45 protein-coding genes and 3 rRNA genes (2 of these 48 running past the window's edge) are annotated in these 57,671 nt (G+C 67.7%); 10 read left to right on the top strand and 38 right to left on the bottom strand.

The features are described from left to right. From ACOGXE_RS14435 to ACOGXE_RS14420, 4 genes are all read right to left on the bottom strand, one after another. On the bottom strand, positions 1-2,299 hold the 5' portion of the coding sequence (locus ACOGXE_RS14435) for an indolepyruvate ferredoxin oxidoreductase family protein (protein ID WP_419931598.1). Its footprint begins 1,391 nt before the window's first position; 2,299 of the gene's 3,690 nt are visible here — the first part of the coding sequence; its start codon is at positions 2,297-2,299; its stop codon lies beyond the left edge, outside the window. A 161-nt stretch (positions 2,300-2,460) separates the two neighbouring features. After that, positions 2,461-3,210 carry a pseudouridine synthase gene (locus tag ACOGXE_RS14430; protein ID WP_419931597.1) on the bottom strand — a complete coding sequence of 250 codons (750 nt, stop codon included), beginning with the start codon at positions 3,208-3,210 and terminating at the stop codon, positions 2,461-2,463. Between the two features lie 2 nt (positions 3,211-3,212). After that, positions 3,213-4,064, bottom strand: a complete 852-nt coding sequence (gene scpB, locus ACOGXE_RS14425; RefSeq protein ID WP_419931596.1) for an SMC-Scp complex subunit ScpB — start codon at positions 4,062-4,064, stop codon at positions 3,213-3,215. After that, positions 4,061-4,906, bottom strand: coding sequence for a segregation and condensation protein A (locus ACOGXE_RS14420; RefSeq protein ID WP_419931595.1), 846 nt, complete (start codon positions 4,904-4,906; stop codon positions 4,061-4,063). Before ACOGXE_RS14420 ends, scpB begins: the two co-directional genes overlap by 4 nt. Positions 4,907-4,991: 85 nt before the next feature. Between ACOGXE_RS14420 and trpS the strand changes: the two genes are divergently transcribed. Next, positions 4,992-5,993, top strand: coding sequence for a tryptophan--tRNA ligase (gene trpS / locus ACOGXE_RS14415; protein ID WP_419931594.1), 1,002 nt, complete (start codon positions 4,992-4,994; stop codon positions 5,991-5,993). A gap of 12 nt (positions 5,994-6,005) precedes the next feature. On the opposite strand, the gene ACOGXE_RS14410 is transcribed toward trpS, so the two are convergent. Together ACOGXE_RS14410 and ACOGXE_RS14405 are read right to left on the bottom strand one after the other, a co-directional pair. Beyond that, positions 6,006-6,932: a tyrosine recombinase gene (locus tag ACOGXE_RS14410; RefSeq protein ID WP_419931593.1), complete on the bottom strand. Its 927-nt coding sequence runs from the start codon at positions 6,930-6,932 to the stop codon at positions 6,006-6,008. A 2-nt stretch (positions 6,933-6,934) separates the two neighbouring features. After that, on the bottom strand, positions 6,935-8,599 hold the full coding sequence (locus ACOGXE_RS14405) for a CTP synthase (protein ID WP_419931592.1): 1,665 nt from the start codon (positions 8,597-8,599) through the stop codon (positions 6,935-6,937). Between the two features lie 98 nt (positions 8,600-8,697). Here ACOGXE_RS14405 and ACOGXE_RS14400 point away from each other — a divergent pair, with 98 nt between their 5' ends. Further along, a complete protein-coding gene (locus tag ACOGXE_RS14400; RefSeq protein ID WP_419931591.1) occupies positions 8,698-10,212 on the top strand; it encodes an amidohydrolase family protein in 1,515 nt (504 codons plus the stop codon). Positions 10,213-10,288: 76 nt separating this feature from the next. Here the strand turns inward: ACOGXE_RS14400 and ACOGXE_RS14395 are convergent, their stop codons facing one another. From ACOGXE_RS14395 to argC, 27 genes are all read right to left on the bottom strand, one after another. Continuing rightward, positions 10,289-11,443, bottom strand: a complete 1,155-nt coding sequence (locus ACOGXE_RS14395; RefSeq protein WP_419931590.1) for a hypothetical protein — start codon at positions 11,441-11,443, stop codon at positions 10,289-10,291. After that, positions 11,413-12,285, bottom strand: a complete 873-nt coding sequence (locus tag ACOGXE_RS14390) for a glycosyltransferase (protein ID WP_419931589.1) — start codon at positions 12,283-12,285, stop codon at positions 11,413-11,415. Before ACOGXE_RS14390 ends, ACOGXE_RS14395 begins: the two co-directional genes overlap by 31 nt. Beyond that, positions 12,282-13,343, bottom strand: a complete 1,062-nt coding sequence (locus ACOGXE_RS14385; protein ID WP_419931588.1) for a copper transporter — start codon at positions 13,341-13,343, stop codon at positions 12,282-12,284. Before ACOGXE_RS14385 ends, ACOGXE_RS14390 begins: the two co-directional genes overlap by 4 nt. A 13-nt stretch (positions 13,344-13,356) precedes the next feature. Further along, positions 13,357-14,472: a putative cytokinetic ring protein SteA gene (gene steA, locus ACOGXE_RS14380; protein ID WP_419933528.1), complete on the bottom strand. Its 1,116-nt coding sequence runs from the start codon at positions 14,470-14,472 to the stop codon at positions 13,357-13,359. A gap of 65 nt (positions 14,473-14,537) precedes the next feature. After that, entirely contained in the window at positions 14,538-16,133 is a 1,596-nt protein-coding gene (gene recN / locus ACOGXE_RS14375) for a DNA repair protein RecN (RefSeq protein ID WP_419931587.1), read from the bottom strand. Further along, a complete protein-coding gene (locus ACOGXE_RS14370; RefSeq protein WP_419931586.1) occupies positions 16,133-17,005 on the bottom strand; it encodes an NAD(+)/NADH kinase in 873 nt (290 codons plus the stop codon). Before ACOGXE_RS14370 ends, recN begins: the two co-directional genes overlap by 1 nt. Then, complete coding sequence (locus tag ACOGXE_RS14365; protein WP_419931585.1) at positions 17,002-17,868, bottom strand: TlyA family RNA methyltransferase; 867 nt, start codon at positions 17,866-17,868, stop codon at positions 17,002-17,004. Before ACOGXE_RS14365 ends, ACOGXE_RS14370 begins: the two co-directional genes overlap by 4 nt. A gap of 64 nt (positions 17,869-17,932) precedes the next feature. Beyond that, positions 17,933-18,952: a 2-oxoacid:ferredoxin oxidoreductase subunit beta gene (locus ACOGXE_RS14360; protein WP_419931584.1), complete on the bottom strand. Its 1,020-nt coding sequence runs from the start codon at positions 18,950-18,952 to the stop codon at positions 17,933-17,935. Between the two features lie 40 nt (positions 18,953-18,992). After that, a complete protein-coding gene (locus ACOGXE_RS14355; protein ID WP_419931583.1) occupies positions 18,993-20,888 on the bottom strand; it encodes a 2-oxoacid:acceptor oxidoreductase subunit alpha in 1,896 nt (631 codons plus the stop codon). A 123-nt stretch (positions 20,889-21,011) separates the two neighbouring features. Continuing rightward, positions 21,012-22,070, bottom strand: coding sequence for a class I fructose-bisphosphate aldolase (locus tag ACOGXE_RS14350; RefSeq protein WP_419931582.1), 1,059 nt, complete (start codon positions 22,068-22,070; stop codon positions 21,012-21,014). Between the two features lie 156 nt (positions 22,071-22,226). Beyond that, a complete protein-coding gene (locus ACOGXE_RS14345) occupies positions 22,227-22,871 on the bottom strand; it encodes a tetratricopeptide repeat protein (RefSeq protein WP_419931581.1) in 645 nt (214 codons plus the stop codon). Between the two features lie 392 nt (positions 22,872-23,263). Beyond that, a 5S ribosomal RNA gene (rrf, locus tag ACOGXE_RS14340) occupies positions 23,264-23,380 on the bottom strand. Positions 23,381-23,495: 115 nt separating this feature from the next. Beyond that, positions 23,496-26,578 (bottom strand): 23S ribosomal RNA (locus ACOGXE_RS14335). Positions 26,579-26,873: 295 nt separating this feature from the next. Then, positions 26,874-28,393 (bottom strand): 16S ribosomal RNA (locus ACOGXE_RS14330). The 16S, 23S and 5S rRNA genes sit together here, the layout of an rRNA operon. A gap of 493 nt (positions 28,394-28,886) precedes the next feature. Beyond that, complete coding sequence (gene tyrS / locus ACOGXE_RS14325; RefSeq protein ID WP_419931580.1) at positions 28,887-30,158, bottom strand: tyrosine--tRNA ligase; 1,272 nt, start codon at positions 30,156-30,158, stop codon at positions 28,887-28,889. Between the two features lie 88 nt (positions 30,159-30,246). Further along, positions 30,247-31,017, bottom strand: coding sequence for an ABC transporter permease (locus ACOGXE_RS14320; protein WP_419931579.1), 771 nt, complete (start codon positions 31,015-31,017; stop codon positions 30,247-30,249). Continuing rightward, positions 31,014-32,006, bottom strand: coding sequence for an ABC transporter ATP-binding protein (locus ACOGXE_RS14315; RefSeq protein ID WP_419931578.1), 993 nt, complete (start codon positions 32,004-32,006; stop codon positions 31,014-31,016). Before ACOGXE_RS14315 ends, ACOGXE_RS14320 begins: the two co-directional genes overlap by 4 nt. After that, positions 32,003-32,227 (bottom strand): hypothetical protein, encoded by a 225-nt coding sequence (locus ACOGXE_RS14310; RefSeq protein WP_419931577.1) that lies wholly within the window; start codon positions 32,225-32,227, stop codon positions 32,003-32,005. The genes ACOGXE_RS14315 and ACOGXE_RS14310 overlap by 4 nt, the downstream gene beginning before the upstream one ends. 173 nt (positions 32,228-32,400) lie before the next feature. Further along, complete coding sequence (locus ACOGXE_RS14305; protein WP_419931576.1) at positions 32,401-32,649, bottom strand: hypothetical protein; 249 nt, start codon at positions 32,647-32,649, stop codon at positions 32,401-32,403. A 45-nt stretch (positions 32,650-32,694) separates the two neighbouring features. Continuing rightward, a complete protein-coding gene (locus ACOGXE_RS14300; RefSeq protein WP_419931575.1) occupies positions 32,695-33,330 on the bottom strand; it encodes an NUDIX hydrolase in 636 nt (211 codons plus the stop codon). Then, entirely contained in the window at positions 33,327-33,938 is a 612-nt protein-coding gene (locus ACOGXE_RS14295) for a DNA-3-methyladenine glycosylase (protein ID WP_419931574.1), read from the bottom strand. Before ACOGXE_RS14295 ends, ACOGXE_RS14300 begins: the two co-directional genes overlap by 4 nt. After that, a complete protein-coding gene (gene argH / locus ACOGXE_RS14290) occupies positions 33,938-35,371 on the bottom strand; it encodes an argininosuccinate lyase (protein WP_419931573.1) in 1,434 nt (477 codons plus the stop codon). Before argH ends, ACOGXE_RS14295 begins: the two co-directional genes overlap by 1 nt. A gap of 12 nt (positions 35,372-35,383) precedes the next feature. After that, positions 35,384-35,845 (bottom strand): arginine repressor, encoded by a 462-nt coding sequence (argR, locus tag ACOGXE_RS14285; protein WP_419931572.1) that lies wholly within the window; start codon positions 35,843-35,845, stop codon positions 35,384-35,386. Then, on the bottom strand, positions 35,842-36,771 hold the full coding sequence (gene argF, locus ACOGXE_RS14280) for an ornithine carbamoyltransferase (RefSeq protein ID WP_419931571.1): 930 nt from the start codon (positions 36,769-36,771) through the stop codon (positions 35,842-35,844). The genes argR and argF overlap by 4 nt, the downstream gene beginning before the upstream one ends. Then, a complete protein-coding gene (locus ACOGXE_RS14275) occupies positions 36,771-38,027 on the bottom strand; it encodes an acetylornithine/succinylornithine family transaminase (protein WP_419931570.1) in 1,257 nt (418 codons plus the stop codon). The genes argF and ACOGXE_RS14275 overlap by 1 nt, the downstream gene beginning before the upstream one ends. Next, positions 38,024-38,920 carry an acetylglutamate kinase gene (gene argB / locus ACOGXE_RS14270; RefSeq protein ID WP_419931569.1) on the bottom strand — a complete coding sequence of 299 codons (897 nt, stop codon included), beginning with the start codon at positions 38,918-38,920 and terminating at the stop codon, positions 38,024-38,026. Before argB ends, ACOGXE_RS14275 begins: the two co-directional genes overlap by 4 nt. Further along, the gene (argC, locus tag ACOGXE_RS14265; RefSeq protein ID WP_419931568.1) at positions 38,917-39,984 is read right to left on the bottom strand and encodes an N-acetyl-gamma-glutamyl-phosphate reductase; all 1,068 of its coding nucleotides are present in this window, start codon (positions 39,982-39,984) and stop codon (positions 38,917-38,919) included. Before argC ends, argB begins: the two co-directional genes overlap by 4 nt. Before the next feature lie 261 nt (positions 39,985-40,245). On the opposite strand from argC, the gene gltB reads away from it, so the two are divergent. From gltB to ACOGXE_RS14250, 3 genes are read left to right on the top strand one after another with little or no spacing between them, the layout of a single operon-like run. After that, on the top strand, positions 40,246-44,853 hold the full coding sequence (gltB, locus tag ACOGXE_RS14260) for a glutamate synthase large subunit (RefSeq protein ID WP_419931567.1): 4,608 nt from the start codon (positions 40,246-40,248) through the stop codon (positions 44,851-44,853). Further along, a complete protein-coding gene (locus ACOGXE_RS14255) occupies positions 44,846-46,303 on the top strand; it encodes a glutamate synthase subunit beta (protein WP_419931566.1) in 1,458 nt (485 codons plus the stop codon). The genes gltB and ACOGXE_RS14255 overlap by 8 nt, the downstream gene beginning before the upstream one ends. 33 nt (positions 46,304-46,336) lie before the next feature. Beyond that, the gene (locus ACOGXE_RS14250; RefSeq protein ID WP_419931565.1) at positions 46,337-47,635 is read left to right on the top strand and encodes a M20 family metallo-hydrolase; all 1,299 of its coding nucleotides are present in this window, start codon (positions 46,337-46,339) and stop codon (positions 47,633-47,635) included. Positions 47,636-47,641: 6 nt separating this feature from the next. Here the strand turns inward: ACOGXE_RS14250 and ACOGXE_RS14245 are convergent, their stop codons facing one another. Further along, positions 47,642-48,289, bottom strand: coding sequence for a hypothetical protein (locus ACOGXE_RS14245; protein WP_419931564.1), 648 nt, complete (start codon positions 48,287-48,289; stop codon positions 47,642-47,644). A gap of 6 nt (positions 48,290-48,295) precedes the next feature. Beyond that, positions 48,296-48,787, bottom strand: coding sequence for an organomercurial lyase (merB, locus tag ACOGXE_RS14240; protein ID WP_419931563.1), 492 nt, complete (start codon positions 48,785-48,787; stop codon positions 48,296-48,298). An 86-nt stretch (positions 48,788-48,873) separates the two neighbouring features. On the opposite strand from merB, the gene ACOGXE_RS14235 reads away from it, so the two are divergent. Further along, positions 48,874-49,638, top strand: coding sequence for a nitroreductase family protein (locus ACOGXE_RS14235; protein WP_419931562.1), 765 nt, complete (start codon positions 48,874-48,876; stop codon positions 49,636-49,638). Positions 49,639-49,681: 43 nt separating this feature from the next. Here the strand turns inward: ACOGXE_RS14235 and ACOGXE_RS14230 are convergent, their stop codons facing one another. Both ACOGXE_RS14230 and ACOGXE_RS14225 read right to left on the bottom strand, forming a co-directional pair. Then, on the bottom strand, positions 49,682-50,338 hold the full coding sequence (locus ACOGXE_RS14230; protein ID WP_419931561.1) for a GOLPH3/VPS74 family protein: 657 nt from the start codon (positions 50,336-50,338) through the stop codon (positions 49,682-49,684). Positions 50,339-50,451: 113 nt separating this feature from the next. Beyond that, entirely contained in the window at positions 50,452-51,159 is a 708-nt protein-coding gene (locus tag ACOGXE_RS14225; protein ID WP_419931560.1) for a DUF192 domain-containing protein, read from the bottom strand. Between the two features lie 69 nt (positions 51,160-51,228). Here ACOGXE_RS14225 and ACOGXE_RS14220 point away from each other — a divergent pair, with 69 nt between their 5' ends. The 4 genes from ACOGXE_RS14220 (at position 51,229) to ACOGXE_RS14205 (ending at position 56,974) form a co-directional block, all read left to right on the top strand. Continuing rightward, complete coding sequence (locus tag ACOGXE_RS14220; RefSeq protein ID WP_419931559.1) at positions 51,229-54,216, top strand: cytochrome P450; 2,988 nt, start codon at positions 51,229-51,231, stop codon at positions 54,214-54,216. Positions 54,217-54,305: 89 nt separating this feature from the next. Then, entirely contained in the window at positions 54,306-55,169 is an 864-nt protein-coding gene (locus tag ACOGXE_RS14215; RefSeq protein WP_419931558.1) for an SDR family NAD(P)-dependent oxidoreductase, read from the top strand. Positions 55,170-55,187: 18 nt separating this feature from the next. Further along, a complete protein-coding gene (locus ACOGXE_RS14210; protein ID WP_419931557.1) occupies positions 55,188-56,006 on the top strand; it encodes an SDR family NAD(P)-dependent oxidoreductase in 819 nt (272 codons plus the stop codon). 47 nt (positions 56,007-56,053) lie between these two features. Beyond that, the gene (locus tag ACOGXE_RS14205) at positions 56,054-56,974 is read left to right on the top strand and encodes a D-isomer specific 2-hydroxyacid dehydrogenase family protein (RefSeq protein ID WP_419931556.1); all 921 of its coding nucleotides are present in this window, start codon (positions 56,054-56,056) and stop codon (positions 56,972-56,974) included. Positions 56,975-57,015: 41 nt separating this feature from the next. Here ACOGXE_RS14205 and pheT read toward each other — a convergent pair whose 3' ends face one another. Next, positions 57,016-57,671 carry the 3' end of a phenylalanine--tRNA ligase subunit beta gene (pheT, locus tag ACOGXE_RS14200; RefSeq protein ID WP_419931555.1) on the bottom strand. 1,759 nt of this gene lie beyond the right edge of the window, so the window shows 656 of its 2,415 coding nt (coding positions 1,760-2,415); the start codon falls outside the window, past its right edge; the stop codon is at positions 57,016-57,018.

Raw genomic sequence — 57,671 nt, 5'->3', positions numbered from 1 at the left:
GTACTTCGAAGCCGTCGAACATCGCCGCCGTGCCGAGGACCTGGTTCACCGTCACCACACCGGTGCCGCCGATGCCGCACATGCGCACCGACACCTCGTCGGGACCCACGAGCGGCACCGGATCGGGCAGTTCGGCGGGCGGCTGAGGCCCAGCGCCGCTGGCGCCGTCACCGCCGCCCGCCGCCGGCTTGCGCCGCAGCGGCGCCAGCATCTCGCGCACCGCAGCACGGAATGGCCCCGGCTCGCTGACGGTCATGAACGAGGGGCAGTCGCCGTCCAGGCACGAGTAGTCCAGGTTGCACGACGTCTGGTCGATGCGGGTCTTGCGGCCGAAGAACGTGTCGACGGGCTGCACCGACAGGCAGTTGCTCTTGGCGCCGCAGTCGCCGCAGCCCTCGCAGATGCGCTCGTTGATCAGCACTCGCTTGGTCGGCGTGGGCTGGGTGCCGCGCTTGCGGCCCCGGCGCGCTTCGGCCGCGCACTGCTGATCGTGGATCAGCACCGTGACGCCGTCGATGCCGGCCAGCATCTCCTGGGCTTCGATCAGGCGATCGCGGTGCCACACCTCGACACCCGCAGGCAGCGCGCGGCCGCGATAGGCAGCGGGATCGTGTGTGGTGACGAGCACCCTGGCCACGCCGCCCGCCAGCAGGCCGGCCGCCACATCGGGCACCTCGAGCTGCCCGGCGGGGTCCTGCCCGCCCGTCATGGCGACGGCTCGGTTCCACAGGAGCTTGTAGGTGATGTTGGTGCCGGAGGCCACCGCCCCGGCGATCGCCAGCTGGCCGCTGTGGAAGTAGGTGCCGTCACCCAGGTTCTGGAAGATGTGCTGCGTCTCCACAAAGGGCGACATGCCGATCCACTGCGTGCCCTCCTGGCCCATGCAGGTCACGCTCACGATGTCGCCGACCCGCTCGGGATCCATGAACAGCGCCATGGTGTGGCAGCCGATGCCGGCGCCCACCAGGGCGCCGTCGGGCACCTCGGTGGAGCGATTGTGCGGGCAGCCCGAGCAGAAGTACGGCGAGCGATGCTGCCCGGGCGCCAGTGGCAGCTCGATGCGCACGCGCTCGGGCTGCGCAGGCGCCAGCCGATCGCCGATGCGAGCCTCCAGCCGCCCGCGCAACGGCCCGATGAGGTCGTCGGCGGCCAGCGCGCTGTAGGAGCCGAGCAGCGCCCGGTCGTCCTCGTCGGTCTTGCCGACGATGCGGGGGTGATGCGACTGGTTGTAGAGCGCGTCCTTGAGCAGCGATTCGATGTTGGGGCTCTTCTCCTCGATCACGAACATCTCCGTGACCCCGCGGGCGAAGTGGCGGGCTCGCTCGGCGCTGAACGGGATCGGCATTCCCATCCGCACCAGCCGGATGCCGGCGTCCCGAACCGCGTCGTCGCTGCCGAGGCCCAGCCGCCGCAGCGCCTCGCGCACTTCGCGGTAGGTGATGCCCGACGCCACGATGGCAATCCAGGCATCCGTCGGGTCGACGGTGGCGTCGTTCAGACGATTGGCCGCCGCGTACGCAATGGCCAGCTCGTAGCGAACCTCGACGATCTCGCGCTCGATGTCCACCGTGTGCGGGGTGAGGAGGTAGCCGTCGGGCCGGTGACGGTAGGGCTTGCCGTCGACGAGCGGGATGACCGGGTCGAACCGGTCAGGATCCAGCAGCACCGTGGCGGCACCGTCCGCCACGTCGGCCACGATCTTGAGGCCCGTCCAGAGCCCAGTCGTCCGGGACATCGCGATGGCGTGGCGGCCGAGGTCGAGCGCCTCGGCGGGTGTGCCCGGGTATAGCACCGGGATGTGCAGGTCAGCCATCGAACCGGCTGAGCTTGACGGGATCGTGGAGCTCTTGGCTGCGGGGTCGTCGCCGGCGATGGCCACCGCGCCGCCGCGGGGATCAGCGCCGGCGAACACCGCATGCCGCAGCGCGTCGGTTGCGCGGTCCACGCCGGGCGCCTTGCCGTACCACAGCCCCACGACGCCGTCGTAGGTGGCATCGGGCCGGGTGGTGGCCAGCTGGCTGCCCATGACGGCGGTCGCTGCCTGCTCCTCGTTGACGGCCGGCGAGTGGATGATGGGCAGGTCGGTCGCGCTCCTGGCAGCCTCAACGGCGGCGTCATAGCCGCCGAGCGGCGAGCCCGGATAGCCCGACACGAACGCCGCAGTGCGCAGCCCGGCGCGCCGATCGGCCCGCAGCTGTTCGATCGGCAGACGAGCCAGCGCTTGCAACCCGGTCATGAACGTGGTGCCGCTGTCGTCCGTGTAGCGCCCCGACAGCCGGTACGTCTCAGCGAGGCTCATCTGCGTGCTCCCATGTGCTGGCAACGATTTCCGTGAGGCGTGCCAATGCTCGTCCGTGCGTCACACCCATTGTGGTCGCTGCCTGCGACACAGCGAAGACGCCGAACAGCACCTCGCGCCGGCCACGACGCAGCGCTCTGCTGCGCGAGCAGGTGCGCCCGCTATGGCGTCTGCACCTCACGGCTCGCATCTGTGGCGGCGCGGTGCAGCCCGCGGACCTCGTCGGCGGTGAGCGGCCGGTGCTCGCCGGGACGCAGCGCCGGATCGGCGAGCGGCCCGATGCGTGTGCGCACGAGCCGCAGCACCGGATGTCCTACGGCGTCGCACATCCGCCGGACCTGGCGGTTGCGGCCCTCATGTATCACGATGCGCAGCACCGACGGCTGGGGCATCGACACCGCTGCGGGCGCGGTGGGCCCGTCGTCGAGCTCGATGCCGGCGCGCAGCTGCGCGAGCGCACCTCGGGCGGGCACCCCGTCCACATGAGCGAGATATTCCTTCTCGACTCCCCACGACGGATGCGTCAGCCGGTGCGTCAGCTCGCCATCGTTGGTCACGATGATCAGCCCTTCGGAATCGGCGTCCAACCGCCCGACCGGGTAGACGCGTAGTCCTGCAGGCACCAGATCGATCACGCAGCGCCTGCCACGGTCGTCCGATGCTGCACTGAGCACCCCGAACGGCTTGTTCACGAGGTAATGGACCGTCTCCGTGTCCCAGGTGACGACTGCGCCGTCGACCTCGATCCGATCGGCCGGTCGCGCGCGATCCCCGATCCGGGCGGCCGTGCCGTTGACCGTGACGCGTCCCGCGGCGATCATCTCCTCGCACACCCGCCGGCTGGCGACGCCGGCACGAGCCATGACCTTGTGCAGCCGTTCGGCCTGTTCTTGTTGGCCGTCGTACGGCACCGCTAGCCGTGCTTGGAGGCTGCGAGGCGATCCATGGCCTCCACGGCGTCAGCGTCCACGCTCAGCTCGGCCAGCGAAGGCAGATCGTCGAGGCTGTCGAGGCTCAGTCGCTCCAAGAACGTCGGCGTCGTCCCGAGCAGGGCCGCATTGCCGGGACCCGGATCGCGTGCGACCTCGGCGATGTAGCCCTGATCTGCGAGCGTGCGGACGACGCCGTCGGCGTTCACGCCCCGGATTGCGCTGATCTGCGCTCGTGAGATGGGCTGCTTGTAGGCCACCACGGCCAGCGTCTCCATCGCTGCTGCAGACAGGCGAGCCGATCGGCGGCTTCCCACGAAGCGTTCCACGTACTCCGCTACTTCTGCGGCGGTCTGCAACTGGTATCCACCAGCCACCTGCATCAGGGTGAAGCCTCGCTCGGCCTGCGCGTACTCCCGGGCCAGCTCGTTGCAGACCGCCTGGACCGATGTCGCCGGCGCCCCGATGACCGCAGCCAGCACCTCGGTCGGCACCGGCTCGGTCGCGACCATCAGCACGGCCTCGATGGCCGCATACAGCACGTCGTCGTCGAATGCCCGCTGCTCACCGGGCGGCATGTCGCCGGTCTCGATGCCAGCGATGCCCTCTGCGTGGCCGTTCTGCGACATCGACGAGCCATTGACCGCCTGGTTGCGCCCGGAGGGCACGGAGGGATGGGAAGGGGGATGCGAGGCGGGATGCGCCGGGGTGGCCGGCGCCGACGAGCCATGCGAGTGTTCAGCCGGCGGCGCAGGCGGATCGGCGACCGTCCGTCCCTCGTCGCTGACCAGCCGCAGGCCGCGCGCGGATTCGACCGGCGGGCGGTGCTCGCTCACGCGGCGTCTTCCCCGTAGCCGCCGGTCGCAACCAGCGGTGCCGCGCCGTCGCCGATCCACTCCACGCCGATGTCGCCAAAGCGCTCAGCTTGAGTCAAATCGACGAGCCCCGATCCGAACAGCTCCAGCACAGCCAGGAAGTACACGACCACCACTATGCGCTCGGTCACGTCGCAGGTGAGTTCACGGAAGGTGGCCGTGCCCGTTTCTGCGAGCCGCTCGATGATCTTGGCCGCTGCCTCGTCGACCGTGATGCCGGCAGCCCTCAGGTGGCTGACATCGACTCGCGGCACCGGCCGCGGCGCAAGCACCCGTTCCATCGCCGCGCTGAGATGGTCTCGGGATGCGCCCGCCAGCAGATCCGGCGCGAACACCAGGAAGCGCTCGGGGGGACCCGCTGTACGGGGCCATCGCAGCGCCGCGGCATCCCAGCGCTCACGCAGCAGTCGCGCCGCTGCGCCGAACGTGCGTCCCTCGACGAGCCGCGCTAATGCGGCATCGCGCAGGCCGTAGGCGGCCAGCTCGTCCTCCAGGTCCAGTTCGACCGGCGGCGCAGGCAGCAGCCGGCGCGATTTCAGCTCGATCAGCGTCGCGGCCAGCAAGGCGAACTCGCTGGCAGCATCCATGTCGATCCTGCCGTCACCGGCATGCACATCGGCAGCGTCGCTGCTAGGCGCACCGTCGGCAGGTTCGGGGAACTCGACTGCGGCCATGACGGCGACGAAGTCGTCGACCAGACGCGTCAGCGACACCTCCCAGATGTCCACTTCCTGGGACACGACCAGCTTCACCAGCACGTCCAGCGGGCCGGCGAAGGCCTCTGTGCGAACCTCGTGGGCCACGCGGCCCGAAGGTACCGCGGCATGCCTGCGGGTCCCGGGATATTCGACGGGTTTCTTCGGGCACCACCCGGTACCGTCCGGCGCCATGACACGAGTGCTCTCGGGCATCCAGCCCACCGGCGAAGTTCACCTCGGCAACTACCTGGGCGCGCTGCGCCAATGGGCGATCGACCAGCACGATGCCGATGCGTTCTACTGCGCCGTCGACCTGCATGCCGTCACCATCCAGCAGGATCCGGCCGAGCTGCGCGCCGCCACCTTGGGCACGATGGCCACGCTGATCTCGGTCGGTCTCGATCCCGATGTCTGCACGCTGTTCGTGCAGAGCCACGTTCCCCAGCACACGGAGCTGTCGTGGCTGCTCGAATGCACCGTGTCGCTCGGCGAGCTGCGCCGGATGACCCAGTTCAAGGACAAGTCGGCGCGCTCAGAGGGCGGTGAGGGGGGCGGCGACCATGTCTCGGCCGGCCTGTTCACCTACCCCGCGCTGATGGCAGCGGACATCCTGATCTATGACGCCGATCGCGTCCCGGTCGGCGACGACCAGCGCCAGCACCTCGAGCTGACACGCGACGTGGCGCAGCGGTTCAACAGCCGCTACGGCGACACGTTCGTCATCCCCGAGGCAGCCATCCCCACGGTCGGCGCCCGTGTGATGGACTTGCAGAATCCCACCTCGAAGATGTCCAAGTCCGCGGAGAGTCCCCAGGGCTCGGTCGGCATCTTCGACGACCCGGCCGGCATCGCACGCAAGTTCGCCCGGGCGGTGACCGACTCGGAGTCCGAGGTCCGCTACGACCCCGAGACCAAGCCGGGCGTCTCGAATCTGCTGTCCATCCTGGGCGCCGCCACGGGCCGCAGCCCAGTCGACGCAGCAGCGGGCTACAGCCAGTACGGAGCCCTCAAGTCCGACACCGCTGATGCGGTCGTCGCGATGCTCGAGCCCATCGCCGCGAAGAAGGCCGAGCTGGACGCCGACCCCGCCGAGCTCGCTCGCATCATCGCCGCCGGTGCCGACAAGGCCGAAGCCGTGGCGTGCGAAACCTTGGCTCGCGCGAAAGAGGCAATGGGCTTCCTGCCCAAGTAACAGGTTCGCCGACTAGTAGCGGGCGCGGGGGTGGGCTCGGCGGTAGACCTCGGTCAGGCGTTCCTGGGAGACCGCGGTGTAGCGCTGGGTGCTTGAGATGGACGCGTGGCCGAGCAGCTCCTGCACGCTGCGGATGTCGGCGCCGCCGTCGAGCATGTGCGTGGCGCACGAATGGCGCAGCACATGGGTGGTGAGCTCGTCGGGTCCGAGGCCGACGCGGTCGCCGTGGCGGCGCACAATCAGCCAGGCGCCCTGGCGGGTGATGCGGCGCCCCCGAGCATTGAGGAACAGCGCGGCCGCGTCGTCCCTCGACCGCCACTCGGCAGGTTCCAGTGCCGCGCGTCCGGCGCCGCTCAGCCAGTCGCCCACAGCATCGGCTGCGTGGCGCCCGACCGGCACGACGCGCTCTTTGCCGCCCTTGCCCCATACCCGCATGAGCCGCTCGTCGAGATCGACGTCGCCCAGCGACAGGGCCACCAGCTCGCTGGCCCGCAGACCCATTCCGTAGAGCACTTCGAGCATCGCCCGGTCGCGTCGCACCAGTGGGCTGTCCCCGACCGGGGATGCCAGGAGCTGCTCGACCTGGTCGCGTCGCAGTGCGCGGGGCAGTCCGGCAGGCGCCCGGGGCACATCGAGCGCACCGGTGGGGTCCGTCGATGCCATGTCTTCGGCCACGAGGAATCGGTAGAGACCGCGCAGGCTGACTGCGACCCGGGCCGCTGTGGAGGCCGCCCGCCCGAGGTCGTCGCGTAGATGGGCCAGGTAGGCCGCTATGTCGGCGGAGCTGGCAGCCAGCAGATCACTGCCTCGCGCCTCGAGCCATGTCGCAAACCCGCCGAGGTCGGCCCGGTACGACGCCACGGTGCGCGGCGCTCGGCCTCGTTCGTTCGACAACCAGCCCAGGTAGTCCTCGGCCTCGACCGCCAGCGCAGCGGGCACCGTCAGGCCAGGGGTTCAGTGCCCAACGGCCCGGTTCCAGTAGATGCCGGCAGCAGCTGAGGATTGCGTCCTTCAGCGCGCGCCAGCGCGGCGCCCACCAGGCCGCAGAACAGCGGGGCGGGGCGGTTGGGCCGGCTCTTGAACTCGGGGTGGGCTTGGGTGCCCACCCAGAACGCGTGACCGTCCAGCTCGATGAATTCCGCCAGCCGGCCGTCGGGCGACAGTCCGCTGCACTGCAGCCCGCCCTCTTCCATCCGCTGCCGGTAGGCGCTGTTCACCTCGTAGCGATGCCGGTGCCGTTCATTGACCAGCGTGTCGCCGTACATTGCCGCGACACGGCTGCGGGGTGCCAGCCTGGCCACGTAGGCACCGAGCCGCATCGTGCCGCCCTTGTCCTGGATGCCGCGTTGCGCGTGCATGAGATCGATGACCGGATGCAGCGTGTTCGGATCGAACTCGGTGGAATTGGCGCCCAGCAGCCCGAGCTCGTTGCGGCAGAACTCGATGACCATGACCTGCAGCCCCAGGCACAGGCCCAGGCACGGGATGTCGTGCTCGCGTGAGTACGCAGCTGCGGCGATCTTGCCCTCGATGCCCCGCGAACCGAAGCCTCCCGGGATCACCATGCCATCGAGGTGCCGGAGCCGCCCTGCAGCGAGCAGTCCCTCGATCTCCTCGGAGTGAATCCACTCGATCTCGACTTCGACGCCGTGGTACGAGGCCGCATGGCGAAGCGCCTCCACGACTGACAAGTACGCATCGGGAAGGGCCACGTACTTGCCGATGATGCCGACGCGCACCGTCGCCTGGGGCGCCTTGATGCGGGCCAGCATCGCTTCCCAGTCGGCAAGGTCGGGCTCGACGTCCTCGAAGCCGAGGATCCCGCACAGGAAGCTGTCGAGGCCCTCGGCCCGCAACACCATCGGGATCTCGTACAGGACCGACGAATCGGGGGCATTCACCACACCGGCGAGCTCGACATCGCTGAGGTTGGAGATCTTGTTGCGCAGGCCGTCCTCGATGGGACCCTCGCTGCGCAGCACGATGGCATCTGGCTGCACGCCGCGGCTGCGCAACTCGGTCACCGAATGCTGCGTCGGCTTGGTCTTCTGCTCGCCGGATGGGCCGATGAACGGCACCAGCGTGACGTGGACATAGCAGATGTTCTGGCGGCCGACTTCGAGGCGCATCTGGCGGATGGCCTCGAGGAAGGGCAGGATCTCGATGTCGCCCACCGTGCCGCCCACCTCGGTGATGACCACGTCCACGTCGCCGGTGGCCAGCTTGCGAATCCGTTCCTTGATCTCGTCGGTGATGTGCGGGATGACCTGCACCGTCCGACCCAGGTACTCGCCCCGCCGTTCGTCGGCCAGCACCTTCTGGTAGATCGAGCCGGTCGTCGCATTCGAATCACGGGTCAGCGACACATCGATGAAGCGCTCGTAGTGACCGAGATCCAGATCGGTCTCGCCGCCGTCGTCGGTGACGAACACCTCACCGTGCTCGTACGGGTTGAGCGTGCCGGGGTCGACGTTGATGTACGGGTCCAGCTTCTGCATGGTGACCCGCAGTCCGCGAGCCGCCAGCAGTCGCCCGAGCGATGCCGCTGTGAGTCCCTTGCCGAGGGAGCTGGCAACTCCGCCGGTGACGAAAATGTGCTTAGCCACGCGGCTGTTCGGGTGGACTCTCTCGCATGTGTCATCAAGCTACCGTCGCACCGGGTCTTGTTGGCTGATGCAGGGTTGGCTGATGCCGGAGGGAAGCCATGAGCAACACCGGTGACCGCACACAGCACACCGGGCCCGAGCCTGGGCACGCGGACTTGGTGGTGCACAGCGCCGAACTGGTGGCGACCTGCGACGATCAGCGCCGCGAGATCGTCGGCGGGTGGGTTGCCATCACCGACGGGCTCGTCAGCGCCGTGGGCGAGGCCGCCGAGGCACCGCCGCCAGCAACGCGCCGCATCGATGCGCGCGGCTGCCTGGTGACTCCTGGGCTCATCAACACCCATCACCACATGTACCAGAACCTCACCCGGTCCTACGCACCGGCGCTTCGAGGCGGGCTGTTCGACTGGCTCACCACGCTGTACCCCCTGTGGGCACGGCTCGATGAGCAGGGCGCGTACCTGTCCGCGTGGGTCGGCCTTGCAGAGCTGGCGTTGGGCGGCTGCACGACCAGCACTGATCACCTCTATGTGCATCCCCGGGGCGGCGGCGACCTGATCACGGCCGAGATCAACGCCGCCGCCGAACTGGGCATGCGCTTCCACCCCACCCGCGGCTCGATGTCGCTGGGCCAATCGGACGGCGGGCTGCCCCCTGATGAGGTCTGCCAATCGCCCGACGAGATCTTGGCCGAGTCGGAGCGGCTGGTCGGAGTGCACCATGACCGCTCGCCCGATGCGATGGTGCGGATCGCGCTGGCCCCGTGCTCGCCGTTCTCGGTGTCGACCGACCTGATGACGGCCACCGCCGAGCTGGCTGAACGGCTCGACGTGCGCCTGCACACGCACCTGTGCGAGGACCCCGGTGAGGACGGCTTCTGCCTGGAGATGTTCGGGATGCGGCCGGTGGACTACTTCGAGCACTGCGGCTGGGGCTCAAACCGTTCGTGGATCGCGCATGGCGTGCAGCCCAACACTGCCGAGATCGCCCGCCTGGGCACGTGGGGCACCGGAGTGGCGCACTGCCCCAGCTCGAACCTGCTGCTCGGCGTCGGGCTGGCCCCGGTGCGCGAGCTGCGAGCAGCGGGCGTTCCCGTCGGCCTCGGCGTGGACGGCTCGGCCAGCACCGATTCGGCGTCGATGTGGACCGAGGCGCGCAATGCGCTGCTGGTGGGGCGGCTGCGTGACGGCCAGCGACAATTGAGCGCCGAGAAGGGTCTGGACAGCGGCAGGCCCGCCGACGGCCGTGACCGCGACGTCGATGACACCGCACACGAGAGCAGCGGGGGGGACAGCACGGTGTACTTCTCTGCTCGCGATGTCCTCGACGTCGCAACCCGTGGCAGCGCAGGGTGCCTCGGCCGCGAGGGCGAGATCGGCGAGCTGTCGCCCGGTGCATGCGGCGACCTCGTGGTGTGGCAGTTCGACGGGCCGGCGTTCGCAGGCGCACTCTCTGATCTCATCGAGGCATGGCTGCGCTGCGGCCCGCTGTCCGCCCGGGACACGATCGTGGCCGGTCGCCCTGTCGTGCGCGACGGTCAGATCGTTCACCCCGACCTCGACGAACGCTTGGCCGAGCATCGCCACTGCGCCGCTGCCATGCAGCGGGCATAGGACACTGCGCCGCTGCCATGCAGCGGGCGTAGCACCGAGCGCCGCCTCCGCAGCGGGCGCAACGACGCCGCGCTGCTCACGTGTGGCGGTAGGGCGAGCCGAGCCGGTCCAGCCATCGCAGTGGCGGCACCGCATCGATGACCCGGCTGAACGACCACCGTTCGCTTGACAGGTTCAAGACCGCCAGCACCGCCAGGACCACCCACTCGACGGTCGACGGGTAGGCGACAACCGTCGCCATGCCCACGACGGCTCCCACCGGGTTGACACCGGTGTCACCCAGCATGTGCTGCTCCGCCAATTCGCTGCGCAGCAATCCTGCCGATGCGCCCACGGCGGCCCCGGCCCACACGGCCCATTCCGAGGTTTCGAACCCCAGATCGAGACGACCCGTCGAGCCAGCCGCCACGAGCGCTGCCGGCGTCAGAGCGACGAGCCACCACACAAACGCCGCCTTGACCGCGCGCCCGGGCGCCCGATCCAGCAGGTTCAGCAAGTTCGCCGACAGTGCCACGATCAGCACCCCGCGCACGAGCGCCATTGCGCTCCATGCGGCATCGGGATCGGCACCCAGTCCCAACAGCTGGGCCGACGCGCGGAGCCAGTCACCGCCGGGTCCTGCGCCCACAACGTCTCGGGCCTCGGCCGGGTCGCCCCACAGGGCGATCTGTACGGCCGCTATCGCCACGACGAGGCCGCCCACCGCCTTCAAGGCCCCAGTGGTGAGCCGGCGACGCTCCCAACTGAGACGAAGGTGCCCCCGGAACCCGCCGCCTTGTTGCCCATGCGGCTCGCCGAGCACACCTCTGGTGTCGTCGTTGTAGCCGAGCCATCCGAATCCCCCGAGCAGCACGAGTGCGGCGATGCCGCCGGCAATGACGGCAGAATCCGGCGAGCGGGCCAGCAGCGGGTCGTGATCGGGCACGAACACGGCCCAGCGCAGCTCGGCCTCCGGCAGCGAAACGACGACCGCCGCCGTGACGATGACGGCGATCGCACCGGCGGCAAGGGCAACAAGACCCGAGACGGCGACAATCTGGCGGCCGCGGTAGTTGGGCCGGATCCAGCGATCCCGGCTCATGCGCGCACCGAGCCAGCGCCACAGCACAGCCGCGACGAGCAGCGATCCCCCGAATGCGGCGATGAGCATCACCGCTGCCTGCGGCCTGCCGACGATGAGGGCCAGCGGCGGCGACCGTGTCACGACCCGTGTGGGGTTCGGCGACGCCACGGCCGTCTCGACCGCAGGTCCCGGAGCGCACGTGGCAGCCGAAGCCGGCGTGCGCGCCGCCATCGGGCGCGCGCCGCTAGCCCCAGCCGGCGTCCCCGATGACCCACCGGCACTCGACGAGCCGCCGAGATGACACGGCCGAGCAGGGAGGCAGCCAGGCAGTACATCGCCTTCGGCCAGCCGGTGCGAGCTACGACTGCCAGGTAGACGTGGCGGCCGATGCGGGCCCGGTGCGCAATGCCGCTGAGATCACGGCCGGTCTGCCGATGGGTGAATCCCACTGCGATCTCGCTGATGACGGCATCGCGATTAGCCGCATCGAGCGTCAGGCCGATCTCGAGACCGAATCCGGGCGCAAGCTGGAGCGATCTCAGCAGCGGACCCCGCACCGCGCGCTGCCCCGAGAGCGGCTCCGCCATGTCGAGTCCCGTTTGCGAACGCAGCACGCGCGCCGCAAACCCCTTGACGAGCCCGAGCCCGCCCCGACCATCAGGAGCGTCGAACACGGCGATCGTCATATCGGCATCGCCCAGCGCGACCGGCTGCAGCAGATCACCGGCCAGTGCAGCTGAAGCGCCCAGATCGGCATCGATGAGCAGGTAGACGTCGGGTGCGCCCGACGCCGCGATGCCCGCCGTGATCGCCGCTCCCTTGCCGCGGTTGCGAGCGAGCTCGATGACACGCGCTCCGGCTGCAGCCGCAACCGCCGCTGTGCGATCCCGGGAACCGTCGTCGACCACGATGACGTCGAGCACGTCGGACACGGTTCGCAGCGCCGTCACCGTGGCACCCACCGTGTCGGCCCGGTTGAACGCAGGCACAATCGCCACGGCATGGGTCATGACGGGCCCAAGCCGTGGTCAGGATCGGCGCCAGAGAAGTGGTTGACGGCAGGCAGCCGCTCCAGCGCCACCAGCAGCGCCAGATCGCCCGAGAAGGTCTCGACATCGTCGACGCTCGAGAACGACTCAGCGAGCACAGGATCGGCGCGGAGCAGCTGGAGCACGGTGCCGTAGCCGGCTCCGGCTGCAGCGGGAGCCGGTACCTCGACGATGACGGCGGCGCCCGAGTGCCCGTCATCGGCCATCGCACGGAGCAGATCGAAGACGAAGTCCTCATTCAGCCTCGTTGCAGCCGCATCGGTGACCACTACAAGCCGCATCTGCTCCCCGCCGAGCAGATGCAGCGCGGCAGCGCCGGTGCCGTCGTGAGTGATCAACTCCAGATCTCGCAGCAAGGTAAGCGCCGTGCGAGTCGGCGGCACCGACGAGAAGCCGCGCGAGAAACCGTCGAGCGCTGCGGAGTCGGTGATCGCGTTCACGTCGTTGCCGGGCGTCCGGCTAGAACCCGCCTCGGCCGGCCTGAAGAGCGCCTGGGGCACCAGGAAACGAAGCGCTCGTCGCACGGCGTTGCGGCTGTCGCCTGCCAGCGAGAATGCTCGGGCGATGCTCTGACGCACGTCGGGGTCGTCCAGACGCAGGTCCTCGCTGAGCCACACCACGCCGCCCGGTCGTGCGTCGGTCGCATCGAGACGAGCGCGGATGGCTGCCACCGCGGCTCGATCAGTGGACTCGGGCGCAACGATGAGCGTCGTCGTGCCGCTCAGTCGACCTTGGGGAAGGTACGGCCGCACGAGATCCTCCACCTCGAACCGAACGGACCGAGCGGCTTCGACGCCCGCGAGCGCGGCGTCGCGTTCCGCCTCCACCCCGCTGAGTGCCTCCTCAGCCTGCGCTCGCCGCTCGATCGCCGACTCGGTGTCAGCCTGCAGCTGGTCCACACGAGACTCCAGGTTGCTCACCAGCACCGAGTCCACGAACGTCGAGCCCAATGCCAAGCCGATCGCCAAGGCCAGGAAGACTGCCGCTATGGACACGATGTGGTAGCGGAGATTGATCATTCGCCTGACCGATCTACAGGCCCATGTTGATCCACAGCGTGCGAAGCAGCAGCCTGCCCGGCTCGGTCACTGCAGCAATGACGCCGATGGTGACGAGCGCCGAGACGATCAGCATGGCCATGTCGCGCTTGCGCACCTGGGTGCGGTACAGGCGGCTCACTCCCTTCGCATCCACGAGTACCGGAGACACCTGCATCCGGGTCAGGAAGGTGGAGGCCATGCCTCGACGGCCCTTGTCGAAGAAGTCGACCATCGACGTGTGCGATCCGACTTCGACGATCTGCTCGGCTCGCTGCTCGTAGGCCAGCCGCAAGGCGAGATCCTCGCTGGTGCCGGGCGCAGCGATGACGTCATAGCTCAGGCCGGCGGCGTCGAGGCGCGCCGAACCCGGCGCGCCGCCCTCGGGATAAGCATGCACGATGAGCTGCGCCCCGCACCCGAGTGCCCGTGGGGACACCGAGTCGAAATCGCCGATGATGATGTGCGGCACCAGCCCGGTGTCGAGCAGCGCATCGGCGCCGCCGTCCACCCCGATGATGACCGGCCGCATGTCGGACATGTAGCCCGAACGGCGAAGCGCGCGCAGATCCTCGCGGTAGTCGATGCCGCGTACTGCCACCAGCACATGGCGACGACGCAGCTCGTGCCGCAGCGGCGGGATCTCCAGCTCGTCGGTCAGGACCTGCGGTTCCTTCTCCAGATACTCGAGCGTGTTGCGGGCAAAGCTCCCGAGTTCGCTGCGCACCGCTACCCGCGCCGATTCCAGCACGCGTTCGAAGTACTCGGCATCGCGGCGATATCCGGTCCCGATCACTTGGTCGCCGCGCAGCAGCTCATCGCCGGTGATGGCTATCTCCTCGCCGTCGTGAAGCGACGCAAACACCCCCTCGCCGATGTCCTCCAGTACTGGCACCCCTGCTTGCGCGAGCGTGAGGCCGCCCAGCGCCGGGTACCGGCCGGTCATCGTCGATTCCGCGTTGATGACGGCGATCGCGCCCGCTGCCAGCAGCCCGTCCGCGGCGACCCGGTCAAGATCGGCATGGTGGATGACCGCGATGTCACCCCGCTCGAGGCGGCTCAGCAGGTTCTTGGTGCGGCGATCCACACGGCACCGTCCCGCATACTCCACTTGGCTGTTGCCACGGTCGCGGCGGGAGCGGTGACGCCCCCACAACGAAAGCGAGCGGGAAGTGCTCACACCGAGGTGCCGCCTCGCGCCGCCGCCTCCAGCAGCTCGGATGCGTGCTGGCGGCCGCTCGCCCACGCAGGCTGACCCGCGAGCATCCGTGCCAGCTCACTGATGCGATCCTCTCCCGTCACAGCGACAAGGTCGGATGCCACCGCGTCGCCGTCGTCGGTTTTTCGAACGGCCACCTGGTCGTGTGCGAATGCTGCGACCTGCGGGAGATGCGTCACCACCAGTACCTGGTGGTGCTCCGCCAGCGAAGCCAGCGACCGACCGACTGCCACAGCTGTCTCGCCACCGATGCCGGCGTCGACTTCATCGAATACCAAGGTCGGAGGTCCGGCAGTCAGCACGAGCCGCAGCGCCAGCATGACGCGTGCCAGCTCGCCTCCCGAGGCCACCTTCGACAATGGTGCTGGCGGGGAGCCGCGATTCGCGCTGAAACGCAGTTCGATGCTGTCGCTCGGTGCATCGCCGGCCACGCTGACCTCCAGCGTGCCGCCCTCCAGCGCCAACGACGCCAAGTGCTCGCTCACCGCAGCGGCGAGGCCAGGTGCGGCTGCGCGACGAGCTTCAGCCACCACATCAGCTTCAGCGTGGACGTGGCTTTGTGCGGCTTCGATGCCAGCCTCAAGCTCTGCTGCAAGCTCGGTGTGGCGTTCCAGCTGCGAGAGACGCTCGGCCGCTCGGGCACCGAATGCCCTGACATCTGCGAGCGTGTCGCCGTACTTGCGGGTGAGCCCGCGCAGGAGTTGGTGCCGGGCACGGGCTTCGGCCAGCGCCTGCGGGTCGTCATCGATCGTCTCGAGCACGTCTCTCAGCTGCGCGACGATGTCGTCCAATTCGGCAGCGACGGCCTCCAAGCGGTCGCTGACCGGGGCAAACGCCTTCCGGGAGGCCAGCAGGGCCACCGCGGCGCCCAGCTTGTCGATCGTCCCGTCGTCGCCAGCGAGTGCTTGGCGGGCCGCTTGACCATCCTCGAGGATCGTCGCTGCGTCGGCCAGCAAGTCCTCTCGCTCGGCGATCCACTCCAACTCGTTTGGGTCGTCGAGTTGTGCCACAGCGATCTCGTCAACCTGGTATCTCAAGAGATCGATCTCCTGCGCCCTGGCGCGCGCGTCGCCGCCCAGCGCAGCCAGGTTCTCGGTCAGCGCCCGCAATTCGGTGCGCGCCGCCGCCAAGGGGCGCACATCGATACCGCCCCAGCGATCCAGCGCCTCACGCTGGGTGCGAGAGCTCAGCAGCGATTGGTGCTGGTGCTGCCCATGCAGGTCAACCAGCCCGGTTCCGAGCTCGGCGAGTTCGGTTGCCGAGGCCATGCCACCGTCCACATAGGCACGGCTGCGGCCGGTCGCAGGGACCACGCGGCGCAGCACCCGCTCGCTGCCGTCGGGGTGCACGAACCTGCCCTCGACCACCGCCTCCACTGCGCCGGTGCGCACCATCGCCGGATCGGCTCGCCCGCCCATCAGCAGCTGCAATGCCTGCACCACAAGGGTCTTCCCGGCGCCCGTCTCGCCGGTCAGCGCCGTCATGCCTTCGCCGAGCACCAAGTTGGCATGGGAGATGACGCCAAGATCGTGCACCGCCAGCTCGACGAGCATCAGCGGTCCTTGAGGCCGAACTTGTGCTTCAGCACGCGATGGAAGCTGTCGCCGCCGGCAGTGACAAATCGCGCGTCATAGGGGGCACGCGTCACGACGAGTTCATCGCCCGTCGCCAGCATCGTGGCCGAGCGCCCGTCCACGGCGGCAAGCGCCGGCCGTTCGCTGATCACCCGGATGCCGATCTCGGTGTCCGCCGACAGCAGCAGGGAGCGATCGAACAGCATGTGCGGCGCGACCGGTGTGACTTGCAGCGAGGAGTGCGTCGGAGCAACTACGGCGCCGCCCGCCGACAGGCTGTACGCAGTGGATCCCGTCGGGGTGGACACGATGAGGCCGTCCGCCGCATACGTCGCGAAGACATCGCCATCGAGCCACACTTCCAACCGCACGGTGTGACCCGGGTCGCGTTTCTCGAGCACGACCTCGTTCAATCCCGTCCATGCCGCTTCCTCGTCGGCGTCATCGGGATCGGCGCCCGGCGCCCGGCGCACTGTTGCGCTGACCATCATCCGCTCGGAGGTGCCCAGCGATCCATCGAGGGCTGCGCCGACAACCTCGACAAGCTGCGCGGGCTCGAACTCTGTCAGGTAGCCGAGGTGGCCGACGTTGACTCCGAGCACCGGCACTCCTGCTGCCGCGACCAAGTCAACCGAGCGCAGCATCGTGCCGTCGCCGCCGACGCTCACGGCGAGGTCGGGGGCTGTGGGGATCGGCTCGGCCGCTATCAGGTCGCTGCGATCGATGGCAACCGCCTCAGTGCGTCCCATCTGCACGGAATGGCCCTCGTTCTCGAGCCAGTCCACCAAGCCCTTGGCCGCCGACAGCGCCTCGGCGCGCTCGGCGTGAGCGACGATGAGCACCGCACTCATGGCACCCTCTCCGCTGTTCCATGAGTCACTTCGGCATGCCGTGCCGCCGCGCCGGCAGCGGCGGCGAGATCGAAGCGCCCGGCGCCGGCGGAATCGCCGGCTGACGGGTGGCCGCCGTCCGCAGGCCGCCGGCAGTGCAGGAAGAACTCGACATTGCCTGCGGCGCCTCGCAACGACGACACGGCAACGCCGGCAGGAACGAGGCCATTGGCCGACGCGCTCGACGCCACGTCGTCGAGCACGTGCCGCCATACGTCCGGATCGCGTACCACCCCCTTGCCTCGCGAGGCCTCGCGCCGGCCGGCTTCGAACTGCGGCTTGACGAGCAGCACTGCGTCTCCTGCGCGTGCCGTGCACGCCGCGAGATTGGCCATCACCGCCCGCAGCGAGATGAACGACAGATCAGCGGTCGTGATGCTGGCGTCGCCGCCGATGTCCGCCGGACCGACATGACGGATGTTGCACCGCTCCCGCACCGTGACCCGGGCATCTGCGCGCAGGCGGGCATCGAGCTGTCCCCAGCCGACATCGATCGCTACGACTTCCGCTGCGCCCCGCTGCAGCAGGCAATCGGTGAAGCCGCCGGTGGAGGCACCGGCGTCGAGGGCGCGCCGTCCCCTTACATCGATACCGAATTCGTCCAGGGCCGCATCCAGCTTGTCCCCGCCGCGGGAGACAAATCGCGCTGGATCACCGCTGAGCCGGACCGGCTCGGCGGGCGAGACCATCCGGGACGGCTTGTGCGCGACGGAACCGCCTACGAGAACCCGACCGTCGGAGATGAGCGCCTGCGCCGCCGTCCGTGAGGAAGCCATGCGGCGGCGGACGAGCTCGTTGTCGAGGCGTCGTCGCACGGCATTCATGCAGCCGAAAGTACCAGCGCGCCCACGGCGTACCGCAGTGGTTTCTGCGGAGGAAGAAGGTGGTTCAGACGTGCCAAGTGCCGCGTGAACGCAACAGTTGCGCAATGTCAGCGGCACCTTGCTTTTCCTGGGCTGCGGCCAGCTGCCGGGTAGAAGCCATGGCGTACTCGCTGCGCCGCACCGCGCGGAACACGCCGATCGGCGTCGGCTCGAACGGTCCGCGCGCGAGACGCGCCAGCATGAACGCCGTCGAGGGATCGTGCTTCGTCTCGTCGTGGGTGAGCAGTTCGTCAGTGTCCACGTCGGCCGTGTGCACAACCCGGGCGCAGCCCGATTCGTCGATGACGCCGAACTCGCCGTCCGCCCCGAAGCGGATGGGCTCGCCGTGCGTCAGCGGGATGAGGTTGGCATCGCGGTTCTGCTTCTTGGTGACCCCTTCGAACGCGCCGTCATTGAAGACGTTGCAGTTCTGGAACACCTCCACGAACGCGGCGCCATCGTGCTCATGCGCCCGGCGGAACGTGTCCATCATGTGCTGGCGATCCATGTCGTGCGTGCGCGCCACGAATGAGGCCTCGGCGCCGAGCGCCACAGCGAGCGGGTTGAACGGTGCGTCGAGCGAGCCCATCGGCGAGCTCTTGGTGACTTTGCCGATCTCGCTCGTGGGGCTGAACTGGCCCTTGGTCAAGCCGTAGATCTGGTTGTTGAACAGCAGCACCTTGATCTTGACGTTGCGCCGCAGAGCGTGGATCAGGTGATTGCCGCCGATCGACAGCATGTCGCCGTCGCCGCCGATCACCCAGACGTCGAGATCGGGCCGGGCCATCGCCAAGCCGGTGGCGATTGCGGGCGCCCGGCCGTGGATGCCGTGCACGCCGTAGGAGTTCATGTAGTACGGGAACCGGGCAGCACAGCCGATGCCCGACACGAACACCGTGTTGTGAGGCTCGGTGCCCAGGCTCGGCATCAGCATCCGCATCGCGGTGAGGATGGAGTAGTCGCCGCAGCCCGGGCACCAGCGGACCTCCTGGTCGGAGGCCCAGTCTCCTGGCTGTGTCGTCGGCGTGATCGAGGTGTCGGTCATCGTGTTGGCTGCCTCTGTTGGTGCTCGCTGGACTCGTCGGTCATGGGCTCGTTGCTGTGATTCCCGCCAGCTCTTCCAAGCGCTTGCGGATTGCGGAGGTCACTTCGCCGGTGGTGAACGGCACGCCGTCGATCTTGCCCACGTGCTCGACGTCGATCAGGTATTTCGCCCGCACCAGATCACACAGCTGGCCCTTGTTCATCTCGGGGCACACCACGGCCCGGTAGCGCCGCAGCACGTCGCCCAGATTGCCGGGCAGCGGATGGAGATGTCGCAGGTGAACATGCGCCACCCGCTGTCCCTCGTCGCGCAGCCGGCCCGCAGCCGCGTCGATGGCGCCCCACGTGGAGCCCCAGCCCAGCACCACGAGATCGGCATCGACATCGCCCGCCACCTCGACATCGGGCACGTCGACGCCGTCGATCTTGGCTTGCCGCAGATCGACCATCAGCTGGTGATTCTCTGGGTCGTAGGAAATGTTGCCGGTGCGGTCCTCTTTCTCGATGCCGCCCACACGGTGCATCAGTCCGGGCGTGCCGGGGATGGCCCACGGGCGAGCCAGCGTGTCGGGATCCCGCAGGTACGGCAGGAAGATGCCGTCGCCGTCTTCGTTGGTGCCGTTGAACTCGGTCGCAAAGTCGACGCCGATGTCGGGCAATTGGTCGACGTCGGGCAGCAGCCACGGCTCGGAGCTGTTCGCCAGGTAGCCGTCCGACAGCACGATGACGGGCGTGCGGTACTTCAGCGCGATGCGAGACGCCTCGATCGCGATGTCGAAGCAGTCGGCAGGACTGCGCGGGGCCACGACCGGCAGCGGCGACTCGGAATGCCGCCCGTACATGGCCATCATCAGATCGGCCTGCTCGGGTTTGGTGGGCAGGCCCGTCGACGGGCCGCCGCGCTGGATGTCGAGCACCACCATCGGGAGCTCGAGGCTGACCGCAAGGCTGAGCGTCTCGCCCTTCAGTGCCAAGCCGGGCCCCGATGTGGAGGTGAACGCCAGCGCCCCGCCGAAAGCCGCCCCAACCGCCGACGCTGCCGCGGCGATCTCGTCTTCGGCCTGGAACGTCCGCACGCCGAAGTTCTTCTTCAGCGACATCTCGTGCAGGATGTCCGAGGCCGGCGTGATGGGGTACGAGCCGAGGAACACCGGCAGGCGGGCCAGCTGGCCCGCCACGACGCAGCCCCAGGCCAGCGCGGTGTTCCCGTTCACGTTGGTGTACTCGCCGGGTGCCAGCGGGGCGGGCTTCACCTCGTAGTGGGCCTCGAAGATCTCCGCCGTCTCGCCGAAGTTGTAGCCAGCCTTGAATGCTGCGGTATTGGCATTGATGACCTGCTCGCGGCCCCGGAACTTGGTGTTGATGAACTCGAGCGTCGGCTCGACCGGGCGGGTGTACATCCATGAGATCAGGCCGAGCGCGAAGAAGTTCTTGGAGCGCTCCGCGTCGCGGGGTTTGACACCGTGCTCGGCCACGGCGTCCCGGGTGATCTGGCTCATCGGCACCGGGTAGGAGCGGTAGTCGTCCAGCGTGCCGTCGTCGAGCGGGTTGCTCGAATAGCCGGCCTTCTCCAGGTTGCGGTCGTTGAAGGCATCGGTGTTCAAGATGAGCGCGCCGCCCTGCGCCAGGTTGTGCAGCTGCGCCTTGAGCGCCGCCGGATTCATCGCCACCAGCACCGTGGGGGCATCGCCCGGCGTAGTGATGTCGAAGTCGGAGATGCGCACCTGGAACGCCGAGACACCGGCGAGCGTGCCTTGCGGGGCGCGGATCTCGGCGGGGAACTCTGGCAGCGTGGACAGATCGTTTCCGAGCGCTGCGGAGATGCTCGTGAATTGGTCACCGGTGAGCTGCATGCCATCGCCGGAGTCGCCGGCGAAGCGAATGATGACCTCATCGATCTCCTGCAGCGGCAGTTCGCGCGATGCGGTGTCGGTCACTGTGTCTCCTGGTCGAAGGGCTTCTGAGAGAAACGGCTCGCGGTCTCGGAGCCGCGGAGTGCGGCCGCTCCAGGCGACCACGCTAGCCGCGGCTGCGTGGCCGCAGCCGGGTGGGATCACGCCTCAGGCGATGGTCACCGCCTGGTCCAAATAGACGTCCTGGATGGCGCCGAGCAGCTCGACGCCTTCGGCCATGGGCCTCTGGAATGCCTTGCGCCCGGAGATCAGCCCGATGCCGCCTGCTCGCTTGTTGACCACCGCCGTGGTGACGGCCTCGGCCAGATCGGTCGCCCCCGAACTGGCGCCGCCGGAGTTGATGAGTCCCACGCGTCCCATGTAGCAATTCGCCACCTGCCAGCGGCACAGGTCCACCGGGTGATCGGTCGTCAGCCGGTCGTACACCGCCGCATGGGTCTTGCCGAAGCCCGGCACCGAGACGAAGGCTCCGTTGTTCTCCGGCAGCTTCTGCTTGATGATGTCGGCCTCGATGGTCACGCCGATGTGGTTGGCCTGCCCGGTGGCATCGGCGGCGACATGATGGTCGACCCCCTCGACATTGATGTCGGAGTTGCGCAGGTAGCACCACAGCACGGTGAACATGCCGAGGCGATGCGCCTCGGAGAACGCGGCGGCCACTTCGGTGATCTGGCGGCCGCTCTCGGCCGAGCCGAAGTAGATCGTCGCGCCGACGCCGGCTGCTCCGAGCTCGTGCGCCTGCTGGACCGAGCCGAACATGATCTGGTCGTAGGAGGCTGGGTAGGTCAGCAGTTCGTTGTGGTTGATCTTGACGATGAACGGGATGCGGTGGGCGTAGCGGCGGGACACCGCGCCGAGCACGCCGAACGTCGTGGCCACGGCATTGCAGCCGCCCTCGACCGCCAACTCCACGATGGAGGCCGGATCAAAATAGATCGGGTTCGGCGCAAACGAGGCGGCGCCAGTGTGCTCGATGCCCTGGTCCACGGGCAGGACGGAGACGTAGCCCGTGCCACCGAGCCGACCATGGTCGAATAGCGACTGGAGGCTCCGCATGACTTGCGGCGAACGGTCGGTGCCGGCGACGACATCGGTCACGAAGTCCGGCCCGGGCAGGGTGAGCAGGTCCCGTCCGATGCCTTCGCACTTGTGGTCCAGCAAATAGGAGGCCTGCTCGCCCAGCAGGCGCTCGATGTCGGTAGTCACGATGTACCGCTTGCCTCGCGTTATCTGGCGGCGCCGGTACTGAGGGCTGGTACTGGGGGCGGCGCGTGCCGAATGACGGGTTCACTCTATCCGCGCGCTTGCGCCGAAAGACTGACTCTTCGAGCCATCTGCGGCGGGCCGCGCGGCGCCTCTCCGCTACTTCGGTGTCCCCTGCTGCCCAGTGTCTCCAGTGCCGAGCGCGGCCAGCCGGTCAGCCACATCCACGAACCCGGGTTCGGTGTCGGCAATCCGGGCGAATCCGCGCCGGGCACGCTGTAGATCACCGACACGGTCGTACAGATCCGCGAGCGCGTACCACAGCCGGAGGTGATGCTCTTTGGGGCGCTTGGGTCGCAGCGGGCCTGCCTCGAGCAGGCGTATGGCGTCGCGTGGGCGACCCTCATCGGCCAGTGCCCCCGCTGCCACGATGCGCCCCTCGGTGATCGTCTGGGCGTCGGGATCAGCATGCCTCAACCGGTCCCACACGTCATGCACGTCGTTCAGCCGTCCCAGTGCCCGGTAGCAGTCCGCCAGCACCGGCAGCTGGTCGACGGCACCCGTCATCGCTTCGTACTGCTCGAGCCGGTGGGATGCCGCAGTCCACCGGCCGAGCCGGTACAGCGTCAGCCCGAAGAGCTCCTGCACCTCGGCGACGGCTGCATAGCGGGATGCGAGCGGTCGCAGGATGACGTGCGCGTCACCGAATCGCTCGGCCAGGAAGTCCTCTCCTGCATCGCGCAGGCGCCGTGCCAGCCGCTGCTGCTCCTCAGCCGGCATGCCGCGCAGGCCGGTCGGATCCAACTGGGGAATGTCCAGCCGCACGTCCGGCCGCCGGCGGCGCTGCGCATCGGGGCGCGAACGCTCCGCACGCTGAGGCTTCGGTGGAGGCTCCGGTCGAGGACTGCGTCGTTCCGGCGCCTTCGCCGCGTAGGCATCGCCTCGATCAGCGCCGGGAATGGGCCGGAGCACCGAGGCTCCCTTGCGGGCCACGCCACCCCAATCGGTCCGTCGGGCTGCCTGTTCGGCAACGTCGTCAACCGGTTTGTCACTCCGGCGAGGAGGGCCAGAGCGGCGGCGAGGCGGGCCCTTGCGGGGTGAGCCCTTGCGAGGCGGGCGCCGGTTCTGCGTCACTCCTCGAGGCTAGGCCCCCAGACGCGAAGAACCCCCGTCGCATACACGACGGGGGTTCGGGGTTCCGGCGGCGACCTACTCTCCCAGGGGAATTGCCCCCAAGTACCATCGGCGCTGGCAGGCTTAACTTCCGTGTTCGGAATGGGAACGGGTGTGGCCCTGCCGCCATAACCACCGGAGATCTGTGCGCATTCGACCAGTCGAATGGTGACAGGCCGAGCGCAGACCGGTGAAGACTGCACAGCGATGCACGCACAGCGCACTGCCAGGTGCGCTTCCTCGAGGCTGAGTACCGATACCAAGCCCTCGGCCGATTAGTACCGGTCTGCTGAACGCATTGCTGCGCTTACACATCCGGCCTATCAACGTGGTTATCTGCCACGGGCCTTACCTGGTTGTACCAGTGGGAGATCTCATCTTGGAACAGGCTTCGCGCTTAGATGCTTTCAGCGCTTATCCCTTCCGCAGGTCGCCAACCAGCCGTGCTCCTGGCGGAACAACTGGCACACGAGAGCTGCGTCCATCCGGGTCCTCTCGTACTACGGACAGCTTTCCTCAAATCTCCTACGGCTACAGAGGATAGGGACCGAACTGTCTCACGACGTTCTAAACCCAGCTCGCGTACCGCTTTAATGGGCGAACAGCCCAACCCTTGGGACCTGCTTCAGCCCCAGGATGCGATGAGCCGACATCGAGGTGCCAAACCTTCCCGTCGATATGGACTCTTGGGGAAGATGAGCCTGTTATCCCCGGGGTACCTTTTATCCGTTGAGCAACGACGCTTCCACACGCAATCGCTGGATCACTATGCCCTGCTTTCGCACCTGCTCGACCTGTATGTCTCACAGTCAAGCTCCCTTGTGCCATTGCACTCGACGACTGATTGCCAACCAGTCTGAGGGAACCTTTGGGCGCCTCCGTTACCATTTGGGAGGCGACCGCCCCAGTCAAACTACCCGCCTGGCACTGTTCCCGAACCCGATCAGGGTCCTAGGTTAGAGTTCCGACATGAGCAGGGTCGTATTTCAAGGGTGACTCCACGCATGCTGGCGCACACGCTTCCTAGTCTCCGACCTATCCTACACAACACGTGCCACAACCCAATACCAAGTTATAGTAAAGGTCCACGGGGTCTTTCCGTCCTTCTGTAGCCAACGAGCATCTTTACTCGTACTTCAATTTCGCCGGGTCTGTGGTTGAGACAGTGGGAAAGTCGTTACGCCATTCGTGCAGGTCGGAACTTACCCGACAAGGAATTTCGCTACCTTAGGACCGTTATAGTTACGGCCGCCGTTTACCGGGGCTTAGGTTCACAGCTTCGCTCCGAAGAGCTAACCGTTCCCCGTAACCTTCCGGCACCGGGCAGGCGTCACAGCGTATACATGGTCTTACGACTTCGCACGCTGCTGTGTTTTTAGTAAACAGTCGCTTTCCCCTATTTTGTGCCACCCTTTCCGGCTCGGGCAGCTAGTGCCGTCACCATCGCAGGGTCATCCTTCTCCCGAAGTTACGGATGCAATTTGCCGAGTTCCTTAACCACAGTTCTCCCGTTCGCCTGAGTATGCTCTACCTGCCTACCTGTGTTGGTTTAGGTACGGGCACCACGTGAACTCGCTAGAGGCTTTTCTAGGCAGCATGGAATCAATGACTTCGCCTGTAGCGGCTCGGCATCGCGTCTCAGACTTGATGGGGCCCGGACTTACCTAGTCCCCGTCCTACTCGCTTACCCCAGGTCTACCATCGCCTGGGTTCACCTATCCTCCTGCGTCCCCTCATTACTGTCCTCGGTGCGGTGGGTCGGTTCGTCGTTCCCCGAAGGGAGGACAGCCCCTTAGCAACCGCATTTTGGACTGGGCGCGCACGCGGTGGTACCGGAATATCAACCGGTTGTGCATCGACTACGCCTCTCGGCCTCGCCTTAGCTCCCGACTAACCCTGGGAGGACCAGCCTTCCCCAGGAACCCTTGGGCTTACGGCGGAGGGGATTCGCACCCCTCTCTCGCTACTCATGCCAGCATTCTCACTCGGACCCGCTCCACCGGCGCTCACGCTCCGGCTTCGCTGCAGGCACGACGCTCCCCTACCCCTCGAATTCGCTCGAAAGCGAATTCAAAGGCGCGGCTTCGGCGGTGTATTTAGCCCCGTTACATTATCCGCGCAGGACCACTCGACCAGTGAGCTGTTACGCACTCTTTCAAGGGTGGCTGCTTCTAAGCCAACCTCCTGGCTGTCTGGGCAATCCCACATCGTTTGCCACTTAATACACACTTAGGGGCCTTAGCCGGCGCTCTGGGCTGTTTCCCTCTCGTCCAACGAAGCTCATCCCCCGTGGACTCACTGCCGCACTCTGGAGCCATGGCATTCGGAGTTTGACTGGGGTCGGTAAGCTTGTGGGCCCCCTAGCCCAATCAGTGCTCTACCTCCATGGCTGAACGTGCGACGCTGCACCAAAATGCATTTCGGGGAGAACCAGATATCACCGTGTTTGATTGGCCTTTCACCCCTATCCACAGGTCATCCGCCCAGTTTTCAACCTAGGTCGGTTCGGGCCTCCACGGAGTCTTACCTCCGCTTCACCCTGCCCATGGATAGATCACACGGCTTCGGGTCTACAGCATGCGACTGTGCGCCCTGTTCGGACTCGCTTTCGCTCCGGCTTCCCATCACTGGTTAACCTTGCCACACACCGTAACTCGCTGGCTCATTCTTCAAAAGGCACGCTGTCGCGCTTGGGCACAAGTGCCCAGTAGCGCTTCAACTGCTTGTAAACCAATGGTTGCAGGTACTATTTCACTCCCCTCCCGGGGTACTTTTCACCTTTCCCTCACGGTACTAGTTCGCTATCGGTCGCCGACACATATTTAGCCTTACGAGGTGGTCCTCGCAGATTCACGCCGGCCTTCACGGAACCGGCGCTACTCGGGAGCAATCCCAGGAGGCAAACAGATTTCGCGTACGGGGCTGTCACCCTCTGTGGCCCGCCTTTCCTGTACGGTTCCGCTATCTGCTTGCTTTGTAACTCCTTGACCGATCTGGTGCTCGGTCGGGGATGTCCCACAACACCGATCCGGCAACGCCACCAGGCTTTACCACCGGACTCGGTTTAGGCTGTTCCCATTTCGCTCGCCGCTACTCCGGGAATCGCTGTTGCTTTCTTTTCCTCAGGGTACTGAGATGTTTCAATTCCCCTCGTTCCCTCTACCTGCCCTATAGATTCAGGCAGGAGTGACACCCGATAAAAGGTGCCGGGTTTCCCCATTCGGATATCCACGGATCAAAGCCTATTCGGCGGCTCCCCGTGGCTTATCGCAGCCTATCACGTCCTTCATCGGTGTTCGGCGCCAAGGCATTCACCATTGGCTCTTCGTAGCTTGGTATATCGATACTCAGTCTCGAAGAATCAAATTCCCTCTGCCACGGTCTCAAGTGTGACAGTGCAGAGGGTCTTGATGCTCGTGCATCGCTATGCAGTTATCAAAGAGCCGCCGCGCTACGCCCCCGCGCTGGGGCGCGATGCAGCGCTCCCTGGCAGCAGAACAGAGGACGAGCTGGCTAGTGACAGGCCGATTATGGAAATCGGCAGTCAGACACAGACAGCACCAGTGCTCCAACTGGGAATCTCCATCTGAGAATGAGACCACGGTGGTCTCATTCTCGGAGGTGACTCCTTAGAAAGGAGGTGATCCAGCCGCACCTTCCGGTACGGCTACCTTGTTACGACTTCACCCCAATCGCTCACCCCACCTTCGACAGCTCCCTCCCTTGCGGGTTGGGCCACTGGCTTCGGGTGTTGCCAACTTTCGTGGTGTGACGGGCGGTGTGTACAAGGCCCGGGAACGTATTCACCCCGGCGTTGCTGATCCGGGATTACTAGCGACTCCGGCTTCATGGAGTCGAGTTGCAGACTCCAATCCGAACTGAGACCGGCTTTTTGGGATTCGCTTGACCTCACGGTTTCGCAGCCCTTTGTACCGGCCATTGTAGCATGTTTGCAGCCCTGGGCATAAGGGGCATGATGACTTGACGTCGTCCCCACCTTCCTCCGACTTGTCGCCGGCAGTCTCCCACGAGTCCCCGCCATTACGCGCTGGCAACATAGGACAAGGGTTGCGCTCGTTGCGGGACTTAACCCAACATCTCACGACACGAGCTGACGACAGCCATGCACCACCTGTGATGGGACCATAAGGAGGCCGCATCTCTGCGGCTGTCCCCAACATGTCAAACCCAGGTAAGGTTCTTCGCGTTGCCTCGAATTAAGCAACATGCTCCGCCGCTTGTGCGGGCCCCCGTCAATTCCTTTGAGTTTTAGCCTTGCGGCCGTACTCCCCAGGCGGGGCACTTAATGCGTTAGCTACGGCACGGATCCCGTTGGATGGAACCCACACCTAGTGCCCAACGTTTACGGCGTGGACTACCAGGGTATCTAATCCTGTTTGCTCCCCACGCTTTCGCTCCTCAGCGTCAGTACCGGCCCAGAGTGCTGCCTTCGCTATCGGTATTCCTCCTGATATCTGCGCATTTCACCGCTACACCAGGAATTCTACACTCCCCTACCGGACTCTAGTCATGGCAGTATCGAGTGGCGTCTCAGAGTTGAGCCCTGAGTTTTCACACCCGACTTACCAAACCGCCTACGAGCCCTTTACGCCCAATGAATCCGGACAACGCTTGCGCCCTACGTATTACCGCGGCTGCTGGCACGTAGTTGGCCGGCGCTTCTTCTGCAGGTACCGTCAATTTCGTCCCTGCTGAAAGGGGTTTACGACCCGAAGGCCTTCTTCCCCCACGCGGCGTCGCTGCGTCAGGCTTTCGCCCATTGCGCAATATTCCCTCCTGCTGCCTCCCGTAGGAGTCTGGGCCGTGTCTCAGTCCCAGTGTGGCTGATCGTCCTCTCAGACCAGCTACCCGTCGATGCCTTGGTGAGCCGTTACCTCACCAACAAGCTGATAGGCCGCGAGACCCTCCCGGAGCACCGGAGCGTTTCCTGAGCGCACCATGAGGTGCAGGCAGGGTATTGGGCATTAATCCAGGTTTCCCTGGGCTATTCCCATCTCCGGGGTAGGTTTCTCACGTGTTACTCACCCGTTCGCCACTTCCCCATTGAGACCGAAGTCTCGGGTTCGTTCGACTTGCATGGATGAAGCGCGCCGCCAGCGTTCGTCCTGAGCCAGGATCAAACTCTCCATCGAGATCAAGCCCGCGAGGTTGTACGGCTGAGCCGCAAACCACCACTGGCACGATCGAAGAGCCCGTGCTGCTCTGTGAGGGGAAGACCCCTCTCCGGGCAGCAACTGGCTGGAATTGGTGCACCGTCTCATGTCGACCCGCTCGAGGCGGGCTTGATGGGACGGCACGAACAAGTTGGCCTCCGATCTGGGTAGATCGAAGACCGGCTGTGTGGTTCGACCGGCGGCTGAGTCCAGCAGCCGATCGCCCGCACTGGCGTTTTCGTCCTCTGTTCTGTTGTCAAGGAGCGCTGCTCAGGCGAAGTCGCCGGCAGCTGACACTCGATCGACGTCTGCCGCTGCCCTCTGCGAAAGAGTGCTGCGGGCGACGCCGCCGGAGGTGTCGGACCCCCCTCTGACCCGCAATGCGGCCCGTGAGGGGGAGGCACGAGAATACAGGCGGCGACCCACCGCCGCAACCATCCTCAACGGCTGATTTGGCGCGATCTCGGCAAAGTCATGATGCCGTCGCGACGTGCCAGCGCTTCTTGCCCCGCCGCAGCAGCACGTAGCGGCCATACAGCAGATCATGCGACCCGACGAGTCGGTCGGGATCGCTGGTGCGGTCCCCGTTGATGTACACGCTGCCCTCGGCCAACGCCCTGCGCGCCTCGCTGCGGCTCTGGGCCAATTCGGCATCGACCAGCACGTCCACAACCGGCGCATCAAGCGCTCGCAGCGGGCGCGACGGGACTTCTGCAGCAACGAACGCCAGCGCCGACGCGGATGCTTCGCGCAGCGACACGGTGCCGCCGAACAACACCTCGCTGGCACCGGCCGCAGCCGTGGCAGCAGCATCGCCGTGCACGATGCGGGTGATCTCGGCGGCCAGACGCCGCTGGCCTTCGCGCCGGCCAGGCTCGGCGTCATGGGCCGCAGCGATTTCGTGCACTTCGTCCAGCTCCAGAAAGGTGAGCTGGCGCAGCAATCTGGCCACATCGGCATCGTCGACGCCGATCCATGCCTGGTAGAAGCGGTACGGACTCATGGCTTCCGCGCTGAGCCAGAGTGTCTCGCCGCCCGCTGTCTTGCCGTACTTGGTGCCATCGGAGCGCACCAGCAATGGCCAGGTCAGCGCATGCGCGGCGCGCCCGAGCCGTCGCCGGATCAGGTCGATCCCGAGCACGATGTTGCCCCACTGGTCCGAGCCGCCGACCTGCAGCTCGCATTCGACGTTCTCGGCGAGCCACAGGTAGTCGTAGGCCTGCAGCAGCATGTAGCTGAACTCGGTATAGGACAGGCCGTCGCCGTCGTCGAGCCGGTTGCGAATCGACTCCTTGCCCACCATCTGCTGCACGGTGACGTGCTTGCCGACCTCGCGCAGGAAGTCGAGCACGCCCACGCCGACGGTCCAAGCGCGGTTGTCCAGCAGCCTCGCCGCGTAGGGCCCGTCGTCGAAATCCAAGAACTGGCGCAGCTGCGGCACGATGCCTTCCAAGTTCTGCGCAAGCGCTTCGTCATCGAGCAGGTTGCGCTCGGCTGAGCGCTCGCTCGGGTCGCCGATCATGCCGGTCGCCCCGCCGGCAAGAGCGATCGGGCGATGGCCGCCCAGTTGCAGCCGGCGCAGCGTCAGCAGTCCCATGAGGTTGCCCACGTGAAGGCTGGCCGCTGTGGGGTCGAAACCGCAATAGACCGTGATCGGGCCGCTCTCCAAGCGCTTCGTCAGCGCCTGGCGGTCAGTCGTCTGATGGATCAGACCACGCGCCTCGAGATCAGCCAGGACATCCACAGGGCCAGTCTGCCCGCAGTGCGGCTGCGGCGCGACAGTTAGTTGGCCCGCAGCACGGCTGCGGCGCGATAGCCAGTCTGCCCGCAGCTCAGTTGCGGGGCGTCCAGCGGAAGAAGCGCACGGTGACCAGCACGCCGAATATGCCCCACGCCGCCATCACCAGCCAGTTGCCGACCGGCATCGGCACTCCGTCAATGAACGGATCAAACGTGTGCCTGAGCGCGTGGGCGAGATGCTTGATCGGGAATATGTCGCCGATGAGGCCCATCCAACGCGGGGGGCCCGACGACGTGATGACGAAGACGTCGGAGACGAAATAGAGCGGCAGCACGAACATGTTGGTGATCGCAGGCGCCGCCTGCTCGCTGGGGCACATGCAGGTGACTGCCAAGCCCAGCGCAGAGAACGCCGCCGTGCCGACGGCCAGCGAGACGAACAGGCTGGGCAACGCTCCTGCCTGGATCCCGACGCCGTAGGCGATCCGCCCGATGCCCATCACCAGCACCGTCATCATCGCCGTCAGCACCAGCGACGACACGACCGAGCCCCCCACGTAGACCCACGGCGGCAGCGGTGTTGCCCGCATGGCCTTGAGCACACCGCTCTCGCGCTTGACCACCGTAAAGATGGCCTGGTTCATGAAGGTTGCCGAGACCAGCGCCAGCGCCAGGATCCCGGGCACATACTGCGTGGCGACCCGTGCCCCGGTCGCGCTGATGGTGTAGTTGCCGAAGATCGAGGTGAAGATCACCAGAAAGACGAGCGGCAGGATCACCGTGAAGAAGGTGGCTGCCGGGCTGCGCCGGAAGCCCAGCAAGTTGAACCTGGTCTCGCTGCGGACCTGACGCAGTCTGCTCACGGCGCGACTCCCCTCGAGTCATCTCCCGCAGACCCGTCCCCCGTCAAGGCCAAGTAGGTGTCCTCGAGTGTCGGCGGCCGAACAGCAAGGGAGTCCAGGCGTGTTCCGGCGCTTTCCGCCGCCGCGAGCAGCTGCCGCACGACGCCGTCGACGTCCTGCGTGGCGATGACGGGCCCTGCGGGGACGGACACCGACGTCTCCGACTGACCCGCCGACCCCGACGATCCGCCGGTGTCCAGCAGTTCTCGCAGCCCCTCGGGAAGCTCGTCGCGGCCGAGCTCCGCCGCGTCCCAGCTGATTCGCGTGGGCATGGCGGCATGTCCGGCGAGCTCCGCAGCCGTGCCGTCGGCGACGATCTTTCCGCGCGAGATGACCACGATGCGGTCAGCGAGTTGGTCAGCCTCGTCCATGTAGTGGGTGGTCAGCATGACCGTCACTCCCAGCGAGCGCAGACCGCCGATCGTCTGCCAGGCTTCGCGGCGAGCTGCCGGATCGAAGCCGGTCGTCGGCTCGTCCAGGAAGACCAGCTCGGGGTCGCCGACAAGGGCCAGCGCCACCGCCAGACGCTGCTGCTGACCGCCGGAGAGGCGCCGAGTCCGCGTACCGGCAGCGTCGCCGAGCCCCACGAGTTCCAGGACGTCAGTCACCGGGCGGGGCGACCGGTAGTAGGCCGACCACATGGTCACGATCTCTGCGGCGGTGAAGTCGCCCTCGTGCCTGGCACCCTGCAGGACAACGCCGATGCGCTCCTTCCACGCCGCCGTGGCGGCGGCGGGATCGACGCCCAGCACCCGCACGTCTCCCGATGTCCGGGTGCGGAGGCCCTCGAGGATCTCGACGGTGGTGGTCTTGCCCGCCCCATTGGGGCCCAGGAAGGCCACCACTTCGCCGCTGGCGACCGACAGGTCGACGCCAGTGACCGCCTCGACTTCCCCGTATCGCTTGTGGAGCTGGGTGACCTCGATGGCGAGATCTGCGCCGCCGATCATTCGGCGTAGCGCTCTGGATGGACGACCTGGGGCCGGACCGCGGCTGCGTACAGCAGGACGCCCAGGGGGCCGCTGTAGATGATCAGCAGAACCCAATGCCAACGACGCCTGCCGGCCGCCCCGAAACGATCTCGGCCGAGTCGCAGCACATCGACGATTCCGCCGGCCATGATCAGCGCCGCCAACGCAACTGCCCCGATCAGCACTGCGCCGAAATCCACCCGGTCACGCTACCGGTGCTGTCGCGTGCGCCAGAGGCTGAGCCCGGGGCCCGAGCGGCCCGCGAGCGAAGCGAGCTAGAGCGGAGAACGCAGCGCGAAGCCGTGGCCCGAGCGGCCCGTGAGCCCAATCGCATGAGAATGGGGAACAAGAGCGGGCAGAACGGACTGGGTAGCTATCCGCCCAGCGATGTCACCGCATCCGCGATGTAGAACCCGGCACCGGCGATTGCCGCAATGACGAATCCGACTCCTGCAGTCCAGAACGTGCCGTTGAACAACAACCGGCCGCCCGCAGCCAGGACCACGGTGACGGCAATCACGGGCAGCACCGATCCGGGCAGGAAAGTGACCGCGACCCACCCCGCTACCAGGCCGCAGAGCAGCAGGACGACGTTCTCGACCAGCCCCAGCACCTCGCGCACGACCTCACCGTACGCGCCGCGCCCGGCCGAGCTGGCAGCGCCGAGCTACCGGTCGCGGTGCACCGCCACGGTGCGGGCGAGATCGAAGCCGTATCGAGCCAGCCTGCGGGTGCTGGCGTCGAGTCCCAGCTCGGGCTCGTCCAGCCGGTCGCGTGCCACCCACGTCAACTCGTCGGATTCGTGGTTGCCGCTCGGGGCGGCGTGCCGGGGCGCGCAGACGAGGAAGCGCACATCGAAGTGAAGGTGGTCGGGCTCGGTGCGCCTGCGGTTGACGAACAGGTGCACGTCAATGTCCACCGGCGCTGTCCAGACCAGCAGACCGTCGATGCCGGTCTCCTCGGTGGCCTCGCGCAGGGCAACCGCCGCCAGGGAGCCCTCACCGTCTGCGTGACCGCCCGGCTGCAGCCAGCGACCGATCTTGCGGTGCAGCAGCACCAGCCCTTGGGTTGCGTTGTGGTTCACCACCCACGCCGACGCCGTCAGGTGGCCGGCCTCGCACGAGCGATGCAGCGCATCGGGATGACGAGCAGCGAAGTCGAGCAATCGCCGGCGGTGGACGGCCTGCACCCGGTCACGCGGGACAAAGTCCCGAACCAGCGCGGTCGCAGCCGCGAGGTCGTCGGGCCGGAGTTCGACGGCGGCGAGCCCAGCGAATCCGGCACGCTGCGACTGCGGGTTCATCGCCTGCTCACGTGGGCGCTGTCGGCATCGTAGAAACGCCACGGAAGCTCAGTGCCGCGGCTGATGCCGATGCGCATGGCCTGCGTCACGTCGGCTGGCACCCAGCCGTCGTCGCAGATGCTGATCCCGCCGGCGGTGGTCACGTCGCAGCCGTCGTGGGCGCCGTCGATGCCGAGGGCCTCGGTCAGCTTGGCCGGGCCCGAGCACAGGTCACGGCAGCGGGTACGGCGCCGGGTTCGGCTGCGGCGGGCAGCCATGAGCTGCACGCCGTGGACCGGCTCGAGCGCCCGCACGAGCACTGCATCCCCGACGCCCGCCGGGCCGCACACGGCATTCGCGCACCAGTGCATGCCGTAGATCAGGTACACGTACAGGTGCCCCGGCGGCCCGAACATCGAGGCGTTGCGGGCCGTCGGACCGTTGCGGGAATGGGCTGCCGGGTCGCCGTGGCCGCGGTAGGCCTCGACCTCCACGATGCGGCCCGCACGCAGACTCCCGGCTGTGCCGTGGGGATCGTGCACCAGCAGCTTGCCGATCAGGTCGGGAGCGACGTCGGTGGCTGGGCGCTCGTAGAACGCCGGCGGCAGCGGATCGCCCGCTCGGGGCATCAGCGGCCGTCTTGAAGGCTGCGCGCAGAGGTGAGCGCAACGTCAAGACGCTCGAGTTGGGCCGCCACGGCATCAGGACCGCCCGCACCCGGCGTGTTCCGGCTGAGGTGGGCCGACCCGGGCGTGAGCAGCGCAGCAGCCTCCGGGCCGAGATCAGGGTGAGCGGCCACCAGCTCTGCCAGCCGGCTGCGACGCGACCCTGCATCGGGGGCGTCGAGCGCCTGGCGCACGAGTCCGGCGACGATTTCGTGCGCCTCGCGAAACGCAGTGCCGTGGGCCACCAGCCATTCGGCCAGATCAGTCGCCGCAGCGAAGGGGTCGTCGGCGCCCGCTGCCATCGCGTCCGCATCGAATTCGACGGTCTGCATCAAGCCGTCAAAGGCCACCGCCACGGCTCGCACCGTGTCGACCGCATCGAACAGCGGCTCCTTGTCTTCCTGGAGATCCTTGTTGTAGGCGAGAGGGAGCCCCTTGAGCGTCGCCAGCAGACCGGTCAAGTGGCCGATCAACCGGCCGGCCTTGCCGCGTGCCAGCTCGGCGACATCAGGGTTCTTCTTCTGCGGCATCATCGACGAGCCGGTTGCGAAGGCATCGTCGAGCCTCACGAATCCGAACTCGGCACTCGCCCACAGGATCATTTCCTCGCCCAGGCGGGACAGGTGGATGCCCGACATCGCCAACGCGTACAAGGTGTCGGCAACGAAGTCGCGGTCGCTCACCGCGTCGAGCGAGTTCTCGAACACCGCCGCGAACCCCAGATCGGCAGCGACCGCCGCCGGGTCGAGCGGCAGCGTCGAGCCTGCGAGCGCGCCGGCACCGAGCGGCGAGACATCAGTGCGGCGCCGGGCATCGCCGAGGCGCTCGACATCTCGCAGCAGTGCCCACGCGTGCGCTGCCAGGTGATGGGCAAGTCCCACAGGCTGCGCCTGCTGCAGGTGGGTGTAACCGGGCAGGCGCACGCCTGCCGCATGTGCTTCATGAGCCCGGCCGGCGAGCGTGCCCGCCAGCCCCAGCAACAATCCGGTCAGCTCGTCGATGGCAGTGCGGGTCCACAGGCGCAGGTCGGTGGCAACCTGGTCGTTGCGGCTGCGACCGGTGTGCATCTTGGCCGCGGCTGCGCAGAGCTCGGTCGCCCGGCGTTCGACGGCCGTGTGAATGTCCTCGTCGGTCGGCGCCCAGACCATCCGGCCGTCGGCAATCTCGCTGCGTACCTCCTCGAGCGCCGCGAGGATGCCGTCGCACTCGTCGTCGGACAGCAGCCCGACGGCGGCCAGCATCGACACGTGAGCCCGCGACGCAGCGATGTCCTCGGCGAACATGCGCTGATCGAATGGCAGGGAGTCGTTGAGCGCAGCGAGTGCGTCTGCAGGCGCGCCGGCCAACCGGCCGTGCCACAACGTGGTGGGGCCAGGAGATGCGTCGTCAGCAGACATGGGACAGCACGCTCACAAGTCCGCCAGATCGCGACAGTGCTCGGCCACGGAAGGCCCGCCGAGTTCCTCGGTGGCCACGATCAGCAACGTGTCGTCTCCCGCCACCGTGCCGACGACGCCGTCGAAGGCGCTGCGGTCGATGGCCGAAGCCACGACATGGGCCGAACCCGGCGGCGTGCGCAGCACCACGATGTTCTGCGAGGAGCGCACCTCGAGCACCCAGTCGGAGAACACGCGCCGCAGCGTGTTGGACGGCAGGTTCTCCGGCGCGTCGGCCTCCGGCACCGCGTAGACGGTGCGCCCTGCAGTTCGCATCTTGGCGACGCCCAGTTCGTCCAGGTCGCGGCAGACCGTTGCCTGTGTCACCTCCACCGAATGCTCCGCCAGCAGACCGACCAACTGCGCCTGGCTGGCGATCTCGTGACTGGCCAGCAGCTCGCGGATGAGATGCTGCCGCTGCGCCTTGGTGCTCATGGCGCTGTTCCCGCTGACGCCGCTCCAGGCGGCGCTGTGCCGATGAGGAAAGCCAGCAGGCCCCGCGCGGCGTGCATCCGGTTCTCGGCCTGGCGCCACACCCTGCTCGCCGGACCGTCGATGACTTCGGCGGTCACCTCCTCACCCCGGTGCGCGGGCAGGCAGTGCAGAAAGAGCGCCCCGTCTGCGGCGCGAGACATCAGCTCTGCGGTGACCTGATAGGGGCCGAACGACGCGACTCGCTCAGCCTGCTCGTCCTCTTGGCCCATGGAGGTCCACACGTCGGTGCAGACCACGTCAGCACCCTTGACGGCTTCTGCCGGGTCGTCGGTAACGGTGCACGCGCCCGGGAACGAATCGAGTCGGGCCAGCGTCTCAGCGGCGGGCGCATAGCTCGGCGGCACTGCCAGCGAGCTCTCGATCCCCAGCATGGCGCAGCCGATCGCCAGCGAACGCCACACGTTGTTGGCGTCGCCGATGAACGCCACGCGGCCGGTGCGTTCGAGCCCGATGCACTGCGAGATGGTGAGCAGGTCTGCCAACGCCTGGCAGGGATGCGCGTCATCGGACAGCAAATTGACGACTGGCGCCACCTTGCATGCCGCCATGCGCTCCAGATGGCCGTGCCGGAAAACGCGAGCGGCGACGATCGCGTGGTAGCAGGCCAGCGTGCGCACGATGTCCTCCGCGGACTCGCGAACATCCATCCCGACCTCTTCAGGTCGGATATAGACGGGGTGACCGCCGAGCTGGCGGACGGCCATCTCCATCGAGTTGCGCGTTCGGTTCGAGGCCTTCTCGAACACCAGAGCGACGCCCTTGCCGTCCAGCACTGCAGGCGCGCTGGCGGCTGGGCGCGACGAGGCGTCGAGCACCGAGCGCAGCTCGTCCGGGGACAAGTCGTCGACTTCCAGGAAGTGTCGCATCAGGCCAGCTGCCCGTTGCTGGCGAGCACGCTCGCGAAGATCGCCACGCACTCGTCGATCTGCTTGCTGGACACGACCAGCGGCGGCGCGAATCGCACGGCTGTCGGGGTGATCCCGTTGATCACCAGACCAGCCTCCAGGCACCCCGCAGCCACCTCGGGACCGCTGCGGCCGACGACATCGGCGTCGAGCTCGGCGGCAATGAGCAGGCCGAGGCCGCGGGTGTCGACGACGCCGGGAACGCCCATGAGCTTGCCGGCGAGTTCTTCGCCGCGGGCACGTGCCAGCGCGCGAGCATCAATGGCCTCCATCGTGCGCAGTACGGCACGCGCAGCGCTCGCAGCCAGCGGCTGCCCGCCGAAGGTGGTCGCGTGGTCGCCGGGCTGGAACGCTGCGGCCACCTCCCGACGCGCCCAGACCGCGCCGATGGGCACGCCGTTGCCGAGTGCCTTGGCCATGGTCACGATGTCGGGTCGCGCGGCCCCGGTCGGCCCCCCGGCAGGGTCGAAGTGGTGGTGCCAGGCAAACCACTCGCCGGTGCGGGCGAGGCCGGTCTGCACCTCGTCGACGATGAACGCCATCCCGCGCTCGTCGCAGATCTCACGGACGCGGTGCAGGTAGTCGCGGTCGGCGACATTCACGCCGCCCTCGCCCTGGACGACTTCGAGCAGCACCGCGCAGCAGCTCGGATCGAGCGCTGCTTCAAGGGCATCCGCATCGTTGTAGGGCACGTGGCGGAAGCCTTCGGGCAACGGCTGGAACGTCTCGTGCTTCTCGGGCTGCCCGGTGGCGTGCAGGGTCGCCAGCGTGCGCCCGTGGAAGGAACGCAGCGCGCTCACCACGACGTAGCGGCCGCGGCCGCCGTGCTTGCGAGCCAGCTTGATCGCCCCTTCGAGCGATTCAGCGCCGCTGTTGCAGAAGAAGACCTGGCCGCCGCCGCCCTGCAACCGGTCGATCGTCTGGGCGACCTCCACCTGCGGCTCGGTGCCGAACAGATTCGACACGTGCAACAGCGTGCGCGCCTGCTCGCCGATCGCTTCGGCGACAGCCGGATGGGCATGGCCGAGCGACGTGACTGCCAGCCCGGCAAGGAAATCCAGGTAGCGCTTGCCGTCGCGGTCATAGAGCTCGCAGCCGCTGCCGCGCACGAACTGCACCGGCGGCGGACCGTAGGTGGGCATGAGGGGGCAGTGCTCCAGCGCTGCGGCACCCATGGCCGCTGCATGAGCAGCCTGCGGTCGTGTTGCTTCGGTCATGGCGCAGTGAACCTCTCGGTCGGTCGTTCATCGGTGATCATCGTGCCGACGCCGGCATCGGTGAACAGCTCCACCAGCACGACGTGCGGGACGCGGCCGTCGAGCAAGTGCGCGCTGTTGACGCCGTTGCGCACGGCGCTGATGCAGGCCTCGATCTTGGGGATCATGCCGCCCGCGATCTGCCCGCTGGCCAGCCTGGCGGCAAGCGAGCCGGCCGTCGTCCGGCGTACGAGCGAGTCGGGGTCGTCGACATCGTCGAGCAACCCTGCGACGTCGGTCAGGTAGACCACCTTCTCGGCCTCCAGCGCCGAGGCCACGGCGCCGGCCACGGTGTCCGCATTGATGTTGTATGCCTGCCCCTTGGCGTCGGCACCGATCGTCGAGATGACCGGGATCAGCCCTTCGGCGAGCAGACGCTCCAGCAGGTCGGTGTTGACATCGGTGACCTCGCCCACGAATCCCAGATCGGGATTCCTGGCGGTCGCGGTGATGACCCGGCCGTCCTCGCCCGAGATGCCCACGGCCAGCGGTCCGTGCACGTTGATGGCGCCGACGATGTCGCGGTTGACCTTGCCGACCAGCACCATGCGCGCGATGTCCAGCGTCTCGGCGTCGGTCACCCTGAGACCGTCACGGAACTCCGATGTCTTGCCGAGTCGCGCCATGAGGTCGCCGATCTGCGGCCCGCCGCCGTGAACGACGACGGGCGCCAGGCCGATCTGACGCAGCAGCACGATGTCGGCGGCAAAGCCGTCGGTCAGCTCGGTGTCGACCATCGCGTTGCCGCCGAACTTGACCACCACGACCTTGCCGCGCCATCTGCTGATGTACGGCAGCATCTCGACCAGCAGCTCTGCACGCTCGACCTGCTGGGCGTGCTCGGGATCGATCACGGCATCAATCCTGTCGTCGGCAGGCCGGAGGTCTCGGGGAGTCCGAGCGCGATGTTGGCGCACTGCACCGCTCCGCCCGACGCACCCTTGACCAGGTTGTCAATGGCGCTGAGCACGACCAGCCAGCCAGTTCGGGGGTCCACCCTCGCACTCAGATGGCACGTATTCGCGCCGAGCGTGGCCTTGGTGTGCGGGGCGTCACGATGCACCACCACGAACGGCTCATCCGCATAGAAATCTGCCAGCACGCCGAGCGCATCGTCGGTAGTCCAACCCCCCATCGAATCCGGCAGCGGTCTGGCGTAGCAGGTCGCCAGAATGCCGCGCACCATCGGTGCCAGATGAGGGGTGAACAGCACCTGGCACCCGGTTGCCTGCTCGATCTCGGGCGTGTGGCGGTGGTCCAGCAAGCTGTACGCCACGAAGTCCTCGTCGACCGCGGAGAACGTCGTGTTGGGCTTGGGTGCCCGGCCCGCGCCGCTGACGCCTGATGCGGCATCCACCACGACCCCCGTCGTCGAGATGTGGCCCCCGCGTACGAACGGCGCCAGGGCCAGCGCAGCCGCAGTGGGGTAGCACCCTGGCACCGCGATGCCCGCGGCGCCGCGCAGTGCGGTGCGGTCAAGCTCAGGAAGGCCGTAGGGAAACTCGCCCAGCAGCTCCGGCATCGGATGCTCAGCGCCGTACCACTGCGGGTACAGCGTCGCGTCGGTCAGCCGGAAATCCGAGCCCAGATCCACCACGCAGCCGACCCGCTTGTACAGGTCAGCGACAACCGGCGCGCTCGCCATGTGCGGCAGTCCCAGGAAGACCGCATCGAGCCCGACGAAGACCTCCGGCTCGTACGCGCAGTAGCGCAGGTCGCCGTAGTCGGCCGCCAGGCTGGGATACAGATCGCGGACGGCAGCACCTGCCTGCGTATCGCCGCTGACGGCGACGACATCGAATGACGGATGCGCCGCCGCCAGCCGCAGCAGTTCCGCGCCCGTGTAGCCGGACGCGCCCACGATGCCCACGCGCACCGGCGAGTCACTGGTCACCTTCGGTCTGTCTTCTGAGTCCATGGAGGCGTGCCTGTCTGCGGGATCGACGCCACTGTACCAGGTGCGCAGCCCAACTATGCACTAATATGCAAAATTATTCAACGCATGCTCGACTGCCGTCCGGCTCTGCCTCGGTAGGCTGCTTGTTCCCAGGGCCAACGACGTCCCTGCGCTCACCGAGCCCCCACACGGGGACTGACTCAACTCACCGGGACGTCGCCGATGCCCACGAATGACACCGCGGCTATCCAGACTGCGCCACACGCGCAAGCTCGTCCTGCCGTGCGCATCGGCCCGTTTGCGGCGCCGCCGCCCGCGCAGGGCCTGTACGACCCGGCATTCGAGCATGACGCATGCGGCGTGGGCTTCGTCGCCGACATGTCCGGAGTGCCGACTCGCGCCGTTGTCGATCAGGCGCTGCAGTGCCTGGTCAACCTCGACCATCGCAGCGCCACGGGCGCTGAGGCCAACGTCGGCGACGGCATCGGCATCACCATCGGAGTGCCCGACCGGTTTCTCCGCGACGTCTGCGACTTCGAGCTCCCGCCGGCCGGTCACTACGCGGTCGGCACGGCGTTCCTGCCTCGCAGCGACGCCGATGCAGCCGTGGCAGCCATCGAAGCGATCATGGTCGACGAGGGGCTGGACGTCCTGGGCTGGCGCGACGTGCCCACTGATCCCTCGTCGCTCGGCAAGTTCGCCACCGATCCCATGCCGGTGTTCCGGATGCTGTTCGTCGCCGCCCCGGCCCGCGATGGCCGAGAAGGCCTCGACGGACTGGCGCTCGAACGCCGTACCTACGTCGCCCGCAAGCGCACCGAGCACGAGATCGATCCTGCGCCGTACTTCCCGTCGCTGTCATGCCGCACCCTGATCTACAAGGGGATGCTGACCTGCAGCCAGTTCGCGGAGTTCTATCCCGACTTGACCGATCTCCGCATGGAGTCCGCGCTTGCCCTGCTGCACTCGCGTTTCAGCACTAACACCTTCCCCTCGTGGCCGCTCGCGCACCCCTATCGCATGCTCGCCCACAACGGCGAGATCAACACGGTGATGGGCAACCGCAACTGGATGCGCGCACGGGAGGGCACGCTGTCCAGCCCGCTGTTCGCTGACCCCGACGGGCGGAACCAACTGGAGCGCACCTATCCCGTGTGCACGCCCGGCGCGTCGGACACCGCCAGCTTCGACGAGGTCCTCGAACTGCTCCATCTCGGCGGACGGAGCCTGCCCCACGCCGTGCTGATGATGATCCCTGAGGCGTGGGAGAACCACGCTCGCATGCCCCAGGACAAGCACGACTTCTACGAGTTCCATGCATCGCTCATGGAACCATGGGATGGCCCGGCCAGCATCGCCTTCACCGACGGCACCGTCGTGGGCGCCGTGCTCGACCGCAACGGTCTGCGACCCTCCCGTTACTGGGTCACCGACGACGGCCTCGTGATCATGGCGTCGGAGGTCGGCGTCGCTGACATCGACCAGGGCCGCATCGTGCGCAAGGGCCGCCTGCAGCCCGGGCGCATGTTCCTGGTGGACACCTCGCAAGGCCGCATCGTGGGCGACGACGAGATCAAGCGCGACCTGGTGACCGCCGAGCCGTACGGCGATTGGCTCGCCGACGGGCTCGCCCACCTGGAGGACCTGCCGCCTCGCTTCGGCCTGACGCCTCAGCACTCCTCGGTGACGCTGCGCCAGCGCACCTTCGGCTACACGACCGAAGAACTGCGGATTCTGGTGGCGCCGATGGCCCGCTCCGGCATCGAGCCGATCGGGTCGATGGGAACCGACACGCCGATCGCGGTGCTGTCGAAGCGGCCACGGCTGCTCTTCGACTACTTCAGCCAATTGTTCGCGCAGGTCACGAACCCGCCGCTGGACGCGATCCGTGAGGAACTGGTCACCTCCACCAAGGCCAAGATCGGCCCGGAGGGGAACCTGCTGGCGCCCGGCCCGGAATCGTGCCGGCAGATCGTGCTCCCCTACCCGATCCTGTCGAATGAGGACCTCGCCAAGATCCTGTACATCGACGAGGACCTGGTCATCGACGAGGACGCCAGCGGCGCGCAGCAGTACCGGCCGTTCGCGGTCGACGGCCTGTACCCGGTGGCTGAGGGCGGTCCGGGCATGGGACGGGCGATCGCGGACGTCTGCGAGCGGGTCGACGAGGCCATCGCCGGCGGCTCGCGGATCATCATCCTCTCGGACCGCTACAGCGACGCGCAGCATGCGCCGATCCCCTCGCTGCTGCTGACGGGCGCCGTGCACCACCACCTGGTGCGCAACAAGACCCGCACGATGGTGGGCTTGGTGACCGAGTGCGGCGATGCCCGCGAGGTGCATCACATGGCCCTGCTGCTGGGCTACGGGGCCAGCGCCGTCAACCCGTACCTCGCCTTCGAGTCGATCGATGACATGGTGCGCGGCGGCATTATCACCGAGGTCGACCAGCGCACCGCGAAGCGCAACTACATCAAGGCGTGCACCAAGGGCGTGCTGAAGGTGATGTCCAAGATGGGCATCTCGACGGTGGCCAGCTACACCGGGGCACAGGTCTTCGAGGCCGTGGGACTCGGCGCTGACCTCATCGACCGCTACTTCAGCGGAACGACATCCAAGCTCGGCGGCGTGGGTCTGGACGTGCTCGCCGCCGAGGTGGCCGAGCGCCACCGGTTCGCCTACCTCGACAACCCCACCGAGGCGGCACACCGTGACCTGTGGGCCGGCGGCGAGTACCAATGGCGGCGCGAGGGCGAATACCACCTCTTCAACCCCGAGACCGTCTACAAGCTGCAGCACTCGACCCGCGCCGGCCGCTACGAGATCTTCAAGGAGTACACGCAGCTCGTGGACGATCAGTCCACCGAGCTGGCGACGCTCCGGGGCCTGTTCGAGCTCCGTCCAGCACCCAGCGGGCCCATCGGCATCGACGAGGTCGAACCGGTCAGCCAGATCGTGAAGCGGTTCTCCACCGGGGCCATGAGCTACGGCTCGATCTCCGCGGAGGCGCACGAGACGCTGGCGATCGCCATGAACCGCATCGGGGGCAAGTCCAATACCGGTGAGGGCGGCGAGGATCCCGAACGCTACGTGCCCGACCCGAACGGCGACCTTCGGCGTTCAGCCATCAAGCAGGTCGCCTCGGGACGCTTCGGTGTCACCTCGGAATACCTGACCAACGCCGACGACCTGCAGATCAAGATGGCCCAGGGTGCCAAGCCCGGCGAGGGTGGGCAGCTGCCCGGGCCCAAGGTCTGGCCGTGGATTGCCAAGACCCGCCATTCCACACCCGGCGTCGGGCTCATCAGCCCGCCGCCCCATCACGACATCTATTCGATCGAGGACCTCAAGCAGCTCATCCACGATCTCAAGAACTCCAACCCCGCAGCACGCGTTCACGTGAAGCTGGTGGCCGAGGTGGGCGTGGGCACCGTGGCCGCCGGCGTCTCGAAGGCAAAGGCCGATGTGGTGCTGATCTCCGGGCACGACGGCGGCACGGGAGCATCGCCGCTGACGTCGCTCAAGCACGCGGGCGCGCCGTGGGAGCTGGGTCTGGCAGAGACTCAACAGACACTGCTGCTCAATGGGCTGCGCGACCGCATCGTGGTGCAGACCGACGGGCAGCTGAAGACCGGCCGCGACGTGATCGTGGCAGCACTGCTGGGCGCCGAGGAGTTCGGCTTTGCCACAGCGCCGCTGGTTGTCTCGGGCTGCATCATGATGCGCGTCTGCCATCTCGACACGTGCCCGGTGGGTGTCGCAACCCAGAACCGCGAGCTGCGCAAACGCTTCGGCGGCCGGCCCGAATTCGTCGTGAACTACTTCGAGTACATCGCCCAGGAGGTGCGCGAGTACCTCGCGATGCTGGGCTTTCGATCGCTGCCCGAGGCCATCGGGCGTGTGGACCGGCTGGACACCACCGCTGCAGTAGCTCACTGGAAGGCGCACGGGCTGGATCTGTCGCCGATCCTGACGGAGCCCGAGACACCCTGGCCCCAGGATCGCTACTGCTCGCAGAGCCAGGACCATGGCCTGGAGCGGGCGCTCGACCGCCAGCTCATCGAATTGGCCGGTCCCGCCCTGGAACAGGGAGAGCTGGTGCGGGCGGAGCTCCCGATCAGCAATGTGAACCGGACGGTCGGCACCATGCTGGGACACCGCATCACATCGGCTCACGGCGGAGACGGCCTGCCGGACGACACGATCGACCTCACCTTCAACGGATCCGCCGGGCAGAGCTTCGGCGCATTTGTTCCTCGCGGGCTGACGATGCGGCTCTACGGCGACGCCAACGACTACCTCGGCAAGGGCCTGTCGGGCGGGCGCCTCGTGGTGCGGCCGCCTCGGGAGGCACATGCAGCATTCGTGGCTGAAGACAACATCATCGCGGGCAACGTCATCCTCTACGGCGCGACCGGCGGTGAGGCGTACATCCGCGGGACAGTCGGCGAGCGCTTCTGCGTGCGCAACTCCGGGGCGACTGCCGTCGTCGAGGGCGTGGGCGACCACGCGTGCGAGTACATGACCGGCGGCATGGTGGTGGTGCTCGGCAGCGTCGGGCGCAACTTCGGCGCAGGCATGTCCGGAGGGGTGGCATTCGTCTACGACCCCGACGACGTCTTCTGGCGGAACCTGAACTCAGAGATGGTCGATCTGGAGCCCCAGCTCGATGACGCCGACGCAGCAGAAGTGCGTGCCGTGCTGCGCCAGCACGTCGCCGAGACCGATTCGGCCCCGGCAGAGCGCATCCTGCGTCGCTGGCACAGCGAGGTGCGCAGCTTCCGCAAGGTGATGCCGAAGGACTACCGGCGCGTGCTCGAGGCGCGCGCTGCGGCCGCCGAGCTCGGCCAGGATCCCGACGAGGCAGTGATGGCGGCTGCGCATGGGTGACATCCGGGGCTTCATGCGGCATGACCGCGAGCTGCCCACGCGGCGCCCGGTACCGGTGCGCCTGCGCGACTGGCGAGAGGTGTACGAGCCATTCGCCGATGAGGATTTGCGCACCCAGGCAAGCCGCTGCATGGACTGCGGCGTGCCGTTCTGCAACTCGGGCTGCCCGCTGGGCAACATCATCCCGGACTGGAACGACCTGGTGTACCGCGACCGCTGGCACGACGCCATCGAGCGACTGCACGCCACCAACAACTTCCCCGAGTTCACCGGCCGCCTGTGCCCGGCACCGTGCGAGGGTGCCTGCGTGCTGGGCATCAACGCCGATCCGGTCACGATCAAGCAGGTCGAGGTCGCGATCATCGACAAGGCCTTCGAGATGGGTTGGGTCCGTCCCGAGCTGCCCGCCGTGCGCACCGGTCGCAGCGTGGCGGTGGTGGGTTCAGGGCCCGCCGGGCTGGCCGCGGCGCAGCAGCTGACCCGCGCCGGTCACGACGTCACGGTGTTCGAGCGCGCCGACCGGCTCGGCGGCCTGCTGCGGTACGGCATTCCCGAGTTCAAGATGGAGAAGCGCCACATCGAACGGCGGCTCGACCAGATGAGCGCTGAAGGGACGAAGTTCCGCACCGGCATCGAGGTCGGCGTGGACATTCCGGTTGCCGACTTGCAAGCCGGCTTCGATGCCCTGGTGCTGGCCGGCGGTGCCACCCAGTGGCGTGACCTGCCGATCCCCGGCCGTGAACTCGACGGCATCCATCAGGCGATGGAATACCTGCCGTGGGCCAACAAGGCCCAGGAAGGCGACCTCGACCCGGCCGATGTGCCCATCAGCGCCGAGGGCAAGCGCGTGGTGATCATCGGCGGCGGCGACACCGGCGCCGACTGCCTGGGCACCGCGCACCGTCAGGGCGCTGCGTCGGTCCACCAGTTCGAGATCTTGCCACGGCCGCCCGACGAGCGGCCCTCAGGCAACCCGTGGCCGACCTACCCGATGGTGTACCGGGTCTCGTCGGCTCACGAGGAAGGGGGCGACCGGGTGTACTCGGTGAACACCGAGGAGTTCCTGAGCGACGACGCGGGTGCGGTGCGGGCGCTGCGTGCGCACGAGGTGGTGTTCCGCGACGGACGGTTCGCCGAGGTGGAGGGCACCGACTTCGAGCTCGAATGCGAGCTCGTGCTGCTGGCGATGGGATTCCTGGGGCCGCAGCAGGAGGGCCTGCTGGCTCAGCTCGGCGTCGAGACCGATGCGCGCTCCAACGTGGTGCGCGACGACGACTACCGCACCAGCGTTGACGGTGTGTGGGTGTGCGGCGACATGGGCCGCGGCCAGAGCCTGATCGTGTGGGCCATCGCCGAGGGCCGGGCATGTGCTGCCGCGGTCGACGAGGCGCTGATGGGCCACACCGCCCTGCCCTTCCCGATACCGCCCACGGCTCGCCCGCTCAACTGAGCAGCCGTTGGCCGACCGACGGAGGCAAAGACCGTGAATTCGAGCCGGTACGCAGTGGACGGTGAGCGCCTCTGGAACACGCTCGCCGCCTTGGCAGAGATCGGCGCGACGCCAGCAGGCGGGGTCGCCCGGGTCGCGCTGACCGATGAGGACCGGGCGGGGCGCGACCGGTTCGTGTCGTGGGTGCAAGAGCTGGGCTGCAGTGTCCACATCGACCAGATGGGCAACCTGTTCGCCCGCCGCGAGGGCACCGACCCCGGGCGCGCACCGGTGGTGATCGGCAGCCACCTCGACAGCCAGCCCACCGGCGGCCGCTACGACGGCGCCTACGGCGTGATGGTCGGCCTCGAAGTGCTCCGTGTGCTGCACGACCACGGCATCGGCACGGCGGCCCCGGTCGAGGTCGTGTCGTGGACCAACGAAGAGGGAGCGCGCTTCCCGCCGGCAATGATCGGCTCAGGCGTCTACGCGGGAGCATTCGGCCTGGACGAGGGATTGGAAGCACCCGGTGTCGACGGCACCACGCTGGGAGCTGAGCTGGCGCGCATCGGCTACGCCGGCGACGAGCCGTGCGGCGCCCCCGACGGTGCGGGCCGCCGGCCGATCGGGCACTACATCGAGCCGCACATCGAGCAGGGCCCCATCCTGGAAGCTGCCGGCGTGACCCTCGGCACCGTCACCGGGGTGCAGGGAATCCGCTGGTACGACGTGTCGATCGAGGGACAGTCGGCTCATGCCGGCAGCACGCCGATGGAGCACCGCTCCGATGCGATGGTGGCTGCCGCACGGCTGGTGTGCGAGGCCGACGAGATCGCAGCCCGCCGGGCACCGCAGGGACGTGCCACGGTGGGCACGCTCGCAACCGGGACCGGCTCGCGCAACACCGTGGCGGGCTCAGTCGAGCTCACGATCGACCTGCGCCATCCCGACGCCGCAGAGCTGGAAGCAATGCATGACGAGCTGCTGGCCTGCGCCGACGGTCCTACGTTCGGCAGGCAGCCCAGCGCCGCATCGAGCGGCGTCAGGCAGCCCAGCCGGTCGCTGCCCCGGCCGCAGATCTCCCCGATCTGGTATTCGCCGCCGATCGTGTTCGACCCGGCAGTCGTGAACGCTGTGCGCGACGGCGCGATCGCAGCGGGCTTCGAGCCCATGGACATCACCTCAGGGGCAGGTCACGACGCCTGCTACGTGTCGCAGGTAGCGCCTACTGGGATGCTGTTCATTCCCTGCGCCGACGGGCTGTCGCACAACGAGGCGGAGTCGATCCTGCCGGAGCACGCCACGGCTGGCGCTCAGGCCACGCTGAACGCCGTGCTGTCCTTGGCCGGCTAGCGCAGCTCAGCTGAGCTCGGCCAACGCCTGGCACTTGAGGATTGCTCGCGCGGATTGCTCCATCGCCGTCCACGCGGGCTGATCGGCCACCTCGCCCTGCCAGCCCATCTGTCCCAGCCGTTCAGAGAGCCGCCTGTCGCCGGCACCCACATCGGCCCGGGCGATCCAGCCGGTGGCGGCCTGGACGTCTCGTACTGCCGATCGCCGGGTCTCGGTCCAATGTTGCGGGTCGGCGTCGGGCAGCGGATCGGCGGGGACGGCAACGATCATCGCTCTGGCGGTGTTGCGCCAGTGCCGGGCGACCTCGACCGGCACCGCTGCGGGCCACTCCCCCAGCAGCTGCTGCTCGACGCTGCGGTCATCAGGCGACGCGCCGTCGACGACGCTGATGTCGACGCTGCTCAGCGAGGCGGCCGCCGCCGTCGTGGCCCGCACATCGGGGCGTGGCGGCGTCATCCGCTCGCGCAGCTCGGCGAATGCGCCGGCGGCCTCGGGGCCGGTCACCCAGGAGATGAAGTCGCTGCGGCCGCGAGCCCGGAACATCGGCGAGGAGAACGTGTCAGCCCACCACTCCACCGGTCGCAGCAGATGCGCCATGCGGGGGTCGAATTCCTCCCAGTCACGGGCGTGCTCTTCCGACCGGAAGAGATTCATGCCCGCTCAGCGGAACGGACGGTTGGCTGCGTCGCCGCCGACCATGCTCCGCGTGTAGCCGACCATCGTCGGCGGGTCGACGGACAGGATCTCCTCGTCGCGCATCTCGATGCGCAGGGGCTCGCCGCCCAGCAGACACGGTGCGTCCACGGTGACAGTTCGGCCCGGAAACAGCCAGCGGCACGCCAGTGCCTCGAAACCGCATTGGGCGAACCATCGCTGCTTGCCGTCGACGCTCACCCGGTACTGGGTGGGCTGGTTGTTGAACGGAGGGAACGACGCAATCCAGTCGGTGCCGGGATGCATCCAGCCAGGCGTAAGGTCGATGACTCGTGTGATCAGCGCTTTGGCCCGCAGCGGCTCGACGCCCAACGTGCGGGCCAACTCGGCGTAATGGGGTGCAACGCCGGTCGAGACGATCTCACCCATGATCGCGGCATAGGCGGCGTCGAGCTCCTCCAGCGGGAGCTGCTCTGGGTCAATCACGCCTGGTGCCATGTCGCGACTGTAGAAGGGGGCACGCGCACCTGCTGCCTGCGGTTCGCCATGGCGAGGTGCTCCCCGTCCACAAGTAGCTTGCGGCAATGGCTGCGCCGATCCCGTCCAACGCCGACCTGACCGCACCGCGCTTCGAGTCGCTGATGGAGGTGATCCGGCTGCGCCGCTCAGTGCGCAGCTTCGAGCCGCCGCCCGAGCCGTTGCCTGCCGAGGTGCTGCGCGGCATCTGCGAGGCCGGTCGCTGGGCGCCGTCAGGTGCCAACACCCAGCCGTGGCATTTCGTGGTCGCGGCGGAGCGAGCCGACGTGCTGGCCGTATCCGATGTGTTCGTGCGACAAGCCGACCGGCTGGTGGAGCACTGCCGGGGATTCCCCCACGTACACAAGAAGCACTGGCTGCACAACTCGCTGGCCATCGTGCTGCTCTTCTGCGATCCCCGATGGGTCGACTCGTACCCGGTCAGCGACCACGACGGCTGGCACGACGAGTACGCCGCCAACAATCAAAAGATCCTGCTGGCCTCGGTGGGTGCCGCCGCGCAGAACATGCACCTGGCGGCGGCTGCATACGGCCTCACGACAGCGTGGCTGAGCGGGGGCGGCGAGGACACAACCGCCCTGGAGCTGCGTGAGCTCCTCGGGGTGCCCGAGCCGCTGGTGCCGATTGCCACACTCCCCATCGGCTGGCCGCACCGGCGCGCCGAGTCGCGCTACCGCCACCCGCTCGATCAGCTCATCCACTGGGGCCGCTGGGACCCCGAGCGCACACCGGCCGACGACGCCGTGCAGACCTACGTGAGCGGGGTCCGCCGGCAGGCCATGTACCGCGGCAGCGAGACCTTGGAGGACTGAGGCGTCAGGCCTGCGGCTGCGCAGGCCCGACTGAGCGGCTCAGCTACAGCATGAAGCGGCTGACTGTGGAGCTGGCCAGCCACATCTCGATGTCGCGGATGGCCTGCGTCATAGCCTGGCCGATCAGATCCAGCTTGCGCACCTGCTCGATGCGGGGCGCTGCCTGCTCCAGTTCCGACTTGGACAGCAGTTCGCCGAAAATGCCGCAGGCGTCGGTCAGCGCGATGATCACGACGTCACGCGGGCCGGGGATCTCGTCGCTGAACAGCACGCCCATGATGCGCAGCTTCACCTCGCGCTCGGCCTTGCCGTCGATCATCGGGTAGCGGCGGGAACGGAACACCCACAGGTGCCGGTCGTCCTTGCGCTCGAGAATGCCCCGGTCGACGAGACGTGCGAATGCCTCTTCGCGGATGCCTTCGGCACGCGAGGCCACGAACTCCACCCAGTAGCGCGAATCGCTCTCAGACTGCTGGGCGGCGATCTGGGCCAGCGTGGGATCGAGCAGACCGTCGCCGATCGGCGTCGAGTCGATCAGCATGAGCTTCTCCAGATCGGTGTCGATCCGGTTCTCCATCGCCAGGTCCATGAGCACCGATCCGGCGATCACCCGGTCGAGCGTTCGCTCGGGCACATGGATCAGCTTGCCGTCGTCGTCTCGCAGCAGCAGGAGCAGAATCTCTTCGGCAAATCTCAGCATGGTCCCGATCCAACTCCCGTCATGTCGGCTGTGCAGTGGCGCACGAAGCGGCCGCGGCACCGCAGCGTAGTTGGCAATGGAGCGATCCCCTTGCCGTCGCCCGCGTCATGTGCTCAGGCGTCGCGGCGCTGCTCGACCATCACTTCGACGAGTTCGGCAACGGCGAGGCCGATGTCGAAGGCTGGGCCCACAGGATGCTCGATTGCGATGCGATACGGGCCTTCGGGGCGGTAGCGCTCACATTCGTCCGACGGCGTCGGCGGCAGGCACGGCGCCATGTCGGCGGCCGACACGACCGAGCCGCTTGCGGCGACGAAGGTGATCCGCAGCGGCAGTGGCGTATCGCGCATCCAGAACGCGCCGGAGGTGTCCCCGTCGAAGACGAACACCATTGCGGCATAGCCACCCAACGTCGAGAAGTCTTCGACACCCATGAGTCCCCGCTGGCGTGCTTCGGGAGTGTCGGCGACGATGACCGGCCACAGCTGCGTGCCGTCGAGCCCGGTCACGCCGAGCACGCCCTCAGCGAAGCCGTCCGGCGGCGTCGCGGTTGCCAGCACCTGTCGGGCGTATGCCAGCGGATCCACCACGGTCGTCCGCGGGGGCTGGGTGGTCGCCGGCGATGTGTCGGCCGGTTGGGCGCCGCCCACGGCCGACGACGGCACAGCGACGGTCGCGAGCGTGGCTGCCGGCGATGCCACGGCCGCGGTGGTCGCGCTCGGCGGGATGAGGCCGCCGCTTCGCGTGGACTCCTGCACCGAGCAGCCCGCAATCGCCAGTACGGCAGCGCAGCCTGCCGCCAGCCTCCGAACCGCATCCACACCGAGAGTGTGCCCAAGCGGCTGCGGCGCGCGGTGGGAGTGAGCCTCAATCGTGATGAGATAGAGGCCGTGAACAGCACGACCGCCGCGCTGAACGGCACCGGCGCGCCGATCCGATCCGTTGACGACGAGGGAGCAGTGCCGTTCGCCGACTTCGCGATCGGGGAATTCGCCGACCTCGTGGCGATGAGCCGGGAGCTCAGCCGCTCCGGCGATTGGGTGGTCCGAACGCCCTTCGGGCTGTTCGTCCACGGCTATGACGAAGCTCGCACGATCCTGCGCGATCCTGCATGGATCTCGATGCTCGCCGGCATCGCGATGCTGGATGGTTCGGGCCGGACACCGGTCAACTTCAACGCCTTCATGGCGCGGGCCCGCCGCGACGCGCCTCCGAGTCCTGGCGACGAGGCCATGCGGGCCCGGCCGAACGTGCTGGCAATGGAAGGCGACGACCACCACCGGTTGCGCCGCCTGTTCGGCCGCGCCTTCACGCCGGCAGCCGCTGATCGCCTGCGTCCCTTCATGGCAGCACACGCAGCCCGACTGATTGACCCGCTGATGGCGGCGGGCAGCGGCGAGATCGTGGCCGAGTTCTGCGATCCATATCCCGTGCCGGTCATCTGCCGCCTGCTGGGTGTGACCGACGACGACTGGGGCCAGTTCGGCCGCTGGGCAGAGACAATCTTCGGCCTCTTCGACGGCGATGCCGAAGCCGTCGTCGCCCGGCTCGACGACATCGCCGTCGCGCAAGCCGAGCTGAGCGCGTATGTGGTCGACCTGATCTCCCAACGCCGACAGAATCCAGCCGACGACCTGCTCAGCGAGCTGATCGGCGTCTCAGAGGAGGGCGACCGGCTGAGCCCCGACGAGCTGATCGGCATGGTCGAAGCGCTGCTGATCGCCGGCACCGACACCACGCGCAACCAGCTCGGCGCCACTCTCGCTGTGCTGGCCGACCGGCCCGAGCAGTACGCCGCACTGCGAGCCGATCCGGACCGCATTCCGGCCTACGTGGAGGAATCGCTCCGGTACATCGGCGCCGTGCGCACCGCTATGCGCATCGCCACGACCGACCTCGTGGTGGACGGGCTCTTGTTCCCCGCCGGCACGGTGGTCATGATCGGCCTGCACGCAGCGAGCCTGTCGGGTGGATGCCCGGCGCGCGAGGCCGCGGAGCCGAGCTCGACGCCGAGCTCGACGCCGAGCATCGCATCTGTCGAGCCGGATCCCTACGAGTTCGATCCGGCCGCGCCGCGCGAGCACCCGCACCTCGCCTTCGGCAGCGGTGCTCACCACTGCCTCGGCGCATTCCTGGCGCGAGCGGAGCTGCAGGAGGCACTGCGAGTCTTCGTCGAGCGGGTGGAGCACTTCGAGCTCGACGAGCCCGTCCAGTGGAAACCGCTCTCGATGGGCATCTGGGGTCCGTCCCGCATGCGCCTGCGCCTGAATGCACCGGCACTCAGCGCACGCGTGGACGCCGGCACCATGCCGCCCGCACACGCTCAGATCGATACCGGCACCTCAGCCGAGCGGGACCGCTACCTGGCCGAGGTGGCGCCGCTGCGCCGCGCCATCGCAGCAAGCGTCCCCGAGCTCATCGAGCGGCCGCGCTTTCCCCCGCTGGGCCGGCTCGTCGTCACCGCTGCGCGCATCGGCTGGGCGGTCTATGCCGGCCGGCTGCTGGACCGGCGACTCGATCCCGACGAGCGCCGCGAGCAGACCTACCGGCGACTGCGGCTCGCAGCCACCAAGCTCGGCCCGGCCTACATCAAGCTGGCACAGCTCATCGCCGCCGGTGAGGGCGTCTTCCCCGACGCGCTCGTGGCCGAGTGCCGGCTGTGCCGCGACCAAGTGCCTCCAGAACCGTGGTCGGCGATCCGCAGCGTCGTCGAGTCCGAGCTGGGAGAGCTTCATTTGCGCTTCTCCGAATTCGACAGCGAGGCGACCGCGGCAGCCTCTATCGCTCAGGTGCACGAGGCCCGCCTCGGCGACGGCACACGCGTCATGGTCAAGGTGCAGCGCACTCGCATCCGCAAGCGCGTCGAACGCGACCTCGCGGTGCTGGCGTGGATCGCACCCAAGCTGGTGGGTCGCATCCCCATCACCGCGCTGGCGAACCCGCCGGCGCTCGTGGAGCTCTTCGCCGAGACCATCACTGAGGAACTCGACTTCCGGGTCGAGGTGGCGAACCTGTTCGAAGTCGACCGTGCGCTGCGCGCCACCACCGCCGGCCGCTGGCAGGTGCCCGAGCCGGTGCTCGACGGTGTCACCGAGCGGGTGATCGTGATGAGCCCCGTCGCCGGCCGGCCGCTCAGCGAGCTGCAGCCCGCCGATCTTGCAGACGGCGAGGCTGCTGCGATCTTCCGCCAGATGAATGATGCACTGCTGCACGGCGCGTGCATGACAGGCGTCTTCCACGGCGACTTCCACGCAGGGAACGTGTTCATCGACACCGACGGCACGCCGCCCGGCCAGCCGCCGGCGATCGGGTTGGTCGACTTCGGAATCACGGGCCGGCTCGAAGGGCCCAAGCGGGTGGCCTTCCTGCGCTATGTGGTCGGGCTGCTCACCGGCGACCTGCAGTCGCAGATTGCCGGGATGATCGACCTGGGCGCCTTCGGACCTGGCAGCAACCCCGAGCGGGTCATCGAAGACCTGCGCCTCGACCGGCCGGGCTTCGACCCCCTCGAGCTCACCGAGGACGAATTCACCGCAGAGTTCCGGGCGCTCATCTCGGGACTGCTGGCGAACGGCGCACGCATTCCCAAGGAACTGATGCTGTTCATCAAGAACTTCGCCTACCTGTGCTCGGTGACCGGCGAGCTGGAGCCCGAGATGGAGGTGCTGGCCCAGTTCGAGCGCATCGCCTCGTCGTTCTTCGCCCGCAACGGCGTGCGGATGGCCACCGAGATCGGTTTCTCGCCTGCCCCCGACGATGTCGACGAGCGCATCATCCGCCAAGCCATGGGCATCTCGCCCAGGCATGAGCGAGTCACCTGGCGGCTCATCCGCGGTCGACGCACGGACCTCAAGGATCGGGTAGGCAATTCCGGCTGACGTGCCGGCGGGCGGCAACGTCTCGCTGTCGTGGGGCATGATCTTGCACTGTCGGCGGCACGAACTGATCCGCTGCAAGAGGAGAGACGATGGCTTCGGACACAGCGCCGCATGGAGCGGCGTCAGCAAGCACAGCAGGCCGGATGGCGGGCAAGGTGGCGGTGATCACCGGCGGGGCGTCGGGGATCGGGCGGGCCTGCGGGCTGCGCTTCGCGGCCGAGGGCGCCTCGATCGTGGTGGCCGACCTGAACCCCGCTCGCGCGGCGAATGTCGTCGACGAGATCAACGCGCTGGGCCGCGAGGCGGTCGCCGTGCAGGTGGACACCTCCGATCAGGAGCAGAACGACGCCATGGCCGACGCCGCGGTCGATGCCTTCGGACGCATCGACGCTTGCGTTGCGGCCGCCGGGATCTCGCACTCGGGCTATGTCAGCCGCGAGATCGATGAGCAAGCCGGGCAGGACCGCTTCGACCGCGGCGACATGTTCTTCATCGACAAGTCGCTGGAGTCGTGGCAGCGAGTCATCGACGTCAATCTCACCGGCGTGATGCTCACGAACCAGGCCGTGGCCCGCAAGATGCGCGACAGCGGCGGCGGTGCCATCGTCAACATCTCGTCGATTGCCGGCACCAACGTGCTCAAGGGCAGCTCGGACTACTGCGTGTCCAAGGCCGGCGTGTGGATGCTGACCCGCTGCGCCGCCCTGGAGCTCAGCCGCTACGGCATCCGCGTGAACGCCGTCGGGCCCGGCTATATCCAGACGTCCATGAGCGGCGCGGTGCTGGGCAACGAGCGGTGGGTGCGCGAACGCGAACGCGAGACCCCGCTCGGACGCCTCGGCGAGCCAGACGACATCGCCAACGCCTGCCTGTACCTGTGCAGCGACGACGCCAGCTTCGTGACCGGCGAGATCATCTTCCCCGACGGCGGCGTCATGGCCGCCGGCCGCTAGGCGAACGTGGCCAGCGCCATGAATCGTCTGGACGGCAAGGTGGCGGTGATCACCGGCGGCGCGTCGGGCATCGGCCGGGCGTGCGCACTGCGCTTCTCCGAGGAGGGAGCGTCGGTGCTAGTGGCCGACCTGAACCCGGCTCGGGCCGAGGCAGTGGCCGCGGAGATCGCCAACCGCGGCCGACCTGCGAGCTGGACGCAGGTAGACACAGCCGATCCGGAGCAGAACGAGGCGATGGCCGAGGCCGCGGTCACGGCGTTCGGACGGCTCGACGCGTGCGTGGCCGCAGCCGGCATCTCCCATGCGGGCTACGTCAGCCGGGAGATTCCCGAACAGGTCGACCAGGATGTCTATGAGCGTGGCGACCGGTGGCTTCTCGGGAAATCGCTGGAGTCGTGGCAGCGAGTGATCGACGTGAACCTCACCGGCGTCATGCTCACCAACCAGTCGGTGGCACGCCGCATGCGCGACAACGGGGGCGGCGCCATCGTGAACATCGCCTCGGTGGCAGGCCTGATGGCGCTGCCGGCCGCCTCGGACTACTGCGTGTCCAAAACCGGCGTGTGGATGCTGACCCGTTGCGCCGCGCTGGAGCTCAATCGCTACGGCATCCGGGTGAACGCGGTTGCGCCCGGATACATCCGCACCTCCATGACGGCGTCGATGACCGGCAGCGACGAATGGGTGCGCGAGCGCGAGCGGGAGACGCCGCTGGGGCGGCTCGGCGAACCCGTCGACATTGCCAACGCCTGCCTGTACTTGTGCAGCGACGAGGCCAGCTTCGTGACCGGCGAGATCATCTGCCCGGACGGTGGTCTCGCAGCCGACATCCGCTGAGGCGTCTGAATGGTCTGTGACGAGGGCACCGGCAGCAGGACCGCACGATGAGCGCGCTGGTCGCCGTCGAGCCGGACTGCTGGCGGCGTCCCGTGCTGGCTGAGGCCGTCGTACGAGGCGGGGGCACGGTGAGCACTCCGGATGCGGCATCGGCGCTGGTGTGGGCGGAGCCCACGCAAGCGCACCTCATCGGGGAACTGGTGGATGCGAATCCCGGCATCGAATGGGTGCAGCTCCCCTACGCGGGCATCGAGCCCGTCGTCGACATCGTGACCGCCCGGCCTGGCCTCGAGTGGTACTGCGGCAAAGGCGTGTACGCGGAGCCTGTCGCCGAGCACGCGCTGATGCTGGCGCTGGCCGGCCTGCGAGGTATGGCGACCTACGCCAGAGCATCGCAATGGACCGCGCCCGAGGGGCGCAACCTGCTCGGTGCCAATGTGACCGTGCTCGGCGGCGGCGGCATCACCGAGTCGCTGCTGCGCCTGCTTGCGCCGTTCGACTGCGAGGTGACGGTGCTGCGCAACCGGCCCGCACCGATGGCAGAGGCATCGCGCGTGGTGGGCCCCGAGGCGCTCGCGGACATCCTTCCGGGCACCGATGTTCTGGTGCTGGCGCTGGCGCTCACCCCGGAGACGGCCGGCATCATCGGGGCTGCGGAGCTGGCGGCACTGCCAGATCACGCCTGGGTGGTGAACGTCGCGAGGGGCGGTCACATCGTCACCAATGACTTGGTTGCAGCGCTGCAGACGGGTCAGATCGGCGGCGCAGCGCTGGATGTGACCGATCCTGAGCCATTGCCCGATGGACATCCGCTGTGGGGCCTGCCCAACTGCCTGATCACGCCGCACATCGGCAATACGCCTGAGATGGGGCTGGTGCTGCTGGCCGATCGGGTGGCTGCGAATGTGGCTCGCAGGGTTGCCGGTGAGGCGCTGATCGGGCCGGTGTATCTGGAGTTGGGTTACTGACCCCCCATGCGCCCCTCGTTTTCTGGCGCGCTCAGCCTGATTCAGCGGAGGGTTGCGTGGTGGGTTTGCTCTACGGCGTCTATGCAGCGCTGGCGGATTTCGGCCGCTTGCTGGTCGGTGAGGGTGCGGTCGTCGGCTTGGAGGCGCAGGCGGTAGGCCAGCGAGCGGGTGCCGGCGGCCATCTGGCCGCCTCGGTAGACGTCGAACAGTTCCGCTGAACGCAGCTCCTGCCCGCCGGCCGACAGCAGCGTGTCGCGAACCGCGGAAGCCTGGACACTGTCGGGGACGGCGAAGGCCAAGTCGATGTCGCTTGACGGGTAGGTGGACACGATTTGGTACGGCCGGTCGGCCGCAGCAGATGCGGCTGCGAGCAGCAACTCCACGTCGAGCTGCAGCCAGGCACAGCGATCCGTCAGCCCGTGGCGTTCGCACACGACTGGATCGATCTCGCCGACAACGCCAACCGGACGCTCGCCGAGCAGCGCCTCAGCCGCCCGGACCGGGTGCATGCCGTCGAGGTCTCGAGCGTTGTGCAGCTTGATCTCCAAGCCGAACGCCGCCTCGATCAGACCGCACAGCTGCATCGCGTCAGCGACCGCGCCGTCTGCCCAGATGGCGCCGAGGTGCTCGGTCTCGGTGGGCAGCTCGCTGGTCGCGCTCTGCGCGGACGGAGGTCCGAACACGACGCCCATCTCGA

This window comes from Candidatus Poriferisodalis sp. (assembly GCF_965208555.1).
Classification (GTDB): Bacteria; Actinomycetota; Acidimicrobiia; order Acidimicrobiales; family Poriferisodalaceae; genus Poriferisodalis.
Note: the sequence above shows the minus strand (reverse complement) of the source record. Positions and strands in the feature narration are given on the sequence as shown.

Bases quoted from the DNA above. Each gene is read 5' to 3' on its own strand.
- trpS (WP_419931594.1), top strand. From the start codon at position 4,992: ATGACACGAGTGCTCTCGGGCATCCAGCCCACCGGCGAAGTTCACCTC.
- ACOGXE_RS14400 (WP_419931591.1), top strand. From the start codon at position 8,698: ATGAGCAACACCGGTGACCGCACACAGCACACCGGGCCCGAGCCTGGG.
- ACOGXE_RS14390 (WP_419931589.1), bottom strand. From the start codon at position 12,285: ATGACCCATGCCGTGGCGATTGTGCCTGCGTTCAACCGGGCCGACACG.
- ACOGXE_RS14385 (WP_419931588.1), bottom strand. From the start codon at position 13,343: ATGATCAATCTCCGCTACCACATCGTGTCCATAGCGGCAGTCTTCCTG.
- recN (WP_419931587.1), bottom strand. From the start codon at position 16,133: ATGCTCGTCGAGCTGGCGGTGCACGATCTTGGCGTCATCTCCCATGCC.
- ACOGXE_RS14370 (WP_419931586.1), bottom strand. From the start codon at position 17,005: ATGAGTGCGGTGCTCATCGTCGCTCACGCCGAGCGCGCCGAGGCGCTG.
- ACOGXE_RS14365 (WP_419931585.1), bottom strand. From the start codon at position 17,868: ATGAATGCCGTGCGACGACGCCTCGACAACGAGCTCGTCCGCCGCCGC.
- ACOGXE_RS14360 (WP_419931584.1), bottom strand. From the start codon at position 18,952: ATGACCGACACCTCGATCACGCCGACGACACAGCCAGGAGACTGGGCC.
- ACOGXE_RS14315 (WP_419931578.1), bottom strand. From the start codon at position 32,006: ATGATCGGCGGCGCAGATCTCGCCATCGAGGTCACCCAGCTCCACAAG.
- ACOGXE_RS14300 (WP_419931575.1), bottom strand. From the start codon at position 33,330: ATGAACCCGCAGTCGCAGCGTGCCGGATTCGCTGGGCTCGCCGCCGTC.
- ACOGXE_RS14295 (WP_419931574.1), bottom strand. From the start codon at position 33,938: ATGCCCCGAGCGGGCGATCCGCTGCCGCCGGCGTTCTACGAGCGCCCA.
- argH (WP_419931573.1), bottom strand. From the start codon at position 35,371: ATGTCTGCTGACGACGCATCTCCTGGCCCCACCACGTTGTGGCACGGC.
- argR (WP_419931572.1), bottom strand. From the start codon at position 35,845: ATGAGCACCAAGGCGCAGCGGCAGCATCTCATCCGCGAGCTGCTGGCC.
- argF (WP_419931571.1), bottom strand. From the start codon at position 36,771: ATGCGACACTTCCTGGAAGTCGACGACTTGTCCCCGGACGAGCTGCGC.
- ACOGXE_RS14275 (WP_419931570.1), bottom strand. From the start codon at position 38,027: ATGACCGAAGCAACACGACCGCAGGCTGCTCATGCAGCGGCCATGGGT.
- argC (WP_419931568.1), bottom strand. From the start codon at position 39,984: ATGGACTCAGAAGACAGACCGAAGGTGACCAGTGACTCGCCGGTGCGC.
- ACOGXE_RS14255 (WP_419931566.1), top strand. From the start codon at position 44,846: ATGGGTGACATCCGGGGCTTCATGCGGCATGACCGCGAGCTGCCCACG.
- ACOGXE_RS14245 (WP_419931564.1), bottom strand. From the start codon at position 48,289: ATGAATCTCTTCCGGTCGGAAGAGCACGCCCGTGACTGGGAGGAATTC.
- merB (WP_419931563.1), bottom strand. From the start codon at position 48,787: ATGGCACCAGGCGTGATTGACCCAGAGCAGCTCCCGCTGGAGGAGCTC.
- ACOGXE_RS14235 (WP_419931562.1), top strand. From the start codon at position 48,874: ATGGCTGCGCCGATCCCGTCCAACGCCGACCTGACCGCACCGCGCTTC.
- ACOGXE_RS14230 (WP_419931561.1), bottom strand. From the start codon at position 50,338: ATGCTGAGATTTGCCGAAGAGATTCTGCTCCTGCTGCTGCGAGACGAC.
- ACOGXE_RS14215 (WP_419931558.1), top strand. From the start codon at position 54,306: ATGGCTTCGGACACAGCGCCGCATGGAGCGGCGTCAGCAAGCACAGCA.
- ACOGXE_RS14210 (WP_419931557.1), top strand. From the start codon at position 55,188: ATGAATCGTCTGGACGGCAAGGTGGCGGTGATCACCGGCGGCGCGTCG.
- ACOGXE_RS14205 (WP_419931556.1), top strand. From the start codon at position 56,054: ATGAGCGCGCTGGTCGCCGTCGAGCCGGACTGCTGGCGGCGTCCCGTG.